Raw genomic sequence first — 53,088 nt, 5'->3', positions numbered from 1 at the left:
CTTCATGCGGATGCGGTCCTTGGCGATGGGCGAGGCCTCCGCGGGTTGGTCGAGGCAGCGGCCGTGCACGTCGAACAGCCAGCCGTGGTACGGGCAGCGCAGGCCGCCGTCCTCCACGCGGCCCAGCGCCAGGTCGGTGCAGCGGTGCGCGCAGCGGCGGTCGATCAGGCCGACCCGGTCCTGGTCGTCTCGGAACAGCACCAGGTCCTCGCTGAGCAGCCGTACGGGCTGCGGCGCGGCGCCGGGCGGCAGGGAATCGATCAGGGCAACGGGCTGCCAGTAGCGGCGCAGCAGCTCACCGGCCGGCGTGCCGGGGCCGGTCTGCGTGAGGTACTGGTAACGGTCGGGTCCGCGCGGCTTCGCGCGCACGGTCACGGGGGCGGTCATGTCGTTCATGGTCAAGTCTGGTACAAACAAAACTGATAACAGCTTCATTGTTTGTTTGAACCGCATACGGCCTGAAGAGGACTTTCACGCAGGTCAGCTTTAAGATGAATGCATAGCTCGCACCCCGCCCGACTGCGTTGAACCGCCATGGACATCAAGCAACTGAACAACTTCTGCAAGGTCGCCGAACTCGGCAGCCTCACGGCGGCCGCGCGCACCCTCAAGCTCACGCAGGCCGCGCTCAGCCGGCAACTCGCCCTGCTGGAGGCGGAGCTGGAGGTGGAGCTGTTCCGCCGCACGGGCCGGGGCCTGGTCCCCACGCCCGCCGGCCAGCGACTGCTGGAGCAGGCGCACCTCGTGCTCCAGCAGGTGGCGCTCATCCCGCGTGCCGTGCGCGGCGTGGGTGACGCGGTGCGCGGCCACCTCGCGCTGGGCCTGCCGCCCAGCCTGGCGCGGACCATCGTGGTGCCGCTGGTGGAAGCCTTCCAGGCGCACATCCCGGAGGCGGTGATGCGGTCGGTGGACGGGCTGTCGGCCAACCTCGTCGAGCTGGTGGCCGGCGGCAAACTCGACTGCGCCATCGTCTACAGCGTCGCGCCCACCGACAAGGTCGTGCTCACCCCGCTGGCCGACGAAAGCCTGTACCTGGTCTCAGGTCCCGCCGGAGGACCGCCCCTGGGCAGCTCGGTGCCCTTGGCGGAAGTGGCCGATCTGCCCCTCATCACCGCGGGGCAGGACAACGCCGTGCACCAGACCTTGTGCATGGGCCTGGCGCGGCTGGGCCGCAAACCCTGCGTGGCGCACGAGATCGCCAACCTCAACGCCATCCTCGACCTCGTGCGCAACGGACACGGCTACTCGGTCATTCCCCTGAGCGGCGTGCACTCCTGCATCGACGACGGCCTGCTGCGGCTGCACCGCATCCGCCGGCCGGCCCTGCAGATTCCCCTGTTCATCGCGCAGCCCACGCGCGCGGAGGATCCGCTGACGGTGAGCGAACTGAACTTGTTGCGCAACGTGGTGCTGGAGCAGCTCAACCGCTTCGACGAGGACGTGGAAGGAGCGGTCGCCGCCCACCGGTGAGGGCACCGCCCCGCTACCCGGCGGCAGACGCGCGCAGGGACTTGGCCGCCGAAGCGCTTGCTGCCATCATTCGCGCCGCCGGCGCGCCCGCGCCGCCAGGAGCCCCCATGAGCGCAGCGCACATTCGCCAATCCGTGGAGCAGCTCGCGAAGCACTTCGCGGCCCACCCGCAGGACGCCATCTCGCGGGACAAGCCGGCCGTGGCCACCGTGGAGTCGGGCCTGCGCTGCAAGGCCGTGGGGCCCAAGGGCGAGGTGCTGATCACCGACATGCCGGCGGCCATCGGTGGCGGCGGCAGCGCGCCCACGGCGGGCTGGTACCTGCGCGCCGCGCTGGCCAACTGCGACGCCACCATGATCGCCATGCGCGCGGCGCAGCTCGGCATCGAACTCAGCCAACTGGAAGTGACGGTGGACAGCCGCTCGGACAACCGCGGCCTGCTGGGTGACGTCGATGGCGCACCCGCCGGACCGCTCGAGCTGTCGCTCACCGTGCGCATCGCAGCGCCCGGGGTGCCGGAAGCAACGCTGCACGAACTGGTGCACTGGGCCGAGGCCCACTCGCCCGTGGGCGATGCCCTGCGCCGGTCCCTGGCCGTGCAGGCCGACATCCGCATCGGCTAGGGGCCCAGGCGCGCGGCCCCCACGCGCTGGCGCCTCAGCGCCGCTCAGCCCCCGGCTGCAACGCGTCCGCGTGCAGCGCCTCGTTCAACTGGTCCACCACCAGCGCCCAGGGCGCATCGGCCTTGATCTGCTCGGCCAGGAACTCGCTCTGGGCCGCGTTCCAGAACGGCGCATCGCAGATGTGCACGTCGGCCGCGATCTGGTGCGTCTGGATGAAGCGCGCGATGTCCTGCTCGCCGGCATCGAGGCCCAGTTGCAGGAACAGGTTGGTCATTCGGGGGGTGGTCTCGTCCATCGCGGCGATCTCCTGAGCGTTTTGAATGGGCCGATTGTCGGCGACCGTTCGGCGGCTGGCGTGTAGGCCAAGGCCGCGTCATGGGCACTCGACACCCGCTCGCCGCCGGCTCCAGCGGTATGGTCCTGCCGATCACGGCTTGACCGCTCACCGCCCATGCCACGCACGCTCTTCACCTCACCGCCCTCGCCCTGGCCCAGCCTCGCCGTCTGGCTGCTGCTCTGCTTTGCCGCCGCCGCCATCGGGGCCGTCGCCTCCACCAATGCGCCGGACTTCTATGCCCAGCTGAACCGCCCGGCCTGGGCGCCGCCGGCCTGGCTCTTCGGCCCGGTGTGGACGGTCCTGTATGCACTGATCGCCCTGTCGGCCTGGATGGTCTGGCGCGAGGTGCGACTCGAACAAGGCTTCGCGGTGTATGTGCTGTTTGGCGCCCAACTCGCCGCCAACGCGCTGTGGACCTGGCTCTTCTTCGCGTGGCGACAAGGCCAGTGGGCCTTCGTCGAGATCCTGGTCCTCATCGCGCTGATCGTGGCGACGATGAAGGTCTTCTGGCGCATCAGGCCACCCGCGGCCGCGCTGCTCGTGCCCTACCTGGCCTGGGTCTGTTTCGCCGCCGCGCTCACCTTCGCCGTCTGGCAGCGCAACCCCGGCCTGCTGTAGCGGCGCAGGGCCGCGCCCCGTTCACCGCAAGGGAATCGGCGTGGCGCGGTCCACCGCCACCACCGCCACCGAGTTCTGCGGCGAGCCCTCGATCAATCGGTCGGAGTAGGTCAGGTACACCAGCGAATGCCGCTTCGCGTCGACCATGCGCACGATGCGCAGGCGCTTGAAGACCAGGCTGATGCGTTCGTTGAACACCTCTTCCTGCGCCTTGATGGGCTGTGGGATGCGGATCGGCCCGGTCTGGCGGCAGGCGATGGACGCCTCGGCCTTGTCTTCCGCCAGCCCGAGCGCGCCGCTGATGCCGCCCGTGCGGGCGCGCGACATGTAGCAGGTGACGCCCTGCACGCCCGGGTCGTCGTGCGCCTCCACCACGATCTTGTGGTCGGGGCCGATGAACTTGAACACGGTGTCGACGGAGCCGATTTCCTCGGCTTGAGTGGCGGTGGCGGCGAGCAGCAGCAGGGGAACGAGCAGGCGGCGCATGGCGAAGGCTTTCGGCAAGGGAAGGACGGGGCGATGGCGCTCGGCCTTGCACTGCAGGCGCCATCGCCGACAGCGCATCATGCCCCACGTGCCGTCACCAGCGATCCGGCGCCTCAGGGCACGGCGTCGTAGTGGAACACCTTGCTGACGATGCGCCAGGCGCCGTCGAGCTTCACCAGGGTCAGGAAATCCATGAAGGCTTTGGGTGGGATGGCGCATTCCACCTTGGCGAACGCGGTCACCGGGCCCGCGAATTCGATGGAGAGAATGCGGTCGCTGCGCGCATGGCCCTGGCTCGCCGGTGAGGGGCGTTGCGCCACGCGCGGGAAGTAGCTCGCCATGTCCAGGTGCAGCAGGCTGCCGTCCGTGGCGCTGAAGTAGTGCGCCTCGGGATGGAAAACCTGCTCCAGCAGCGCCACGTCGCTGTGGTGCAGGCCGTCGAAGTAGCGGCCCAGCACCTGCGCCACGGCCTCGCTCTCGCGGGCGAAGTCCGCCGCGGCGCTCACCGGGTGCCCCGCTGCCGGTATTGCAGCGCGGGCAGACCGCCCACGCCCCAGTTGTCGAGATCGATCTCGTCGATCACCACGTGCGTGAGCGCCGGGTCCTTGTCGAGCACGCGCTGCAGCAGGTCGGTCACGCCGGCGATGAGTTCGGCCTTCTGTTGCGCGCTCACGTTCTCGCGCGTCACCTGGATGTTCACGTAGGGCATGGCGGCTCCTCAGTGCAGGCGCTGCACGACCTCGCGGATGCGCTCGCCGAACAGGCGCGCGGTGCGCAGGTCGCCCGCCACCAGTTCGTCGGCCGACGCGTCCGAGGGCGTGGCGGCCATGAGCCCGCTGAACGAGGCCAGGTAGTTCACGTCGTCGCGCACCGAGGCCTTGGCGTTGGCCGGCAGCATGCCCGTGCCCACCCACAGCATGCCGTGCTGCTGCGTGAAGGTGAACAGCGAATTCAGCGTGGCCAGCTTGTCGCCGTTGATGCCGGCGGAGTTGGTGAAGCCCGCGGCCAGCTTGTTCTTCCACTGCTGGTTCATCCACACGCCGGTGGTGGTGTCCTGGAAGCGCTTGAACTGCCAGCTCACGTTGCCCATGTAGGTGGGCGTGCCGAAGACGATGGCGTCGGACGCGGCCAGGCGGGCCCAGTCCTGCTCGCTGACGCGGCCTTCCTGATCGATCTCGATCAGGTCCGCGCCGCTGCCTTGCGCCACGGCCTGCGCGACCTGGCGGGTGTGGCCGTAGCCACTGTGGAAAACGATGCTGATGCGGGAAGTCATGGTGTGCCTCGTGCCGTGAAAGGGCGGTTGAAAAACGATGTGGTGATGGTATTCATCGCCCCCCCGTTGATAAACACATAGACTTGAACTTCATTCATTACACGGGGTAATTCATGGCCCGCGAATTCGGCGTCACCTCCCTGGGCAGCATCGAACTCTTCTGCCTGGCGGCCGACCTGGAAAGCTTCACCGCCGCCGCGCGGCAGGCCGCGCTCACGCCGGCCGCCGTGAGCCGCGCCATCGGCCGCCTGGAAGAACGCCTGCAGGTGCGCCTGTTCGTGCGCACCACGCGGCGCATCCGCCTCACCGACGAAGGGCGCGCCTACCACCAGCAGTGCAAGCAGGCCCTGGGGCAACTGGCGGAAGCCGAGCGCCAGCTCAGCGGGCACCAGGCGCAGCCGGCGGGCGTGGTGCGCATCAGCGCGCCCACCTCGTTCGGGCACCACCGGCTGCTGCCGCTGCTGCCGGCGTTTCGCGCGCGCCACCCCCAGGTGGAGGTGGACGTGCAACTGAGCAACCGCAACATCGACTTCACCGCCGATGGCTTCGACCTGGCGGTGCGCGGGCGCGTGCAGGCCGACTCGGGGCTCATCGCGCGCCCGCTGATGGACGCCGAGCTGGTGGTGGTGGCAACCAAGGCCTACCTGCGCCAGCGCGGCACGCCGAAGTCGGTGGAGGACCTGCCGGCGCACGACTGCATCCAGTTCGTGCTGCCGCGAACCGGGCAGCGGGTGCCCTGGCGCCTGCGCGTGGGCGGTGAGGAGCGCGACGTGCCCACGCAGGGCGGCTGCTGCGTGTCGGAGGACATCGTGGGCGTGGCCACGCTGGCGCGTGCGGGCGCGGGCCTCGCGCAGATCTACCGCTTCATGGTCGAGAAGGACCTGGACAGCGGCGCCCTGGTGGAGGTGCTGCGGCCCCTGGGCGGCGCCTCGCGGCCCTTCTCGCTCATCTACCCCGCCAACCGGCACATGCCCTTGCGGGTGCGTGCCCTGGCGGATTTCCTGGTGGCGAGCCAGAAGCCCCGGCGCGGCGCGCGCGCCTGAGGCATCGGCTTCAGAGGTTGCCCTTGTTCCACGGGCCCGTGATGGCCACCGTGATGCCTGGCGTCTGGATGTTGGCGAACAGCACGCGGCCCGTCGGGTCGAAGGCGGCGCCGCAGAACTCCGAGCCGCGGTGGTCGGCCGCGCTCACGGTCTTGCCGGCGTTGGCCACCTGCTGCGCGCTCAGGTTCACGTTGTTCTTGCAGAAGATGTAGGCCTCGCCCGCCGCGTTCAGGCCCAGCAGGCGCGAGCCGGTGCCGTACGCGTCGCTGGAGCCGCCGCCGTCTTCGCACAGCAGCACGCCGCCGCGCGGGCTCACGGTCACGTTGTCGGGGTTGTTGCCCGCCGTCTGGTCGCCGCTCACGAAGACGGCGCGCAGGCGCATGGTGGCCAGCGTCAGCTCCCAGACCGCCCCTTCGCCCCGGCCCACGCGGCCGCTGCCGTCCACGCCCGCCGCCGTGTCCACCATGAACATCTTGCCGGCCGAGTACCAGATGCCTTCGCCCCGGCTCATGCGCGCGCAGCCCTGCGTCAGCGCCTGGTGGGTGGGGCCGGCCGCGAAGCCCAGGCTCACGCCACCGGGCTGGCCCACCACCACCACGGGGTCGGCGTCCGGGTCGGCGATGTTGACCCACTCGAGTTCGTACTCGTCGCCGATGTCGGGGTTGAGCAGGCCCTGGTCATTGGCCTGCGCCAGCGTGGACGGGCGGGCCTGGCGCACCAGCGCCTTGATGCGCGCGGCCTGCAGCGTGCCGCCGTTGTGCAGGCTGCCCACCGCCCCGGAAGTGTTGTGGGGCACGTAGCGGAAGAAGGCCGAGATGTTGCGGTTGTCCTCGGTCTCGTAGACGAATCCGGTGGCGGGGTCGACGGCCACCGCCTCGTGCACGAAGCGGCCCATGCCGACGATGGGCTCGGCGATGCTGGCCGTGGGGTCGGCCGCCACCTCGAACACGTAGCCGTGCTTGCTGCCGCCGATGGTGGAGAAGTCGTAGATGGTCTCTTCACAGGTGAGCCAGCTGCCCCAGGGCGTGGGGCCGCCCGCGCAATTGCCCAGCGTGCCGCCGATGGAGCCCATCGAGCCGGCCCACTGGTTGTCGCGCCACACGAGGTTGCTGGTGCCACCGGCGGGGTAGCCCACGAAGGGCGCGGGCGCGGGGGCGGCCGGGTCGGTCACGGTGCCGCCCGCGCCGATGCGGATGGGCACGCTGCCGTAGAACACGGTGATCACGCCATTGACCATCGTCGTGGCGTAGCGCTGCGGCGCCTGGATGGCCTCACCCGGCGTGGCCACCAGGCCGCGCTCGTGGTTGCGCACCAGCACCAGCTCGCTGCCGCGGCCCACGCGGCGCGACAGCACCGCGGCCATGCCGTCGTGGCTGCCGGGCGTGGGGGCGCCATCGTCCATCGCGTCGCCCGTCCAGCCGAAGCTGCGGTAGCTGAACCCGGGCGGCAGTTGCAGCAGCGGCAGGCCGGTGGCCAGGTCGTTCACGGGCGCGATGGGGCCATAAGGCGAGGCGGCGGAGACGGTCTGCTTGCCGGTGGCGGCCAGGGCGTTTTGCGCGTAGAGCGCGCCCATCACGCCGGTGAAGCGGGCGGCGGCCAGCGCGCCGGAGCCTTGCAGCAGGCGGCGGCGGGCGGGCGAGAACGAATCGGAAGGCATGGGTGGATTCCTCGTGGGGTGGGGTGTTGTCCCACGGATCCTGCGCGCGCGCCATTGCGGTTCGGCGCAGCGCGGGGCCACGGGGAATGAACCGTTTGGCGCAGGGGCCCCTGCGGGCAAGCGGGCACGGTCTTGTCCTACAGCGCGGCCGTCCCCGGGCCCCCAGGATGGATTCTTGCCGGGCTGCGGCCCGACCCCGACGAAAGGAGCAGCCAATGAAGACCACATGGGCTCTGGTGGCCGACGAAGCCATCGCCCGCATCCTCGAAAAGCCCTCCGGTGCCGACCTGGCGCCCGTGGAAGAACTGACCGACCCCGACGCCCACGCCCGCGAGGGCGAAATGCACAAGGGCCCGCACGGGCGCCGCGCTGGGGGTGGCAACGGCGGCATGCCGCAGGCCACGGTCTCCGCCGGGGATTCCGAGCGCCACCAGCACGCGCAGCTCTTCGCGGAGCGCATCGCGCAGCGGCTGGTGGAGCTGCGCCGCGAAGGGCGCTACGACGCCCTGCACCTGGTGGCGGCGCCGCGCCTGCTGGGCTACCTGCGCAAGGCCCTGCACGACGAAGTGGCCAGCACGGTGGTGAGCACGCTCGACAAGAATCTGGTGCAGGAGAGCAACGCCGACCTGACGCGGCGCCTGTTCCCCCTGCACCGGACCACGGCCTGAGGGGAACAGCCATGCGAGCCAAGGTCCTCAACGACACCCCCGAACGCACCATCGCCCTGATCCTGGATCGCGGCGACGAGGTGATGTCCACGCTGCAGCGCTTCGCGAAAGAACACAGCCTCACCGCCAGCCGGGTCACGGCCATCGGCGCCTTCGAGTCCGCGACGCTGGGCTACTTCAACTGGGACAGCAAGCAGTACGAGCGCATCCCCATCGACGAGCAGGTGGAAGTGCTCTCGCTGGTGGGCGACATCGCGCTCGACGGCGATGAGCCCAAGGTGCACGCGCACGTGGTGCTGGGCAAGCGCAACGGCCAGGCCATCGGCGGCCACCTGCTGGAGGCGCGCGTGCGGCCCACGCTGGAGCTCATGCTGGTGGAGTCGCCCGCTCACCTGCGGCGGGTGTGCGACCCGGTGAGCGGCATTCCGCTCATTCGCATCGGGGCGTGAGGGTGGGCGCGCCCGCCAGCGCCAGCGCGTCCGCGCCGGCCGCGTAGCGCAAGCGCGGCGATTCGTCGTTCGCCGCTTGCCACACCGCCTCGGCCACGTCGAGCTCACTCGTCACCGCCGCCGGCTGCGCGAACGAGGCGAACACCTCGTGGGCATAAGGCGCGTAGGCCTCGGGGATCAGCCCCTGCATGCGCTCGGCGCCATTGGCGGCGAAGCGCGTGCCGGGGCCGTAGCCCGGCTCCACCAGCTTCACGCGCACGCCGAAGGCCTGCAACTCCAGCGCCAGCGATTCGGTGAAGCCTTCGATCGCCGTCTTGCTGGCCGTGTAGGCCGCCACCAGCGGGAAGGGCGCCAGCGTGGCGCTGGAGGTCACGTTGATCAGCAGGCCCGAGCGGCGCGCGCGCCAGGCCGGCAGCACCGCCTGCGCCATGGCCATGCTGCCGAAGGTGTTGGTCTCGAAGATCTCGCGCACCGTGGCCATGGGCGTGGCCTCGAAGGCGCCGAACAGGCCCAGGCCCGCATTGTTCACGAGCACGTCGATGGGGCCGGCCGCCGCCAGCGCGCGGGCGATGCTGTCGGGCTGCGTCACGTCCAGCGGCAGCACGCGCAGCCGGGGCGACAGGGGCAGGAGCCCATCGCGCGGCGTGCGCATGGTGGCCATGACGTTCCAGCCCTTGGCGTGGAAATGGCGCGCGGTTTCCAGGCCGTAGCCCGAGGAGCAGCCGGTGATGAGGATGGTTTTCATGAGAAGTCCTTGGGGTGGTGTTCAGGGGTTGCGTTGAAGGTGCCGCAACGATAGGTCCCATCGACCGGACTATCTACAATCCTGAGTCCGAATCACTTTGGCAAAAGTCCGGACTCGTCCGATCATGGTGGACCCATTGGCCGACGTCATCGCCCTGCTGCGCCCGCGCGCGGTGTATTCCAAGCTCATCAGCGGCGCGGGCGCCTGGGCCGTGCGCTACCCGGCCTTCGGGCAACCCAGCTTCTGCACCATGCTCGAAGGCCACTGCGTGCTGGCGGCGGACGGGCAGCGGCCGCTGTCGCTGGAGGCGGGCGACTTCGTGCTGATGCCCAGCACGCCCGGCTTCACGCTGCGCGGCCTGGAGCCCGCGCCGCCCGTGCACATGGACCCGGCGCGCACCGCCGGGCAACAGCAACAAGGCGAGCTGCGCCACGGCCGCCGCAAGGGCCCGCCCGAGATGCGCATGCTCGGCGGCTACTTCCAGTTCCAGTCGCTGGACGCGGCGCTGCTGGTGTCGCTGCTGCCCACGCTGCTGCACGTGCGCGGCGTCGAGCGCCTGCCGGTGCTGGTGCAACTGGTGCGCGACGAATCCCTGGCCGATCGCGCGGGCCGCCACCTGGTGCTGGCGCGGCTGGTGGAGCTCTTGCTCATCGAGGCCCTGCGCAGCGCCTCGAACGAAGCGGCGCCCCCCGGCCTGCTGCGCGGCCTGGCCGACGAGCGCGTGGCCGTGGGCCTGCGCCGCATGCACGGCGCGCCCGAACGCGCGTGGACGGTGCCGGCCCTGGCGAAGGAGGCCGCGCTGTCGCGCTCCACCTTCTTCGAGCGCTTCACCCGCGCGGTGGGCGTGCCGCCCATGGAGTACCTGCTGGCCTGGCGCATGGCCCTGGCCAAGGACCTGCTCGACCAGGGCGGCCTGCCCATCGGCGCGGTGGCCGAGCGCGTGGGCTATGGCTCGGCCAGCACCTTCAGCACGGCCTTCAGCCGCCACGTGGGGCTGGCGCCCAGCCGCTACGCGCGCGAACGGCTGGGCCAGGCCCAGCCGGCCTGAACGCGCCGCGCACGCAGGGCGTTCACTCGGGCAGCTTCGCGATCACCTTGATCTCGAACTGGAAGCCCGACAGCCAGGTGACGCCGATGGCGGTGGCGGTGGGGTACGGCGCCTGGCCCCAGAACTCCGCCGCCACGGCCCAGGCGCGTTCGAAGTGGGTGTGCGGGTCCACCATGAACACGGTCACGTCGATCACGTCGTCGAAGCTGAGGCCGGCCTCGGCCAGGATGGCGTTGAGGTTGCGAAACGCGAGGCGCACCTGCTCGTCGAGGTCCGGCTCGGGCGAGCCGTCGGGCCGGCTGCCCACCTGGCCTGACACGAACAGCAGGCCGTTGGCGCGGATGGCGGGGGAATAGCGGTGCAGCTCGTACAGGGCGTGGCGGCTGGGCGGGGACACCACGTCGCGGCTGCGCGGGCGGGTTTCGAGGGCGGTGGTGGGGGTGCTCATGGCAGGGTTTCCTTCGGCAAACGGTTGGGGGTGCAGGGAATTTAGGGACGCACGCCCCCCGGATAAACCGGGCAGGCCAACAATCACTGTTTGGCCAATCCAAACAATCCCTGAACCGAGGCGAAGCACCCATGGACCGATTCGATGCGATGCAGGCCTTTGCGCGGGTGGTGGAGGCCGGCAGCTTCACCCGCGCCGCCGAGACGCTGCGCCTGAACAAGACCAGCGTGACGCAACTGGTGCAGCAACTGGAGGCGCACCTGCGCGTGAAGCTGCTGCACCGCACCACCCGCCAGGTGCAGGTGACCGCCGACGGCGCGGCCTACTACGAGCGCGTGCGGCGCCTGCTGGCCGACCTGGACGACGCCGAGACCAGCCTGTCCAGCGCCCAGGCCTCGCCGCGCGGGCGCATCCGCGTGGACGTGCCCACCCCGCTGGCGCGGCTGGTGCTGGTGCCGGCATTGCCGGACTTTCATGCGAAGTACCCGGACATCCAGATCGACATGGGCGCGAGCGACCGCATGGTGGACCTGATCGAGGACCAGGTGGACTGCGTGATCCGCGGTGGCGAGATCACCAACCCCTCGCTGGTGGCGCGGCGCCTGGGCGATCTGTCGATCGCCGCGTACGCGGCGCCGGCCTACCTTCAACGCGCCGGCACGCCGGCGCACCCGCGCGAGCTGGAGCACACGCCGCACCGCACCGTGGGCTACCTGAGCGCGCGCACGGGCAAGGTGCTGTCGCTCACGCTGCACCGCGGCAGCGAGCGCCTGAGCCTGCAAGGCCGCCACGCGCTGGCGGTGGACGACGGCAACGCCTACCTGGCGGCGGGCCTGGCGGGGCTGGGCGTGCTGTGGCTGCCCACCTACATGGCCGAGGCGCACGCCGCGCGCGGCGAGCTGGTGCCGCTGTTCGAGGACTGGCGCTTCGACCCGATGCCGCTGTCCCTGGCGTACCCGCCGAACCGCTACCAGAGCGCGAAGGTGCGGGTGTTCATCGACTGGGCGGTGGAGCTGCTGACGCGGCGCGCGCCGAAGGGCGACGCCAGCGCCCCCTGATTGCCCGCGGAGCGCGCGCCGCCCGCCGGCCTCAGCGCGTGCCCGCGCCCACCAGCATCTCGCACGGCCCCACGAAGCCGGACGGGCTCTCGAAGCGCAGCAGCGCCTGCTCGATCTCCTGCCAGGTGTCGGCGCGCTCGGCCTCACTCAGGCTGGCCATCATCTGGTGCAGCGCCCCGAAGGACTCGCGCTCGAAGCGCACGCACTCGGCGGCCGTGGGCAGTTGCACCGGCGAATCGACGCGGCGCACCTCCACGTCCCGAAAACCCGCCTGCTCCAGCGCCCTCGCGAGCACGCCTTCACCGCCCAGCGAGAACGGCCCGGGCTGGCCCGGCAGCGGCGGCGGCAACTGTGCGCGGCGCCGGATGATGCCGACCGGCACCGAGAAGAAGGGGTTGCGCTCGGCCGTGGAATACACCACCGCCGCGAAGCGCCCACCGGGCCGCAGCGCGTGGCGGATGCCGGCCAGCGCCCGCTGCTGGTCGGGGAAATAGATCAGGCCCACGCGCGACACCGCCGCGTCGAAGGACGCACCCGGCAGGCGGTCGTGGCGCTCGCCGTCGAGCTCCATGGTCTCCACGTTGGACAGGCCGGCCCGATCGGCCGCCGACTTCGCGTGGCGCAGGATCGTGGGCGAGATGTCGGTGGCCAGCACATGGCCCTGCGGGCCCACGCGCTTCGCGGCCACGAGCGTCTGCTCGCCCGCGCCGGCCGCCACGTCGAGCACGCGCGAGCCCGGGCCGACGGCCGCCATGTCCAGCATGGCCTCGGTGGCGGGGCCCAGCCAGCGCGCCAGCAAGGGGCCCCAGCGGTCCCACGCTTCGGCGGCGCTCTCCCATTGCGCGCGCGTGGTCTGGCGGAACTTCTCGGCGTCGAAGACGGCCGGGGTCTCGGGAGAAGAAAGCAGGGTCTCGGTCATGGCGGTGCTCCTTGGGAAGGACCGGTGCGACGTGCACGGTCGGCCCGCAAGTTAGGCCTGGCGCCAGGTGCCCTCAAGTCCAGAATCTGGAGTAGGCAGGCCGCTGGTGCACCGCTAGACTGGCCCGCATGATCGACTACCTGCAGTTCTGCACCGTGGCGCGGGGCGCGGAGGTGCTGGGCGAGTTGTGGACACCGCTCGTGGTGCGCGAGCTGCTGTGCGGCAGCCACCGCTTCAACGACATCCACCGCGGCGTGCCGCGCATGTCGGCCACGCTGTTGACGCAGCGCCTGCGCAAGCTGGAGGAGATCGGCGTCGTCGAGCGGCGCCGCGCCGACAAGGGCTGGGAATACCACCTGACCACCGCCGGCGAAGAACTGCGGCCCATCGTGGTGGGCATCGGCCACTGGGGCGCGCGCTGGATCGGCAGCCGGCTGCGCGCGGAGCAACTGGACGCGGGTTTTCTGATGTGGGACATCCGCCGCTTCGCGCGCCTCGATGCCTTCCCCGCCGACGAGCGCACCGTGGTGCACTTCCAGTTCCGCGACGCGCCCGTGGCCGAGCGGCGGTGGTGGCTGGTGGTGCAGCACCACGAAGCCGACCTGTGCCGCGACGACCCCGGCCACGACGTGAGCGTGCTGGTGGACTCCACGGTGCGCGCGCTCACCGAGATCTGGACCGGCGACAGCGACCCGGAGCAACAGATCCGCGCGGGCGAGCTGCGCGTGCAGGGCGCGGGGCGCAACGGGCAGCGGCTGTGGCAGTGGCTGGGGCGCAGCGTGTTCGCGCCCACGCGCATGGCGCAGCGCTGAGGGCCGCCGCGCTCAGGCTTGCGCCGACGGCGGCACCAGGGGCTCGACGAAGCTTTGCACCTGCGCGTGGTTGAGCCGGGCGACCGCGCGCATCGCCTCGGACAGGCCGGCCTCCTCGCTGGCCCGCGACCAGAACCTCAAGGCCGCGCGCGCCGCCACATCCCATACCGCCGGCTCCGGGCCGATGCGCCCGATCGAGGGCCGGACCGGATCCAGCGCCGGGTCGATGCCCGAGGCCGAGCCCGGTGCGTAGCACATGGGCAGCATGTCGTAGGCGGGCGCGACCTTCGCCACCTGACCGCTGTCGTCGAGCATCAGCGAGAGGTTTTCGAAGTGCGTGTCCGTGTTGCCGATGAGCTGGCTGAAGGCCTGCAGCACCCGGATGGGCAGGGCGTGCGGCTCACTCAGGGCACCCGCCTTCACCAGGCGCCGTGCGAAGTCCGCCCAGTTGTCCCGGCTGCCGAAGTGCTCGTCGTCGTACGCGCCGGCCGAGATCACGCCCAGGCGTCCGCTGCGGCCCACGCGGTCGAAGCGCTGAACCTCCAGGAACACCAGGTCCTGGTGGTGGTGAAGCCAGGTGGTGGCCGCGGCCACGCCGTGCTCTTCCAGGGCGCGCAGCGCCAGGTGCTCCAGGCGCAAGAGCTCGGCCATGCGCGTGCCCGCCTTGGCGTACTTCACGAGCACGTGGCCGGTGTCTTCCATCTCGACGCTGAACTTGGGCTGCTCACCCCCCGCGCTGGAAGTGCCTGCGCTCTCGGCGGCGGACAGCAGGGCCAGCGTCGGAAACACCGTGGACCGCGCATCGGCCGCGTGGGCCGGTGTGGCGCGGCGCATCAGCAGTTGCGTCAGCGATTCGTTGCCGAACACCAGGTTGCCGGGCACGTCCGGCGAGCGGTTGCAGAGGAACACCACGCGGTGGTCGTCGTTCCAGTCCTTCAAGTTGGGGGGCAGGCCCAGCTCCGCCTGACTGGCCGAGGCCAGGCGCCGGCCAATGAAGCCCGAGGGCGCCGCGTGGTGCAGTTCGGGTGGCAGGCCGTCGTACAGGCGCCCGGCGCCGTCGCGCAGCGTGGCCGAGCCGCGCGGCTGCAGCATGGCCACGAATCCGATCTGCGCCACGCGGCCGGCCGCGTCCACCCGGTGAACGGGGACCACGGCCTCGCAGCGGGGGAGCTGCCGGGCGACGGCGTACAGCGGCGCCCGGGCGCCGCCCACCTTGGGCAGCACGAGCAGCTTGCTGTCCGGCCGTTTTTGCAAATCCTGAATAGACCGTGAAAACGACGCCTGGGACATCTCCAACGCACGGCAGGCCTCCACCGCAGACGCTGGCCCTCTGAGCAGAAGCTCGAGGATCCGTTCGGCGCGGCCATGACCTGGCGCGGAATGGGTGGTTCCCATGGTCAATCTGGATAGATGCTGAATAGCTTGGGAATTGCTTGAAAGGAGTATACGGCTGCGGGGCCACTTCCCGCTTCTTCGCCAGCGGGAGCCGTCAGTCGCAACTTCAGGTTGTGACTGATATCACCCCGAACTTACTACTGGAGAAGGCCGGCGATTCCTAGAGTTCACCCCGTCGCCAACACCGGCGCACGCCAACCTCAAGGAGCCATCGCCATGTCCACCGCCTCTCGCCTCTCCACCAACCCCGCACTCCCGCAAGACCTGATCGGCCGCGTCGCCGTCGTCACCGGCGCGTCCAGCGGCATGGGCCGCGCCACCGCCTTGCTGCTCGCCTCCCGCGGCGCCAAGGTGGCGCTGCTGGCCCGCCGCCAGCCCCAGCTCGACGAACTTGCCGCCGAGATCTCGCGCCAGGGCGGCCAGGCGCTCGCCATCGCCACCGACGTCACCGACGCGGCCTCGGTCGAGGCCGCCGCGGCCGCCGTGCTGCGCGAGTTCGGCAACGCCGACCTCGTGTTCAACAACGCCGGCCTCATGCTGCCGGGCGCCATTGGCCAGCAGCCCGCGAAGGAGTGGGAAACCCAGATCGACCTGAACGTGACGGGCGCCATGCGCGTGGTGCAGGCCTTCGTGCCGCAACTGGAGGCGGCCGCCGCCGAGGGCCGCGTGGTGGACCTGATCAACACCTCGTCGATCGCCAGCCAGTACGTCTACGGCTACTTCGCCGTGTACTCGGCCACCAAGGCCTTCGTCAGCCACCTGGTGCGCCACCTGCGCCTGGAACTCGGCCCCAAGAACATCCGCGTCTCGGTCATCGAGCCCGGCATCACCGACACCGAGCTGCAAGGCCACTTCACCTTCCAGGGCGCCATCGACTGGATCAAGAACGCCGCGCAGAGCATCGACTTCCTCAAGGCCGAGGACATCGCGGCCACGGTGGGCTTCATCGTCTCGCAGCCCAAGCACGTGAACCTGCAGCAGGTCGTGATCATGCCGACCAAGGAAGGCATCTGATGTCTGCCCGGCCCGCCCCACCGGACCGGCTGCTGGCCTGCGGGGCGTGCCTGGCCGTCGCCTCGCTGTACTACATCCAGCCCGTGCTGCCCCTGGTGGGCGCCGAGTTCGGCCTGGCCGACCGCAGCACCGGCTGGCTGCCCGCCCTCACGCAACTGGGCTACATGCTGGGCCTGCTGTTCCTGGCGCCGCTGGGCGACCGCCTGAACCGCAAGCGCATCATCCTGAGCAAGCTGGCGATGCTGCTGCTGGCCCTGCTGCTGGCGGCGGCGGCCCCCGACAGCGCCACGCTGATGAGCGCTTGCCTGGCGATCGGCCTGGCCGCCACGGTGGCGCAGGACTTCGTGCCCACCGCCGCCGACCTGGCGCCGCCCGAGGCGCGCGGCCGCCTGGTGGGCCGCGTCATGACCGGCCTGCTGATGGGCATCCTGCTGTCGCGCCTGGTGAGCGGCGTGCTGGCCCAGACGGCGGACTGGCGCTGGACCTTCGCCCTGGCCGCCGTGGCGGTGGCCACGCTGATGGGGTGGACCTGGCGGCGGCTGCCCGATCTGCGCCCCACCACCACCTTGCCGTACCTGCAGCTCATGCGCTCGCTGCGCGCGCTGTGGCTCGAGCACCCGCCGCTGCGCCTGGCGGGCTGGGCGCAAAGCCTCATGTCGATCGGCTTCGCGGCGTTCTGGTCGTCGCTGGCCGTGTTCCTGAACGGCGCGCCGTTTCACCTGGGGGCGGCGGCCTGCGGCGCGTTCGGCCTGGTCGGCATCGCCGGTGCGCTGGCCGCCCCGCTGGTGGGCCGCTGGATCGACCGCCATGGGCCGGAGCATGTGCTGCGCGCGGCCTGCGGCCTGGCGGCGGCGAGTTTTGCGCTGATGTTCCTGCTGCCCCTGGTGCCGGCCGAGGCCCGGCTCCCGCTGCTGGTGGTCTGCGCGCTGGGGCTGGACCTGGGCGGGCAATCCGCGCTCGTCGCGCACCAGAACATCGTCTACGCACTGGACGGCACCGCGCGCAGCCGCCTCAACTCGGTGCTGTACTGCTGCATGTTCGCGGGCATCGTCGCGGGCTCCGTGCTGGGCGCCTGGGCACTGGAACGCTGGGGCTGGTCGGGCGTGGTGGGGCTGGCGCTCGCGGGCATGCTCTCGGGCCTGGGCCTGCGGCTCGTGGGCTGGGTGCCCGCGCTGCGGGTCAGTCGGCGGGGCCAGGGCCTGGCCTTGCGCCTGGCCTTGCGTCTGGCCTGATCGGCAGGCCCTGGGCGCGTTACCCGGCCTCGTTGCTGCCCTGCGCGGCGCGCCGGCCCAGCGCGCGCAGCTCGGCCTGCGGCACGTAGAAATCCGCACCGCCGCGCAGCTGCCCCACCGCGAAGTCGATGAAACGGCGCACGCGAAGCGGCATGTCCTTGCGCTGGGCGTAGTAGAGGTACAGGCCCATGCGCTCGCTGGTGTGGCGCACCAGCAGCGGCACCAGCTCGCCACGGCGAATGAATTCACTGGCGTTGATGCTGTCGATCTGGCCGATGCCCATGCCGGTCAGCGTGGCCTGCATCTCGGCCTCCGGGTCGCTGCAGCAGACGACGTGGTTCATGTGCCGGTACACCGTCTCGCCCTTCACCTCAAATTCCCAGGGCACCGGGCGCGGTGTGCCGGGCTGCCGGTAGCCGATGCAGGCGTGCCGCTGCAGCGCATCCAGCGTGGTGGGCGTGCCGTGCGCGGCCAGGTAGGCCGGCGTGGCGCACACCGTGAGCTGAATGGCGAACAGCCGGCGCGACACCACCTGCGAGGTGGGCGCGTTGCCGGCCTTGAAGCCCAGGTCGATGCGCTCGGTGACGGCATCGGTGCTGCCGTCTTCCAGCACCAGGTCGAACGTGACCTTGGGGTGCAGGGCCCGGAACTGCGCCACCAGCGGCAGGATCAGCTTGCGGCCCGTGGCGCCGCCGGCGCTGATGCGGATCAGGCCCTCGTCCTCGCGCGCGGCGCTGCGCACGCCATTGAGCGCGGCGGTCAGGCCGTCCATGTTGGCGCGCACCGACTCCAGCAGCCGCGCGCCTTCCTCGGTGAGCGAACTCTTGCGCGTGGTGCGGTGGAACAGCCGCACGCCCAGCCGCTGCTCCAGTTGCCGCACGCTCTTGCTCACCGCCTGCGCGGTGGAGCCCTGCGCCTGGGCCGCGCGGTTGAAGCTGCCGAGCTCGGCGGCGCGGATGAAGGTGGAGAGGGCGCGCAGTTCGTCCACGGTGGTCAGCGCTGCGTCAGAGGGTGCGGGATGCCGCCATCGCCATACGAACCCACCACCTCGGCGATGACGATGTGATAGCCCTGCAGCCAACGCGCCTGCTGGCGCTTGGCCTCCAGGTGGTCCGGGTGCTTCATGAGCGCCTGCAAGGCCTCCATCGTCTCCCAGTAGTAGACGTTGGAAATGAGTCCGTTCGCGGGGTTCTCCCAGGCCTCTTCGCCGAGGTAGCCGGGGATGGCGCGCGCCATCTCGGCGATGCGCTGGTCCAGTGCGTGGAATTCGTCGTCGAATTCGCGCTTGGCGAAAGTGAAGGTGGCGGTGAACATGAGGGGATTGTGCGATGCGCTGGCGTTGACCTCGCATCGCGTCGGTGGTGGTGCACTGAGCGAGTGCCGCGATACCCCCACCACGTCAACGACTTGAACGAATTCAAGATCATCGCCATGCCCAAGCACAGCACCACCAAAGCGCCAAGGGCATGACGCCGGTTGCCAAGGATGCGGGACTCGGCCGCGAAAGCACTGACGGTCGTCAACGCAGCCCTGCGAACCTTCAGCGCCGTCCCGCCAGATACGCCTCGATCTGCGGCAGCAATGCGCGCCGCCGCGCCAGTGCTTCTTCTGACCACACGGCCTCGCGGTCGTAGAACTCGGGGAAGGCCGGCGCCCCTGCGGGAATCACCACCCACGGCTGGCGGGTGCTGGTGAAGATGTGCACGTCCGGCGGCATCTGGTCCGGGTTGTCCAGCGTGCCGACCCGCACGAAGCGGGTGACGGGGCCCGAGCCGGCGTAGTGGCTCCACAGGGCCACGCGGCACTTGGGGCAGCGGGCGATCTTCTGGCCTGCGCCGCTGGCCGAGGGCGTGTCGATCAGCTCGGGCTCGCCGGCGATGTGCTCCACCCGATCCGATTCATACATGGCGTTCAGCGCGAAGGCGGCGCCGGATTCGCGCTGGCACCAGCGGCAGTGGCAGCAGTGCACGATCAGCGGCGCGGTGGTGAGGCGGTAGCGCACGTAGCGGCAATCGCAGCCGCCTTCGACGGGGTAGGTCACTGGCGCATTGGGGGCGCGGCCGTTGTCGGCGGCCATCAGGCGCCCCGCACCGGTTCGTAGCGCAGCACCATGGCGCCCGAGCGAAACGCCTTCTGCCCCACCAGCCGCAAATCCACGTGCTGGGGCAGCCCCGCAAACAGCGTGGGCCCACGCCCCACCAGGCGGGGGTGCACGATGAACTCGTATTCGTCGATGAGGCCCAGTTGCGCCAGGGCCATGGGCAACTGCACGCCCGCCACGTACAGGCCCTTGCCCGGCTGCTGCTTCAGGCGCTGCACCTCCGCGCCCAGGTCGCCGCGCAACAGCTCCGCGTTCCAATCCACCTGCTTGAGCGTGCTGGACACGACGTACTTCTTCGCCGCGTGGATGGTCTGCGCGAAGGGAAGCGTCCATTCGGGCATGCCTTCGGGCCGCACGCCCGTCTCGGCCACGGGCCGCCAGGCGGACTCCATCAGGCCATAGATGACCCGCCCAAACAGCAAGGCATCGGCCTGCGCCAGGGTGTTGGCGGCGTGGCGGTGCAGCTCTTCGTCGGGGCCCATCGCCTGGTGGTCGTAACAGCCGTCCAGGGAGACGTTGATGGAGTAGCGAAGGGGGCGCATGTTGTGGAGCAAAGCTCACCGCTCACGCGATCGCCCCGCCTTCTGGTCGTACGATGTGTCCCACTCCAGCTTGCCGAAGAGTTCCACTACACGACGCTGCTCTCTGCGAGCAATGAACTCTTGCAGGGCACGCGTAACGGCGGCCTTCATCGTGGGATCCCCACTGACGCGGAAAGCGCGTTGCAGGAGGTCTTGGTCGAGGGCGAGATTGGTGGGCATATGCAGTTGCTGGAGGCGGAATCTACACATCCAGCCACCGCGGTGCAATGAACGCCGGGCGCGGGCGCCGGGGCGGGTGTCCAATTGGCTAGACTCTGCGGACTGAGGCCTTCCCTCCCGCACCCCACACATCGTCGTAGGAGAACCCGTGGTATTCAACCCCGCCAAAGACACGACCAAGATGAGCTCCACCGAACTGCGCGAATACGCGGAGCGGCTGATGCAGCAAGCCGAGGAACAGTCGACGAAGGAATTCGAGTCCACGCTCAACTTCCTGTCGGACAAGCTCACGCACATGGGCAAGACGAAGAAGGACGCCGTCATCCACCTCATCAAGATGATGAAGAGCCACGAGGCGGAGGAGACGCTGGCCGAGCTGGCGGAAGGCGCCGGCTTCACCAGCCCCCGACGGGCCAAGGAGCGCGGGGACCTGGACAGCGAGGGCAATCCACCCGAGATCGGCGTGACCTACCAGTTGCCCACGGGCGAGACGTGGAGCCGCAAGAGCAAGGTGGGGGCGACGAAGCGGGAGTTTGCGGCGTTTGCGAAGACGACGACTTGGGGGGCGATGAAGGTTTGAGACAGGGAACGGCTGAAATGCAGCGTTCTCGTCCACTGAAGGGCGACGGTCGAACCACCACTCAGCGCCACCAAACGGTCGTTAGGCCCAGCAGCCGCAGGACGTAAGAAGGACCGTTGTACGAAGTGCAGCGGCCGTCACCCGCGCATAGCCACCAGAGTCGCGCTGCTGACTGCTCCACCGTGGTCCGAGCGCGCACCATCGACCTAATAGAGTAGTCAGGAGGTCTTTTCGCGCCGCCGCACAACGGCCAGTCGGACCTGCTCTTGGTCTCCCGTTAGAGCAGCCTTACCGGAAGGCAGAGATCGCCAGATCGCGCCTGGCAGCACGGCGGCTGGGTACGACGAAATCTGCGATCATTCACCGAACAACTGGCTTCGATTCGGGAGGGTCGATGAAGGCAGAACGTCTTGATCTGCGGCATGCCGTCAATGCAATTTCGGACGTGATCCAGAACCGGCCGATGCCGCTTCGGGAGTTCGACCAGATCTATATGAAGGCCGGCGATATGGTCATGCAGTCCGAGTACATCGCTCGGCGCTTCGACGGCAAAGACCTGCTGTTTGTTGGCGACGGCGATGCCATCAGCTTGTGCATCGCTTACCTCCGGCAGCGGAAGGTCTTCAGCTACGGCCCGAAACGCATACAGCTGGTCGACTTTGATGAGCGTATCGTTCACGCGGTCGAGCGCTTCGCGGATAAGGAGGGGCTCAGCGAGGTGATCTCGGCCCGCCTGTACAACTGCATCGATGCATTCCCGGAAGACCTGATGGGGCAGTTCGATGCCTTCTATACGAACCCACCTTGGGGCGCGAGCAACGATGGCGAGAGCGTCAAGGTCTTTGCAGAGCGGGGGATTGAAGGGTTGCGAGGTGACGGCGAAGGCGTGATAGTAATCGCCGATGATCCGAAGCTCGACTGGGCACGTCGCGTACTCAAGGCCACCCAGACTTTCACTGCGGACAGAGGCTTCTTTGTCCAGGAGATGCAATCGCAAGTTCACCTGTACCACTTGGACGACGCGCCTGAGTTGCGCTCCTGCAATCTCTTCATCCGTTCGGAGCCAGGCCGTGTGCCTGTTGCCAAGAGCTACGAGCTTCACGGCGCGAGGCTGGAGAACTTCTACGGACGAGAGCAAAAGCTGCATGTCCGCTACGTCCGCGAGAAGGGGCGTGTCGACTACGGCAAGGCCCCCAGCGAAACCTATGAAATCGAATATCTGGAGAAGACCTGATGTCGTACCAGCTACAGCCCGGCGCGGGTTTCATCTTCATGAAGGTTGGCGTCCACGCGCGGGAGACCCTGACCGACATAATTGCGCGCAAGCAGCGCGAGCTGAAAGATGCGGGCGTGTCGTTCTGGGGTTATGGCGGCAACACATGCCACCCGACGACTAAAGTTCAGCCCTTCGTCTCGAAGCTGGCGTCCCACGGACAAGAGGTCTACCTGTGCATGCACGAGATGGTCTCCAAGCACTGGGCTGAGCCTGTTCGAGCCGAAGAATACAGCGAGGACGGCGTGACTTGGAAGAAGGTGCCGGCGCCGATCAACGTGCGTGGGTCGCGGTATGCTCTGGTTTTGAAGTCGCTAGAGCCGACCGACTTCGAGTTGAGCCTAGGGCACACCAAGGTCGGCATCGGTCTGCAGGAAGGACGGCCTGGGGTCGAGTACATCCAGGGTCGAGTCGACAAGGCGTGCCTTGAACTGACCCCTGGTGCCCTGGTTCCGCCAGCCGATGACCGTGTGCTGAAGATTGGGCTGGCAGCGGCACTTGACGCACCCTACGCGGTGTTGCTTCGCTAAGCTAACCTGAGCTAGGCCGGAATGAACCCCGGCGCCCTCCCTTGCACCGCGCGCAGCTTGCGCAAGAGTGCCCCTTCGAAGGCAGCTTGATCGGAGCCGGCCTCTTCGACCACGTGGAACACCGCGGCATCGCACCCTTTGCCCGCGTCGATGCGCGCGTGCAGGGCAGCAAGCCCAAGCGATTGGATCGCCCTGAGCAGCAGGTACTCCAGCGGCAGCAATCTACCGCGCAACTGCGCCACCTCGGCGACGTGAAGAGCCAGAACCGGCAGGCTGGCGATAGCCTTCTTGTCGCCCGTCGTCACATAGGGCAGTCCCCGGTGGATGGCCACGCTCGCGAGCATCGCCTCACCACCGTCGAACGCCAGACCGTTCGCTTGCGCCGCCGCAGTGATGGTGGTCGCCAACAGCTTTTCCGCGTCGGTCAGCTTGTCAATCGTAGGGATCGCAGACAGGGTCTTGAAGAGTCGCCGTGCAGGCTTGCCTGGGCCACCGGCACGCTGCTCGCGCACGACCTGGTTATCTACACCCGCACTGCGCGTCATCGAGCGCATCGTGGCGCACTGCGCCAGCGTGCAGCCGAGCGCGGTGATGCACTCGCTGAAGCAGTCCAGGACGGATAGCTTGATCAGAACGTCGGCGTCCAGCAGCAGACGATAGGGGCTGGCCTCTGTCATGTGGCAGCCGCGACAGCGTCGATGTAGGCGCGATCCTCGGAAGACAACATCTCTGGGTCGAGCTGGGTACGAAGCGCCCGGTTGATCTGGGCAGGGACCGTCACATCGTGGTCCGGCAACATCTTCAAGGCAGCACCTGCGAGTGACCAGCGGTTCGACTGCCGGCCGAAGCATAGGATGATCAACCCCGGGTCGATGCGCAGGGCGTGCCCTGTTGAAATGGCCTTCTCCACCAGTTCCCTGGCAGTGCCCTTGTCGGAGGGGCCTTGCACATGCAGGATCGGTTGACCGGTCAGAAGCTCGAAGGCGAATCGGTCGGCCGCCACCTCCTCCTCGTCGGGTGGCAGGCCATCGTCAGTTTCGCCAGGGTCGAGCGTCAACGCCTCCACGATTGAACGGCCGTCCCGAACATGGCCAAGGGCGATGTGGCCCAGCTCGTGCGCGATGTAGAACGACACCTGTGCCGGATGAGTGGGCCTGCGTGCCGTGAAGATGACACCGCGAGCACCGATGCTCGTGGTCATCGCAGCCATGCCCTTGATACCGGCAGGGAACGCCGTGAGGTGGGCAACAGGTATGCCAAAGGCCGCGCAGAGTGTCAGCAGCTGCCCGAAACCCACCCACGGCTCGTCCGCGCCCGCCAACAAGAGGTGCCGTAGCTCCAGGGCCGCAGAAGGCAGTTCATGCGTACCTTCCGGCGTCGCGGCCAAAAGAAGCCGCGCCAGCCCGCTGCCGAAGCCGTTCGCCGCGCGCTGCTGAGCTTCTGACAGCGCGAGATGCTTGAACTTCGGACGCCCTACGTCCGAGAGCCGAAGCGGTGCGTTCTCGTCAAGCAGACTCAGCGGCTCGATGGAAAGGCGCTGTGCCAGACCGAGCTGCAGGTGCAGCCACGAGGAATCGGACGCTTCGGCCTGATCGTCCCACCAGTCAGGCAGGCAGGTGCGAACGAAGTCACCGGCGAAACCGGCGACCTCAAGTCGCTTAATCAGGGCCTCGGTCTTTGACATGGAAAAGCCTACTTTGAGGATACCGCTTGCCGGATCAGGTCACCGACGGCCGTGATCGCAGTGGCCAACCGGTTCGCATGCTCGGCGCTGCCATCCCAGGTCCGCAGGACCGCGTCCCGCACGACGGTCGGCACTTCGCTGGCAACTTGAGTGCTGACGAGTTGGATATTTGCGAACTTGCAAATTTGCTTCACCGCCTTACCGTAACGCCTGCGAGGCTCACCATCACCAAACAGGCGATAGACCGATGACAAATCGACGCCGGCCCCCGAAGCAATATCCTCGTAAGCAATGCGGCGCTCTTGCTGCCAAGAGCGCAGCTCGGACACGACTTCGGCGATAGGTCGGCGACTTTGCATTAGTGAGTTGCAAGTGTACAATATTGCAAATTGAAGAGGAACGCATGCCACTACCCGACTACTTCGTATGGACTCGATATGGAACCGAAAGTGGCGAGGCCGTTGAATCGATCCTGGCGAGGAAAGAGCAGGAGCGCCAGACCTCCGGCGGCATCTTCCTGTGGGGGATCGGAAACAGCGTTGCGCCGTCCGTTCGCAAGCTGTTGACTCGTCTGAAGGGCCGCGATCCCTACGTTGTCTTCTCGCCCATGCTCGCGCCGCCCCGCGCGGTTGACGTGGCGCCTGCCGAGGTTGTGGTTTGGCAGTCCGCCCGAGGCATCGATGAGCAGGAGTGGGAGATGCCCGCCGGCACCCTGGTGACGAGCCGAGGTTGGTCTGCCGGCGTCAGCAAGTCCCGGCACTACGCGCTCGTGTGCCACCGAAAGGAGGCGCTACGCGTAAACGACAGTGGCGACCGGTTTGCCATTGCCGACTTGGCCAACTTCGCGTCTGGCAACCCAGTTGGGCACTCTCAGGTCACTGCAGTCGTCCACCGCATCGGCCGGTCCACCGATGGGCCTTACTTCGCAGCCGCGATCGCAACGCTGGCCTACCCTTACGTCGTCGAACTGAGCGACCCGGTGAAGGTTGATCCGGCAACCATGGCACCTGCCCGCATCAGGCCTGCGAAACGGCGAATGCAGATTCCGCTGGAAGTGTCCTGACCTGCACGAATCGTTGACTCGCGGTCCTTGCGGTTTACGAGCGCTACATGCTGATGCCCTCACTGCACGCGAGCGCTAGCATCAGGCGACCGCTGGCGAGGGCGAAGCTGTCATACAAGTTCGCCCGCGATCTATGACCGATGTTCCTCGACGCAGTCGTTCAGGCCTTCGACAGCGAACGACTCAGTTCAGTCTCAAGCGGTCGCCACCCAGCGTTCCCATTGGCTGGTGGCTTTGCATTCAACCCTTCGGCACAGATCGATCCAGCATATTGCCCAAGCCCACCTCCGCTTCGCGAAGATCCTCTCGCTGCTCCAGCAAACCTAGGAGCACACCAACGATCAGTTCCCCATCCGATGGCGGCTGGCTCTCACGTTGATCACGCATGACGGTCAGCGCGGCATTTGCCAGCGCGGACGCCTTCTCTCGGTACTCGTGCAGCGACTGAAAGCTCGCCTTGATGACATGTCTGGATAAGCTCAATCTCGACTCCCACAGCATGTGAAGGCAGCGAGTATTGAGTCGAACCATAGGGGGGTGGCGGCATTTGGAGCACATCGCAACCGCCCACTTATCGGACGCAGTAACGCCCCCAAACCAAAGGCCCCGGAGCTCCCGCCCCAGGGCCTTCGTCCTCCCCTCCCTCGCTCCCCTTCAGTTCAGAACGGGTAATGCCGCGGCGTCGTCTGCACCGTGATCCAGCGCAGCTCCGTGAACTCGTTGATGCCCGCCTTGCCGCCGAAGCGGCCGATGCCCGAGCCCTTCACGCCGCCGAAGGGCATTTGCGCTTCGTCGTGCACGGTGGGGCCGTTCACGTGGCAGATGCCGCTGTCGATCTTGCGGGCCACGTTGTAGGCGCGCGCAATGTCCTTGCCGAAGACGGAGGCGCTGAGGCCGTATTCGTTGTCGTTGGCGCAGGCGATGGCCTCTTCCACGCCCTTCACGCGCACGATGCACTTCACCGGGCCGAAGGTTTCTTCGCGGTAGATGCGCATCTGGGGCGTGACGTGGTCGAGCACGGTGGCTGGCATCAGGGTGTCGGTGCTCTTGCCGCCGCAGACGAGCTTGGCGCCTTTGGCCAGGGCGTCGTCGATGAGTTCGTTGCAGAAGTTGACCGTGTTCATGCCGATGACGGAGCCCAGCACCACGGGCTCGGGCTTGCGCGGGTCGCCCACGGGCAGGTTGCGGGCCTTGTCGCCGAACTTCTTCACGAATTCATCGGCGATCTTCTCGTCCACGACGATGCGCTCGGTGCTCATGCAGATCTGGCCACTGTTGGCGAAGCAGCCGAAGGCGGCGCCGTTCACGGCATCGTCGATGTCGGCGTCGTCGAGGATGACCATGGGCGCCTTGCCGCCCAGTTCCAGCACCACGGGCTTCAAGTACTTGGCGCAGGTCATGGCGATGATCTTGCCGACCTTGGTGCTGCCGGTGAAGTTGACGCGCCGCACCGCGGGGTGGGCCACGATGGCTTCGACCACCGCGCCCGCGTCGGCCGGGGCGTTGGTGATGTAGTTCACCACGCCGGGGGGGAAGCCGGCGTCTTGAAACGCTTCGACGATGAGCTGGTGGGTGCGGGGGCAGTTCTCGCTGCCTTTGAAGATGACGGTGTTGCCGCAGGCCAGGGGCACGCAGATGGCGCGCACGCCGAGGATGATGGGCGCGTTCCAGGGCGCGATGCCGAGCACCACGCCCGCGGGCTGGCGCACGCCCATGGCCAGGCTGCCGGGGATGTCGGAGGGGATGAGCTCGCCCGCGATCTGCGTGGTGAGGGCGGCGGCCTCGCGGATCATGCCGGCGGCCAGGAAGCAGTTGAAGCCGGCCCACATGCCGGTGCCACCGGTTTCAGCGGCCACGGCTTCGATGAACTTGGGCGTCTTGGCTTCGAGGGCGTCAGCGGCCTTGAGCAGCAGGGCGCGGCGTTCGCCGGGGCCGGTTTCGCTCCAGGTCTTGAAGGCTTCGGCGGCGGCTTCCACGGCCATCACCGCGTCGGCCGGGCTGGCGGCGGGGGCGCGGGTGGCCACGCTGCCGTCGAGCGGGTTGCGGCGTTCGAAGGTGGCGCCTTTTTCGGCGGTGACCTTGAGGCCGTTGATGAGCATGGACAGGTCGGACATGGGTTCTCCTTGAGCTTGTGCGGTGAGGTATCGAGGTCGCGTCTTTGGAGGCGCGTGTGTGGGGTCAGGCAGTGGTGGCGACGGCCTTGCGTCGCGCCACCGCGTCGGCGGCGTTGGTGGTGCCGGTGGCGGGGTCCTTGTCGGCGCCGAGGTAGGCCTCGCGGATGACGGTGGAGCGCGCGAGCAGCTTGGCGGGGCCGCTGGCGACGATGGCGCCGCGCTCCAGCACGTAGCCGCGGTCGGCCACGGCCAGGGCCTTCTTCACGTTCTGCTCCACCATCAGCACGGTGGTGCCGGCGTCGGCAATGCGGCGGGCAATGCCGAGCAGTTCGTCCACCATCTTGGGCGCCAGGCCGAGCGATGGTTCGTCGAGCATCAGCAAACGCGGCGCGCACATCATGGCGCGGGCCACGGCCACCATCTGCTGTTCGCCGCCGCTCATGGTGCCGGCCAACTGGTTCGCGCGTTCGCGCAGTTTGGGGAAGTGGTTGAAGGCCTGTTCGATGCGGCGCGCACGCTCGGCCTTGGGCACGAGCCAGCCGCCCAGCTCCAGGTTCTCGGTCACGCTCATCTGCGGGAAGAGCTGGCGGCCTTCGGGCACCAGGGCCACGCCGCTTTCCACGATCTCATGCGTTTTCTCGGCCAGTTCCTCGCCGTTGAGCAGCACCGCGCCCTGGCGCGGGATGAGGCCGTTGAGGGCCTTGAGCAGCGTGGTCTTGCCGGCGCCGTTGGGGCCCAGCACCACGGTGAGGCCGGGGCGGGCTTCCAGGGTCAGGTCGCGCAGCACCAGGAAGGCGCCGTAGCCGGCGCTCAGGCCCTGCACCTTGAGGTGCGCGCGCGCGGCGCCGCCGAGCTGGAAGGGGTCTTGGCGGTACCACATCATGCGGTGGCCTCCTTGGCCTCTGGTTCTTGCGCCGATTCGGGTTCGGTTGCGGCTTCGCCCATCTCGTCGCCCAGGTAGGCCTCGATGACCTCGGGGTTGCGGATGACGGCGCGCGGCACGTCGTCGGCGATCTTGCGGCCCTGGTGCAGCACGATGACGCGCTCCACGTGGCGCAGCAGGGTGCTCACGGCGTGTTCGATCCAGACCACCGTGAGGTCGAGCTCGTCGCGCAGGCGGCGGATGAGGCGGGCCATTTCTTCCACCTCGTTCTCGGTGAGGCCGGCGGCCACTTCGTCCAGCAGCAGCAGCTTGGGGCGCGTCGCCAGGGCCATGCCGATTTCCAGCAGGCGCTGTTGCGAGGGCGTGATGGCGGCGGCGGGCAGGTCGGCCTGCGCGCTCAGGCCGATGAGGCCGAGGATGCTGTCGGGCGTGCGCAGCACCCAGGGCACGCCGATTTCGTCGCCCCAGAACAGGTATTCGCGCCGACGCTTGCCGGCGAACTTGAGGCCGAAGGCGATGTTGTCGCGCACGAGCATGTCGCCAAAGGTGCGCGGGGTTTGAAAGGTGCGCGCCAGGCCGTGGGCCGCGAAGCGGTGCGGCGCCTGCCCGGCCAGCGAATGGCCCCGCAGGTCCAGCCGGCCGCTGGTGGGTTTGGTGACGCCGGAGATGGCGTTGAAGAAGGTCGTCTTGCCCGCGCCGTTGGGGCCGATGATGCCGATCAGTTCGCCGGGCATGAAGCTGGCGCTGACGCTGTCGACGGCGGTGAGGCCGCCGAAGCGCACGGTGATGTCTTTCGCTTGCAGCAGGGGTTGCTTCGCCTCAGTAGACATGGCGCGCCTCCCGCTGCTTCTTCTCGCGCTGCTTGCGGCGCTCGGTCTCGCCGCTCAGGTCGTCCTTGGTTTCTTTCCACCAGGCTTTCCCGTCGCGCCACCAGCCCTTGAAGGTGTCGGTGCGCACGGACGCCAGCCCGCCCGGCAGGTACAGCACCGAGAGGATGAGCAGCAAGCCCAGCGACATCATGTAGACCTGCGGCACCTGCAGGCGCAGGGTTTCGGCCAGCACGCTGAAAACGATGGCGGCGATGAGCGGGCCCCACAGCGTCATGGCGCCACCGATGAGCGCGATGAGCACGGTCTGAAAACCGATGAAGGGGTTGAAGACGGTGTGCGGGTCGATGTACGTCCAGCGCACGCTCATGGCCGCGCCCACGGCGCCGGCGATGGCGGCGGTGAGCGCGAAGCCGGCGGTCTTCACCAGCCGCGTATTGACGCCCAGGGTCTGCGCGCGCTGCTCGTCGGCCCCGATGCCCTGCATGGCCAGGCCGAAGCGGGTGCGGCGGATCCAGATGGAGAGGAACACCGCCACCACCGCCAGCAGCAGCACGGTGAAGTAGATGGTGTCGCGCTCGGGCACCACCATGAGCACGCGGCCCACGGTGCCGGTGACGCTCTTTTCGAAGTAGCTGATGGCGTGGCGGATCAACTCCGTCATGCCGAAGGTGAGCACGGCGAAGTAGGTGCCGCGCAGGTGCAGCACGGCCGCGCCCATGACGATGGCCACCACGGCCGCGATGCCCGCGCCCGCGGCGATGGCGACGGGCCAACTGAGCGTTTCCAGGCCGATGGCGCTGGTGTAGGCGCCGATGCCGAAGAAGGCCGAGGTGGCGAGCGAGAGGTAGCGCGTGGTGCCGCAGAACAGCGCCCAGCTCGACGAGAGGGCGATGTACATCAGGCAGGTGAGCGCCATGGAGACGACGAACTCGCTGGCGAAGCCGGGCAGGGCCACGGCCCAGCCGGTGAGGCCGAAGAGGACGAGCAGGTCGCGGATGAGGAACTGTCTCGAATTCATGCTTTTCTGGTTTTGCGCGAGAACAGACCTTCAGGGCGCAGCAGCAGCACGCCGATGAACACGATGTAGCTCAGCAAGGCCTTGAGCGAGGGGTTGGTGAAGTGCATGCCGATGGCCTCGATGACGCCGAGCAGCAACCCGCCCGCGAGCGCGCCGCCCATGCTGCCGAAGCCGCCCAGGGTGATGACGATGAGCGCCGTCACCGTGTAGGGCTCGCCCATGGAGGGGCTGATGGTGTAGGCCATGGAGAGCAGGCACCCCGCCACGCCGGAGAGGCCCAGGCCGATGCCGAACATGAGCGGGTGCAGGCGCTTGGTGTCGATGCCCACGAGCTGCGCGCCGGTGGGCGATTGCATGAGCGCGCGCACGCCCTTGCCCAGCAGCGTGGTGCGCAGCAGCACGATGAGCGCGCCCGCGAACAGCAGGGCCAGGCCGAAGACGAGCAGCTTGTTCACCGCGAACTGGGCCTGGCCATCAGGCAGGGGAATGGCGAAGGGCTGGGTGAGGAAGTCGTAGCCGCGCAGGTCGCCGCCCCAGATCCAGCTGATGGCGTTCTGCACGAAGAACATGAGGCCGAAGGCCACCATGAGGCCGCGCGCCTCGAACACGTCGAGGTTGGGCGAGGTGGCGGTGAGGCGGCGAAAGCACAGCCAGTGCACCGCCACGCCGATGCCCATGAGCAGGGCGAAGGACACCGGGATCATCCACAGCGGCGAGAGGCCGAAGGTGGCCGCCGCCATCCAGGTGATGAAGGCGCCCACCATCAAAAACTCGCCGTGCGCGATGTTGAGGATGCGCATGAGCCCGTACTGCAGGTTCAGGCCCAGCGCGACGAGCGCGTAGATGCCCCCGGTGATGAGACCGGAGGCGATGAGCTCGATCCAGGAGGAGAACGACATCACCGGTGCGTCACTTCCAGGCGGGCTTGTTCGGGTTGAGTTTGGCGGTGGCGACCTTCTGCGGCCACACCACCTCGAACTCACCGTTCTGCCACTGGCCCACGGTGCCGGGCGTGCCCACGTTCTCGCTGCCCTGGAACTTGATGTCGCCCAGGATCGTCTTGTGCGTGGTGTTGGCCACGTAGTCGCGGATGGCCTTGCGGTCCAGGCCGTGCTGCTTCACCGCGTTGGTGAGGATCTCCAGCCCGGCCCAGCAGGCGCCGCTGGCCCAGCGGTCGGGTTCCTTCTTCTGGCTGGCCACGTGGGCGTCGAAGTAGGCCTTGGCGCCGGGGCTGGTCTTGCTGTTCCAGGAGCCCATGCCCAGCACGCCTTCGGCACCGGCGGCGGTGATGACGTTCTTGTAGAGCGGGAAGGCCGTGCCCACCGAGGCGTAGAAGAACTTGGGGTTGAAGCCGATCTCCTTGGCCTGGCGGCTGGCGAGGATGGTGTCGGGCGGGTAGGTGAAGCCGACGAAGGCGTCGGGGTTCTTGTCCTTGATGGCGCGCAGCGTGGGGCCGAGGTCCTTCACGCCGCCGGGGTAGCTGGTGTCCTGCACGAGCTGGATGCCGCTGCCCTGCAGCGCCACCTTCAGCGCGGCGTAGTTCTCCAGGCCGAAGAGGTCGTCCACGTAGATGCAGGCCACCGTCTTGGCGCCGTTGGCCTTGAGCATGTCGACGAGCGCGTCGCACATGGGCTTGGGCTGTTGCAACAGCAGGAAGAAGTACGGCAGCTTGAGGTCGATGAGGCGCTTGGACAGCGCGGTGGGCGCGAGGAAGGGGTACTGGAAGCGGTTGGCCAGCGGCGCGACGGCGAAGTTGGCGTTGGAGCCCCAGGGCGGCAGGATGAGGTCGACCTTGTCGCTGCCCATGAGTTTTTCGTAGGTGCGCACCACGGTTTCCACGTCGCTGCGGTCGTCGCTGCTGATGAGCTCGATCTTGCGGCGCGCGCCCTTCACGTCCAGGCCACCGGCGGCGTTCTGCTGCTCGGCCCAGAGCAGGAAGTTGGGCTCCTGGCTGGTCTGCGCGCCGCCCGTCCACGGGCCGGTGCGCGACATGCTGTAGCCCACGCGCACGGGCGCGCTCTGCGCCATCAGTTGCGGGGCGACCGCCATGGCGCCCACGGCGGCGGCGGTCTGCTGGATCATCACTCGGCGGTTGCTCATGGCCATGGTTTGTCTCCTGATGTTGGGGGTGTCCTCGGACGCAGCGATCGTAGGAAAGAGCCCCACGCGGCGCTGTGCCGATGGCGCACTGTCCGCTTGACCAATCGCGCATGGCGATGCGGGTTTACCCGCAAGCCTTCAGGGCCCCGGCGGCGCGGGCGGCACCGGACAATCGGCGCCATGAGCGAGATGACCCCGATGAGCACCGACATCGTGGCGCCCAACGAGCGCGCCGCGATCTGGCGTGAGTGGGTGTGGACGCACTTCGGCGGGCTGGACTCCGACCTGTACGGCGACACGGAGTTCGAGGGCCACATGAGCGCGTCGCAGGCGGGCGAGGTGGTGCTGACGCGGCTGGAGGCGAACCGGCACCGCGTGATCAAGAGCGACCGCCTGGCGCGGGCCGGCGAGCGCGCGTACCTGAAGATCGTGGCGCCCTGGCGCGGCAGCGCGGGCGTGCAGCAGGCCGGCCGCGAGGCCTGGGTGCGCCCGGGCGGCTGGGCCATCTACGACACCACGCACGACTACGCGGTGTCCAACCCCGAGCGGGTGGAGCATCTGATCGTGATGCTGCCCAAGGCGCAACTGGCCGAGCGCGGCCTCTCGCTGGAGCCGCTGATGGCGCGCCAGATCGGCGGGGTGAGCGGCATCGCGCGCGTGGCGCTGGAGACCATGCGCGCCACCTACCAGGAGCTGCCGGGCATGAGCGAGTCGGCCGCGCGCGGCGCGGGCGAGGCGATCGTGGAGCTGGTGCGCCTCTCGCTGCTGGAGTTGGCCGGGCGCGGCGACGGGCGCACGCAGCTGGAGGCGTTTCGCGACCGCATCCGCGTGCACATCGGCCGGCATTTGCGCGACCCCGATCTGTCGCTGGACCACATCGCCAGCGCGATGAACTGCAGCAAGCGCCACCTGCACAAGGCCTTCAGCGCCGAGGACGACACGCTGGCCCAGTACATCCTGCGCCAGCGGCTGCAGGGCTGCATGCGCGAGCTGGGCGAGCCGGCGAGCGCGGCGCGCACCATCACCGAGATCGCGTTCTCCTGGGGCTTCAACAACACGGCGCACTTCAGCCGCGTGTTTCGCGAGCACACGGGGCGCACGCCGTCGGACTACCGGGCTGCCGCGCAGGCGGCGGGCTGAGCGACGCCGGGGGCGGCTTCAGCGCGGCGCGCAGGCGCGCGCCACCTTCATCGCCAACTGGTGCAAGGCCTGCCAGGGCTCGGCGGGCCAGTCGGGGAACTTCAGGCCCTTGACGATGCCGTCCACGGTGTGCGCGTCGTCGAGCCAGCGCGCCAGTTGCGCCGTGCCCAGGGTGGGCAGCACGCGCTCCACCAGCTTTTCCTTCACGCCCCACACGCGGCTCTCGCGCAGGGCGATGGGCAGCGGGCGGCCGTCGTCCACCGCGCCGCGCACGCGGTTGAGGGTGCGGATGTCTTCGGCCAGGGCCCAGTGCACCAGCACGGGCGCCTCGCCCTCGGCCTGCAGGCCGTCGAGCATGCGCTGCACGCGCGCCACCTGGCCGCCGAGCACGGCCTCGGCGAGCTTGAAGGCGTCGAAGCGCGCGACGTTGAGCACGGCGGACTCGACCTGCTCGAAGCTCAGCTCGCCCTGCGGATGCAGCAGCGCGAGCTTCTGGATCTCCTGGTGCGCGGCGAGCAGGTTACCCTCCACGCGGTCGGCGAAGAAGGCGAGCGTGCGCTGGCCCTCCTCGCCCGCGCGCACGCGCTGGCCCTGGGCCTGCAGGCGCATGGCGATCCACTGCGGCAGGGCCTTGCGGTCCACCGGGTCCACCCGCACCGTCACGCCGTGCGCGTCGAGCGCGGCAAACCAGGCGCTCTTCTGCGTGGCCATGTCCAGGCGCGGCAGCACCACCAGGGTGAGCGTGCTGTCGTTGCCGTCGGCGGCCTCGGCCAGTTGCTGCAGGGCGGCCGAGCCGTCCTTGCCGGGCTTGCCCGAGGGCACACGCACCTCGACGATCTGCTTGTCGGCGAACAGGCTCAGCGAAGCGCCGCTGGCGATCACGGACGACCAGTCGGCGTGCGCGCCGGCCATGGTGTGCACGGTGCGTTCGGTGTGGCCCTGCTCGCGCGCGGCGGCGCGGATGGCGTCGCCCGCCTCCTGGATCAGCAGGGGCTCGTCGCCGTGCAGGGTGTAGAGGCTGCGCAGCCCCTTCTGGAGCTGGGCGGCGAGCTGGTTCGCGGCGACCTGCATGCCGTCGTCAGATCTGCCGCACGGCGGCGAGGCGGCGCACCACCTGCTGCGCGATGTCGCTGGTCATGTCGCGGTAGAGCATCTGTTCCTCGGCGTCCTTGGAGAGCACCTGGGTCTCGTTGAAGCTCATGTCGCGCTCGATCAGCAGCTCGGTGTCCTCGATGAGCATGCGCTCGTCGCGGGTGCGCAGGTTGAAGCGGAAGCGCTGGCGCAACTGCAGTTCGCGCACCTGGCCGGCGGCCGTCTGGCCCACGACCACGCGCTCGCGCTGGTCCACCTGCACGGTGAGGATCACGGGCGGCGGCGGCGTGCCGTTCACGCGCAGGTCGTTGACCTGCATCTCGCGGTACAGCTGCGACGTGACGTAGCCACCCGAGATGCCGTTGAGTTGCACGGCGTCGAAGGCGAAGGTCGGCGCCTCGCGCAGCTTGAAGCCGCAGGCCGACAGGGCCAGAGCCGCCGAACCACCGAGCAGAAGGCGCCGCTTCATCATCACACCACCACGTTGACGAGGCGGCCCGGCACCACCACGACCTTCTTGGGCGCGGCGCCGGCCGCTTGTTTGATGAAGGCCTCGCTGGCGAGCGCGGCGGCTTCGATGGCGGCCTTGTCGGCGCTGGCGGGCACGGTGACGCTGCCGCGCAGCTTGCCGTTGATCTGCAGCACGAGTTCGATCTCGTCGCGCTGCAGCGCGGCCTCGTCGGCCTGCGGCCAGGGCGCGTCGAGCAGTTCGCCGGGGTAGCCGAGCTGGCTCCACAGCGTGTGCGCGATGTGCGGCGTGGCCGGGTACAGGCAGCGCAGCAGGATGCCGAAGCCCTCGGCGGCGGCGGCCTCGTCGGCCGCGCCTTCGGGCGTGAAGCCCTCCAGCGCGTTGAGCATCTTCATGGCGCCCGACACCACGGTGTTGTATTGCATGCGCTGGTAGTCGTAGTCCACCTGCTTGAGCACGGTGTGCACTTCCAGGCGCAGCGCCTTGGCAGACTTGGACAGCGCAGCCTGGCCCACGCCGGCGGCCAGCGCGCCCTGCGGCGCCCCCAGCGCATGGCGCTTGTGGCCATAGGCCCAGACGCGGCGCAGGAAACGGTAGCTGCCTTCCACGGCCGCGTCGTTCCACTCCAGCGTGGCCTCGGGCGGCGCGGTGAACATGGTGTACAGGCGCGCGGTGTCGGCGCCGTACTTCTCGATCAGGTCCTGCGGGTCGACGCCGTTGTTCTTGGACTTGGACATGGTGCCCACGCCCTCGTAGTCGATGGGCGTGCCCGCGGGCAGGTCACCGACGGCGTTCTTCAGCTTGGCGCCGATGACCTTGCCGCCCTCGTCGAGCACGTTGTCCACGTCGTGCGGCCAGAAGTATTCCTTGCCGCCCTTCTCGTTGCGGCGGCTGTAGATGTGGTTGAGCACCATGCCCTGCGTGAGCAGGTGGGTGAAGGGCTCGTCCACCTTGACGAGACCGAGGTCGCGCATGACCTTGGTCCAGAAGCGCGCGTAGAGCAGGTGCAGGATGGCGTGTTCGATGCCGCCGATGTACTGGTCCATCGGCATCCAGTAGTCGGTGCCTTCGGCGACCATGCGTTCGCGGTTGGTCGGGTCGCAGTAGCGCATGAAGTACCAGGCCGAGTCCACGAAGGTGTCCATGGTGTCGGTCTCGCGCCGCGCGGCCTTGCCGCACACGGGGCAGACGACACCCGCGTGGAAGCCCTCGTGGTGGTTGAGCGGGTTGCCGCTGCCGTCGGGCACGCAGTCTTCCGGCAGCACCACGGGCAGGTCCTTCTCGGGCACGGGCACCGCGCCGTGTTCGGGGCAGTGGATGATGGGGATGGGCGTGCCCCAGTAGCGCTGGCGGCTCACGCCCCAGTCGCGCAGGCGCCAGGTGGTTTTCTTCTCGCCCAGGCCCTTGGCGGCGAGGGCCTCGGCGACCTGGTCGACCGCGGCCTGCAGGCCCAGGCCGTCGAGGAAGCCGCTGTTGACGCAGACACCGCGCTGCTTGTCGGCGTACCACTCCTGCCAGGCCTCGGTGCTGAAGGTCTCGCCTTCGACGGCCACGACCTGCGGGATCGCCAGGCCGTACTTCTTGGCGAACGCGAAGTCGCGCTCGTCGTGCGCGGGCACGCCCATGACGGCGCCGTCGCCGTAGCTCATGAGCACGTAGTTGCCGACCCACACGGGCACGGCCTCACCGGTGAGGGGGTGCGTGACGCTCAGGCCCGTGGGCAGGCCTTCCTTCTCTTTGAGCGCGAGCTCGGCCTCGGTGGTGCCGCCCTTCTTGCATTCCTCGATGAAGGCGGCGAGCTTCGCATCGCTCGCGGCGGCGTGCGTGGCCAGCGGATGCTCGGGTGCCACGGCGCAGAAGGTGACGCCCATGATGGTGTCGGCGCGCGTGGTGAAGACGTAGAGCTTGCCGTCACCGATGAGCGCGCCGCCCGAGTCCTTGATCTGGTGCGGGAAGGCGAAGCGCAGGCCCTCGCTCTTGCCGATCCAGTTCTCCTGCATCAGGCGCACCTTGTCGGGCCAGCCGCTGAGCGTGGCCTTGGGGTTGCCGATCTGCACGTGGTCGAGCAGCTCGCCGGCGTAGGCGGTGATGTTGAGGTAGTAGCCCGGGATCTCGCGCTTTTCCACCAGCGCGCCGGTGCGCCAGCCACGGCCGTCGATGACCTGCTCGTTGGCGAGCACGGTCTGGTCCACCGGGTCCCAGTTGACGACCTGGGTCTTGCGGTAGGCGATGCCCTTCTCGAGCATCTTGAGGAACAGCCACTGGTTCCAGTGGTAGTAGTCGGGCGAGCAGGTGGCGACCTCGCGGCTCCAGTCGATGGCCAGGCCCATGGCCTGCATCTGCCGCTTCATGTAGGCGATGTTGTCGTAGGTCCACTTGGCCGGTGGCACCTGGTTCTTGATGGCTGCGTTCTCGGCCGGCAGGCCGAAGGCGTCCCAGCCCATGGGCATGAGGACGTTGTAGCCCTTCATGCGCAGCTGGCGCGTGAGCATGTCGTTGATGGTGTAGTTGCGCACGTGGCCCATGTGCAGCTTGCCGCTGGGGTAGGGCAGCATGGAACAGGCGTAGAACTTCTTCTTGCCGGCGTCTTCGGTGACGCGGTAGGCGTCGCGGGCGGTCCAGTGGGCCTGCGCGGCGCGCTCGACGTCTTGGTGGGCGTATTTGTCTTGCATGGGGGCGGGGAAGACCAGGGGGCCGGACGGGCGTGCGTGCCCGTGGGAGCGGGGATTTTAGGCCGGGGCCCCGGCGGCGCGCCGTCAGCGCGGGGAAGCGGGGCCGCTGGCCGTGAAACCGACGCGCCGCAGGCCCGCCGCCTGCGCGGCGCCGATGAGCGCGAGCACCCGCCCATAGGGCACGGACGCGTCGGCGCGCAATTGCAATTCGGTCGCCGGGTCGTGCTGCGCGGCGGCGCGCAGGCGATCGGGCAGCGTCGCCTCGGGGACGGCCTCGCCGTTCCAGCGCAAGCCCGATCGGGCGTCGAGATCGAGCACGACCACGGGTGCGGCGGCGGGCGCGGGCGTGGCGGCCTTCGCCGGTGGCAGCTCCAGCGCCATCTGCCGCGCCATGAGCGGCGCGGCCACGATGAAGATGACCAGCAGCACCAGCACGACGTCGACCAGGGGCGTGACGTTGATCTCGCCGATGGCGCGCGCCGGGCGCGTGCCGGGCAGGCGGCCGAAGCTCATGTTCTGGGCACCGGCGCGAACCACTCGCGCAGGTCGTGCGCGAAGCCTTCGAGCTCGGCCTCCAGCCGGGCGATGTGGCGCCCGAGCGCGTTGTGGCCCAGCACGGCCGGGATGGCCACCGCCAGGCCGGCGGCCGTCATGACCAGGGCCTCGCCCACGGGAGCGGCCACGCGCTCGATCTGAAAACCCTCGCCGAAGCCCACCGCGGCCAGCGCGTGGTGCACGCCCCAGACCGTGCCCAGCAGGCCCACGAAGGGCGCGGTGGCGGCCACGCTGGCGAGCAGGGTCTGGCCGAACTGCAGGTGGGCGCGGCGGCCGTCGAGCGCGCCGCGCAGCAGGCGCGTGACCTGCGCCGCCCGCTCACCCTGGCGCGCGAGGCTGGCCGCGTCCACCGCGTCGAGCGATCGAGCGGCCCGCAGCAGCGGCAGCGCGAGCGCGGCGGTGTCGGCCTGGGCCAGGCGGCGCTCGGCCTCGTCGATATCCGGGGCGAGCCAGAAGGCCGCCGTGGCGCGCGGCAGGGCCAGGGCGCCGCGGCGCAGCAGCGAAAATTTCCAAATCATCACCACCCAGGTGGCGACGGACATGGTGAGCAGCAGGGTTCCGATGGCCTGGCCGAAGGGGTCGGCCTGGAGGAACACCTGCCACATGCTAGGTGCGCAGCCCCAGCACGTCGAACATGTCGAACAGGCCGCTGCGGCGGCCCGCGAGGAAGCGCACCGCGCGCAGGCTGCCCTGGGCGTAGGTGCTGCGGCTGGCCGACTTGTGCGTGATCTCGATGCGCTCGCCGGTGCCGGCGAACAGCACGGTGTGGTCGCCCACGATGTCGCCGCCGCGGATGGTGGCGAAGCCGATGCTGGAGGGGTCGCGCTCGCCGGTGACGCCTTCGCGCGCGTAAACGGCGCAGTCCTTCAGGTCGCGACCCAGCGCGCCGGCGATGACTTCGCCCATCTTGAGCGCGGTGCCGCTGGGCGCGTCCACCTTGTGGCGGTGGTGGGCCTCGACGATCTCGATGTCGTAGCCGGTGGACAGGGCCTTGGCCGCCATTTCCAGCAGCTTGAGCGTGACGTTGACGCCCACGCTCATGTTGGGCGCCATGACGATGGCGATGCGCTTGGCGGCCTCGGCGATCTCGGCCTTCTGCTCGTCGGAGAAGCCGGTGGTGCCGATGACGAGCTGCACGCCGTGCTCGACGCAGGCGCGCAGGTGGGCCATGGTGCCCTCGGGGCGGGTGAAGTCGATCAGGCAGTCGCTGCCCTTGAGGCCTTCGGCGAAGTCGGCGGTGATGGTGACGCCCGTGTGCTGGCCGGCGTAAGCGCCGGCGTCCTGGCCGATGGCGGGGCTGGCGGCGATGTCGAGCGCGCCGCCGAGCACGCAGTCGCCGCTGGCCTGCACGGCTTCGATGAGCATGCGGCCCATGCGACCGCTGGCGCCCGCGACGCAGACGCGGGGACCGGTGCGGGCTTGACTCATCGCGCGGGCTCCAGGGGCGGGAACTGCGTGGTGGAGGGCGCGGGGGCGGCACTGGCGGGCAACGGGGGGGCCTGCGGCTTGTTGCGCTCGGCAAAGGCCTTGAGCTGCTCCTCGGTGGCCTCCAGCGGGGGCACCTTGCTGTTCTTGTCGCGGCGCGCATCGAGCGAAGCGACGAACTCGGCCTCGCTGGGCAGGTCGTCGGCCTCGTGGCGCGCCAGCCCACCGTCCTTGAAGAACACCGACACGCGGCGGCTCTGTGGCTCCTGGCCCCGGCGCTGCAGGGTGAAGACGTAATCCCAGCGGTCGGCGTGGAACACGCTGGCCAGCAGCGGCGAGCCCATGATGTCGCGCACCTGCTCGCGCGGCATGCCGGGCTGCAGCGCCTGGACCTGCTCGCGGGTGATCACATTGCCTTGAAGAATGTCGATCTTGTAGGGGGTGACCCAGCCGGCCACGGTGCCGCAGCCGCCCAGTGACAGCGCGGCGACGAGCACGGCCGCCGGTGCGAGCGGGATTCGGAGCTTGAAGAGAAACATGGCGAAAACCCGGATGGGCCTGCTGGCCTTGCGCTGGCGCGGCCGGCGCAAGGCGGACGATAATCGGTCGGCCATTGTAGTGAGCCCGACGCCAGCACCATGTCCAACATCGAAGACCTCAAGAGCACCGGCCTGAAGGCCACGCTGCCGCGCCTGAAGATCCTCGAGGTCTTTCAGAACGCCACGCAGCGCCACATGACCGCCGAGGACGTGTTTCGCGTGCTGCTCGACGAGCGCAGCGACATCGGCCTGGCCACGGTCTACCGCGTGCTGATGCAGTTCGAACAGGCCGGCCTGCTCACGCGCAGCAACTTCGAGTCGGGCAAGGCCGTTTACGAACTCAACGAGGGGCAGCACCACGACCACCTGGTCTGCCTGGACTGCGGGCGGGTCGAGGAGTTCTTCGACCCCGAGATCGAGAAACGCCAGCAGATGGTGGCCAAGTCGCGCGGCTTCGCGCTGCAGGAACACGCGCTGTCGCTCTACGCGAACTGCACCAAGGGCGATTGCCCGCACCGCGTGCCCAAGGTCGGCGGCCACCGCTGAGGGCCACGGACGATCCGGCGCCGGCCTGGGCTACTCTTCCCGTGACATCGCGGCGCGGTGGCGCTGCACGAATTCCTGGTAGGTGTCGATGCCGCGCAACTGCAGGATGGTGTTGCGCACTGCGGCCTCGACCAGCACGGCGATGTTGCGACCCGCCACCACCTGGATCACCGCCTTGCGAACGGGCACACCCAACACATCCTGGTACAGCGGCTCGTAGGGCATGCGCTCGTAGTCGCGCTCCATGGTCTCGCGGCGCACCAGGTGCACGATGAGCTGCAGCCGCATCTTGCGGCGCACCGCGGTCTCGCCAAAGATGGCCTTGATGTCCAGCAGGCCGATGCCGCGCACCTCCAGCAGGTTCTGCAGCAGCTCGGGGCAGCGGCCTTCCACGCTGGTCTGGTTGATGCGGTACAGGTCCACCGCGTCGTCGGCCACCAGGCCGTGGCCGCGCGAGATGAGCTCCAGCCCCAGCTCGCTCTTGCCCAGGCCCGATTCGCCGGTGATCAGCACCCCCATGCCCAGGATGTCCATGAACACGCCATGCATGGTGGCGCGGTCGGCGAAGTGGCGCGAGAGGTAGGCGCGCAGCACGTCGATCACGAAGGCCGCGGACTCGTGGGTCGCGAACATCGGGATCTGGGCGCGCTCGCACATGGCGAGCAGTTCGTCGGGCGCGGGCTTGTCGTCGGCCACCACCAGCACCGGCGGCTCCAGCGTCACGATGCGCGCCACGCGGCGGCGGTTGTCCTCGACGCTGGGGCTGGTGAGGTAGGCGACCTCACGCTCGCCGATGACCTGCAGGCGGTACGGGTGGATGTAGTTGAGGTAGCCGACCAGGTCGGCGCCCGAACGCGCCGCGCGGATCGCCACCTCGTCGAAGCGGCGCTCGGAGGCGCCCAGGCCCGCGATCCACTGCCACTTCAGCGTGTCCCGGTGGTCCTCGAAGAGGACGTCGGCGCTGACGACGGTCGGCTTCATGCGGGAAGATCGGCCGCCGGGCCGCCCCAAGGCCGATCAGCCCCCTCGGGGGGCAGCGACCCGTGCAACGGCGGAGCGTGGGGGCTCAAGGTTCAGGCCGCGGCGTGCGCCGACTGCCAGTTGGCGATCAGGCCGTGCAACGCGGCGGCGTCGGTCGAGCCCTTCATGCGCTCGCGCAGGGCGCTGTCGCTGAGCAGCTCGGCGATTTCCGAGAGGATTTCCAGGTGCTTCTGCGTGGCCGCCTCGGGCACCAGCAGGAAGATCATGAGTTGCACCGGCTGCTCGTCGGGGGCATCGAACCCGATGGCACTGTCCAGCTGGAACACCGCGGCCAGCGGCTGCTTGAGGCCCTTGATGCGACCGTGCGGAATGGCCACGCCATGGCCCAGGCCGGTGGAGCCCAGGCGCTCGCGCGCGAAGAGGCTGTCGGTGATGAGGGCGCGGTTGAGGCCGTGCAGGGTTTCGAACAACAGGCCCGCTTCCTCGAAGGCGCGCTTCTTGCTGGTGGCGTCAACGCTGACGAGCACCTGCGCGGCGGGCAATATGGCAGACAGTCGGTTCATGGGGGCCCTTTCGGGCGCGAATTATGCGCTTCTGATCTCCCACGCCTAGATGAAAAAGACAAAAAAGCCGCTTGACAACTCAAGCGGCTTGTTGCAATGCAGCACGGTCGCAAACCCACGAACGGCGCGGGTTGTGACCGTTTTCACATCAGGCGTTTAACGGCTTCGTGGTTGTGGTCCTGGGTCTTGGTCTTGTAACGGAGCACCTGGCGGTCGAGCTTGTCGGCAAGCTCGTCAACGGCGGCGTACAGATCGGCGTGGGCACTCTCGGCGAACAGGTCGCGGCCTTTGACGTGGATGTTGCATTCCGCGCGTTGCCGCAGGTCTTTTTCCTTGAGGTTGTCCACTTTCAACAGCACCCGGACATCGACGACCTGATCGAAGTGTCGGGAAATGCGTTCGAGCTTGCTGGTGACGTAGCCGCGCAGGGCGGGGGTGACCTCGAGGTCGTGACCGTTGATCGTCAGGTTCATGAGTGAGCCTCCAATTGCTCCGGGTTGACACAGGCCGCCGGGGGCAAGGCCATCCGGCGACCACGGGATGGCTTGCGACCCACTATGCCGACGATGCCCGGCCCACGCAAGCCGAAAGCGTCAGAAATCGTGACGATCTGACCAGCGTCAAAAGATGTGAGCGCCCGGCGCGGTCGAGCCGTCCGCCAAAGGCGCACGACTCACACCTTCTCAGGACTGACGGCTCGGACCGGGCGCGCCATGCAGATGCAGGCGCCGGGCCATGGCGATGCTGGCGAGGCTGGCCGCCACGCCGATGAGGCCCGCCACCCAGTAGTGTTCGACCCGACCGGCGGCGTCGCGCGCGATGATGAGACCGCCGACGAGCGAGGCCAGGCCCATGGCCGCCGACTGCACCGAGGCGTTGAGCACCATGAACGTGCCGCGCAGGCGCGGCTCGGCGGCCGAGGTGAGGATGGCCATGCCGGGAATCATGCGGCCCGACATGATCGCGAAGAAGCCGGTGGACACGATTAGCGCCGCCCACAACGGCAGGGGCGGCGCCAGCGTGGTGGCCATGAGGGGCAGCACCACCAGCAGCGCCAGGCGGCTGAAGGTGGGCACCTTGCCGTGCCGATCGGTCAAACGGCCGACCCAGCGCGCCGTGAGCAGCGTGACCGCCCCGCCCACCAGGTACAGCAACGGGATGTCGGCGTCGCTTAGGCCCACGTTGGCCTGCATGTAGATGGTGATGAAGGGAATCACCGTGAAGCCCGTGAACATCATGAGCGCCGACATGGCGAAGGCGCGCCAGTGGTTGCGCCCGGCCAGCACCTCGACCAGGCCACGCCAGACGGCGGGCGAGCCGGTCTGCAGGTGCCCGCGCAACGGAGGCAGGGTGAGCGTGGCGCCCACCAGGAACACCACGCACAGCAGCGCGATGGCGATGAAGGTGGCGTGCCAGCCCAGCGCGCTGGCCAGCCACAGGCCCAGGGGCACACCGGCCACCGTGGAGAAGGAGAAGGCCGACATGACGACGCCCATGGCGCGGCCGCGCCGTTCGAAGGGCACCACGTCGGCCACGATGGTCTGGGCCAGCGCCGAGAGCACGCCGCCGAAAACGCCCGCCGCGATGCGCGCGCCCATGAGGAAACCGTAGCCCGGCGCGAGGCCGCAAGCCAGCGTGGCCAGGGCGAACAGGGCGTAGAGCCACAGCAGCAGGGTGCGGCGATCGAAGCGGTCGACGTAGGTGGCCGCCAGCAGGCCCGAGGCGCCCGCCGACAGGGTGTAGGCCGAGACGAGCAGCCCGAACTGCGCGTCGCTGATGCCGAAGAGCCGCGTGAACTGCGGCCCCAGCGGCATCATGATCATGAAGTCCAGGATGTGGGTGAACTGGATGCCGGCCACGGTCAGCAGCAGCCAGCGTTCGCGCGAGGGACTGAACGTGATGGGAGTGGTCACGGAGCGGTGATCGAATCAGGGGGGCCGAGTGTCGCCGATCGCTCATATCCCCGCTGAGGCGCCCCTATGCTCGCGCGAATGGAACATTCCCTTGCGCCGGGCGAGCGTTTGCGCGGCGAGCAGGTTCGGCTGCTCGCGAACAACGTGCCCGCGCTGGTCGTGGGCACGCTCATCCTGGCCGCGGGTGCGGCCGCGCTGCTGTGGGCCAACGGGCAGGCGCTGTGGCCCGTGGCCGGCTGGCTGGCGGCCATGGTGCTGCTGTGCGCGGCGCGCCTGGGCCTTCTGCGCCGGTTCCGCCGCGCCGCGGGCGACACACCCCAGCGCTGGGCCCCCGCGTTCGTGCTCGCCTCGGCGCTCGCCGGCCTGTGCTGGGGCGCGCTGGCCTGGCTGTTCTTCACACCCGATCAACCGCTCATGCTGGCCATCGTGGCCATCGTGCTCATGTCCATCCTGTCGAGCGCCACCCAGTCGCTGGGGCCGTTCTTTCCCGCGCACCTGGCCTTCGCCCTGCCCTGCGTCCTGCCCTTCGCGGCGCGCTGCCTGTGGTCGGGGCAGGGCTCGCTGGCCACCCTGGGTGCGCTCACGCTGGTCTACCTCGTGATGGCCGAGCTGTTCGCCTTGCGCATTGCGCGCGCGATCGAAGACGCCCTGCGGCTGCGCTTCGAGAACGAATCGCTGGTGGCGCAGCTCACCGTGGAGAACGAGCGCGCGGCCACGGCCAACCTGGCCAAGACCCGCTTCCTCGCCACGGCCAGCCACGACCTGCGCCAGCCCATCCACGCCATGAGCCTGTTCGTGCCGGCCCTCAAGGCGCTCGCCACCCAGCCCACGGTGAGCCCGCGCGTGGTGGGCAACATCGCCGAGCGCCTGCAGGCCGCGCTGGACACCATGGCCCAATTGCTCAACCGCCTGCTCGACATGTCGCGGCTGGACGCCGGAGCGCTGCAACCCAGCCCGCAGCCGGTGAACCTGCACGCGCTGCTGCACAAGGTGTCCGATGAGGTGGCGCAACAGGCCCTGACCAAGGGCCTGAAGCTGCGCGTGCACGACCACGCCGCGCTCGTCGTGCAGACCGATCCCGCCATCCTGCACACCATCCTGAGCAACCTGGCGAGCAACGCGGTGCGCTACACCGAGCGTGGTGGCGTGCTGCTGGCCGCGCGACGCCGCGGCGATCGCGTGCGGCTGGAGGTCTGGGACAGCGGCATCGGCATTTCCACCGAGGACCTGCCCCGCATCACCGATGAGTTCTTCCAGGCCCAAGGCGGCCAGCGCGATGCCAGCCAGTCGCGCGGCTTCGGCCTTGGCCTGGCCATCGTCAAGCGCTCGGCCGAACTGCTGGGCAGCCCCCTGCGCGTGCGTTCGCGCCCAGGCCGCGGATCGGTGTTCGCGATCGAACTGCCCCTGGCCACCGCCGCCGCGCCGGACGGTGCCGCCCTGCGGCTCGAGGCGGCGCTGTCACGGCCCCGCCAGGTGCTGGTGGTGGACAACGACGAGCAGATCCTCTCCGCCATGTCCTACCTGCTGCGCGGCTGGGGCCACGAACCGCTGCTCGCGGGCACCCTGAACGAGGCGCTGGCCCACCTCGACGCGGGCGCGGCGCCCGAACTCGCCCTGATCGACCTGCACCTGGCCAGCGACGAGCATGGGCTGCAGGTCGCCGAGCGCCTGCGCGAGCGGCTCGGTCCGCGCATCCGCCTGGCCGTCGTCACGGGCGACACGGGGCCCGAGGCGCTCGCGTCCATTTGCGCCGCAGGCCTGACGGGCCTGCACAAACCCGTGGACCCTGACCGCCTGCAGCGCTTCATCGACGGCAACCCCACACCCACCGGCGCCCGCCCGGCGTGATAGCGTCACGGGCCACGGCATCACCCAACACGCCAACCCGCATGTCGCTCGACACCGTCCTCAGCCACAGCATCCAGCTGCGCGACCTGGGCGCGGCCCCGGCCGACGGTTGCGCCCTCGTGCTCATGGGTGGCGGCGCGCGCACCGCCTACCAGGCGGGGGTGCTCAAGGCCGTGGCGGCCATGCTGCCCGGCAGCGCCACGGCCTTCCCCTTCCGCTGGCTGTTCGGCACCTCGGCCGGCGCCCTCAACGCCAGCTTCCTGGCCTGCCGCGCGGGCGACGGCGCGGCCGCGCTGCCCGCGCTCGGCGAGTTCTGGCTGAGGCTGCGCTCCGAGCACGTGTACCGGCTGGAAGCGCCGACCTGGGTGCGCGCCAGCCGGGTGCTGGCGGGCTGGACGCTGGCGCGCCAGGTCAAGCGCCACCGCGCCCTGCTCGACACCCTGCCGCTGGTGAACACCCTGCACCGGCACATCCACTTGCAGGGGCTGGAGACGGCGCTGGAACTCGGCGCGATCGACGTGCTGGGCGTGACCGCCTCGAGCTATTCCACCGGCGAGCACTGGACCTTCTGCCAGACCCGCGCCGACAGCACCGTGCCGGCCTGGCACCGGCCCGGGCGGCGCGCCGAGTTCCAGCCCATCACCATCGAGCACCTCATGGCCTCCAGCGCCATCCCCTTCCTGTTCCCCGCCGTGCCGCTGTGGGTGAGCGGGCACCGCGAGCACTTCGGCGACGGCTCCATGCGCCAGCTCTCGCCGCTGTCGCCGGCCATCCAGTTCGGCGCGCGCCGCATCCTGGTCGTCGGCGTGGGCCAGCCGCAGCGCGCCGGCCTCGCCGGGCGACACGACACCGCCGACCTCACGGCGGGCACCGTCGCCGGCCACGCCATGGCCAGCGTGTTCCACGACACCCTGCAGGCCGACGTGGAACAGACCATGCGCGTGAGCCAGACGCTCGCGCGCCTGCCACCGGAGGTGTCGGCCCTGCTGCCCTACCACCCGGTGGAGGTGATGGCCATCCAGCCCAGCGTGTCGCTCGACGAACTCGCGCTCAAGCACGTGAACGAGCTGCCCGTGACCACGCGCCACACCCTCATCGGCCTGGGCGCACTCGATACGCGGCGCGGCGCCAACGCGAGCGCCGCCGCCCTGGCCAGCTACCTGCTCTTCGAGCCCGGCTTCGTGCAGGCGCTGATGGCCCTGGGCGAACACGACGCCTGGCGGCGGCAGGACGAATTGAAGGCCTTTCTGACCCCTGCCGGCGAGACCGCCGCCGCGGACCCGGTGCGATAATCGCCCCCGTTTTCACACGGAGCCCTTGATGGACAGCACACCCCCCAGTCGTGTGCTTTCAGCCCTCTCCGCGACCGTCTGAGCAGCGCCTTGCCGCTGCGGCCTGGACGGGCGGCTGGCTGAAAGCGCCACCGAACCCGCCGGCCGGGTCCCCCGGCCACCGCCAGACCGTTCTCGACACGCAGGAGCGCGCCATGCTCAACGTCTTCACCCTGGCCAACGGCCGCCTCTTCCAGGAAGAAATCGAGTCCCTGGAAGAACTCGCGAAGTTCAAGCCCATCTGGGTCGACCTCGAAGACCCCACGCCCGAGGAGCGGCGCTGGGTCAAGCAGCACTTCGGCCTGTCGATCCCCGAAGACGCGATGGACGAGGACATCGAGGAGTCGGCGCGCTTCTTCGAGGAGGACAACGGCGAGCTGCACGTGCGCAGCGACTTCCTCATCGACGACGACGACGACCCGCGCGCGGTGCGCGTGGCCTTCATCCTCAACGAACACAACGACACCCTCAAGAGCCGGGGCGTGCTGTTCTCCATCCACGACGAGGACGTGCCCGTGTTCCGGCTGCTGCGCATGCGCGCGCGGCGCATGCCCGGCCTGATCGACGACGCCAAGGACGTGCTGCTGATGCTGTTCGACGCCGACGCCGAGTACTGCGCCGACACCCTGGAGAACATCTACGACGACCTCGAGACCGTGAGCGCCAAGGTGCTCTCCAGCGAGGCCAGCGACTCCGCCCTGGGCGAGGCGCTGTCGGCCATCGCGCAGCACGAGGACATGTCGGGCCGCATTCGCCGCAACGTGATGGACACGCGCCGCGCGGTGAGCTTCATGATGCGCAGCCGGCTGCTGAGCGCCGAGCAATTCGAGGACGCGCGCCAGATCCTGCGCGACCTCGACTCGCTGGACGGCCACACCGCCTTCCTGTTCGACAAGATCAACTTCCTGATGGACGCCACCGTCGGTTTCATCAACATCAACCAGAACAAGATCATCAAGATCTTCTCGGTGGCCAGCGTCTCGCTGCTGCCGCCGACGCTGGTGGCCAGCAGCTACGGCATGAACTTCCAGTTCATGCCCGAGCTGAACTGGCGCTTCGGCTACCCGCTGGCGATCGGGCTGATGGTGCTGTCGGCGGTGGTGCCGATGCTGTACTTCCGCAAGCGCGGCTGGCTACGCTGAGTCGCCGAGCAGCCGCTCGACGATGGCCGCGCTGTAGCGGCTGGCCACCTGCGTGAGGAAGCGCGGGAAGTCCACATGGGCCGCGTCGTCGGCGCGGTCGGAGATGGTTCGCACCACCGCCAGCGGCACGCCGAAGTCCGCGCAGACCTGGGCCACGGCCGCGCTCTCCATGTCCACCGCCAGCGCCTCGGGCAGCTCGCGCCGCAGGGCCTCGCTCTCGGCGCTGCGCGAGACGAAACGGTCGCCGGTGACCAGCAGGCCACGGTGCACACGCGAGTCGTGCAGGCCAAAGGCCTCGATCGCCTCGGCGCCCAGCGTGGCCGCCGCCTGGCGCAGCGTCGCCTCGCAGGCCCGCGCCAGGCGCTCGCTCAACGCCGCGTCCGCCGCGAAGCGCGAGCGGCGGTAGCCTGGCACCTCGTGGCGCGGAAAGATCGGCGAGGCGTCCATGTCGTGCTGCAGCAGATCGGCCGCCACCACCACGTCACCCACCTTCACGCCCGCACCGATGCCACCGGCCACGCCGGTCATCACGATGGCGCCGGCGCCGAAGCGCTCGATCAGCAGCGCGGTGGTGGTGGCCGCGGCCACCTTGCCGATGCCGGAGAGCACCGCCACCACCGTCTGGCCGTGCAGGTGGCCCCGCCAGAAGCCACGGCCGCCCACGTCGATGCGCTGCTCGTCGGGCAGCAGGTCCAGCACGGCCTGCAACTCTTCCGGCAAGGCGCTGACCAGCGCGAGGGTCATGGGCGCCTCAGTTCCTCACTTGTCGCGCAGCTCGCGGCGCAGGATCTTGCCCACCGGCGTCTTGGGCAATTCGGTGCGGAACTCGATCACGCGCGGCTGCTTGTAGCCCGTGAGGTTGGCGCGGCAGAACTCGCGCACCTGCTCCTCGGTGAGCGAGGGGTCCTTTTTCACGATGACCAGCTTCACGGCCTCGCCGGTCTTCTCGTCGGGCACGCCCACCACCGCGCACTCCAGCACGCCGGCCAATTGCGCCACCACGTCCTCCACCTCGTTCGGGTAGACGTTGAAGCCACTCACCAGCACCATGTCCTTCTTGCGGTCCACGATCTTGAAGTAGCCGCGCGAATCCATGACGCCGATGTCGCCGCTCTTGAAGTAGCCATCGGCCGTCATGACCTTGGCGGTCTCGTCGGGGCGCTGCCAGTAGCCCGCCATCACTTGAGGACCGTGGATCGCGATCTCGCCGGGTTGGCCCACGGGCACTTCATTGCCGTCGTCGTCCAGGCACTTCATGCGCGTGTTGGGCAGCGGCACGCCGATGGTGCCCGTGTACTCGGTGCTGGTGGTGGGGTTGCAGCTCGCCGAGGGGCTGGTCTCCGACAGGCCGTAGCCCTCGCAGATCGGGCAGCCGGTCTTCTCGAGCCAGCGCTTGGCCACCGCGCCCTGCACCGCCATGCCGCCGCCCACGGAGACCTTCAGGTGGCTCCAGTCCACGGTGTTGAAGTCGGGGTGGTTGGCCAGGCCATTGAACAAGGTGTTCACCGCCGGGAAGCTGTGGAAGCGGTGCTTGCTCAGCTCCTTCAGCACCGCGGGCAGGTCGCGCGGGTTGGGGATGAGGATGGTCTTGCCGCCCACGCGCAGGCTCAGCATCATGTTCACGGTGAACGCGAAGATGTGGTACAGCGGCAGTGCGCACACGCAGGTGGGCTGCTCGCCGGCTGGCACCTTCTGCATCACCGGGTCGTTCCAGGCCTCGGACTGCAGCACGTTGGCGACGATGTTGCGGTGCAGGAGCACCGCGCCCTTGCTCACGCCCGTGGTGCCGCCGGTGTACTGCAGCACGGCCATGTCGTCGGCCTTGATCTCGGGCTTCTTGAGCGCGCTGCGCGCGCCGCGTGCGATGGCGTCGTTGAAGCGCACCGCCTGCGGCAGGTTGAAGGGCGGCACCATCTTCTTCACATTGCGCACCACGTAGTTGACGAGGCCGCCCTTGAGGAAACCGAGCAGGTCGCCCATGGCCGCGAGCACCACGTGCTTCACCGGCGTGGCCGCGATGCACTGCTCCAGCGTGCGCGCGAAATTCTCGATGATGACGATGGCCTTGGACCCGGAGTCCTTGAGCTGGTGCTCCAGCTCGCGCGCGGTGTAGAGCGGGTTCACGTTGACCACCACCAGCCCTGCGCGCAGGATGGCCGCGACCACCACCGGGTACTGCGGCACGTTGGGCATCATGATCGCCACGCGATCGCCCTTGACCAGGCCCAGCCCCTGCAGGTAGGCCGCAAAGGCCTGCGACAGCGCGTCGGTCTGCGCGAAGCTCACGTCCTTGCCCATGAAGCTGTAGGCCGTGCGATCACCGAAGCGGCGGAAGCTCTCCTCCATCAGGTGCACCAGCGAGGGGTACTGGTTCACGTCGATGTCGGCGGGCACGCCGTCGGGGTAGGCGGCGAGCCAGGGGCGGTCGGCGGTGGCGGTCGGCATGCGATGTCTCCTGTGTCAGCGGATCTTGGATCTTGTCAGTGGAAGCGTTCGAGCAGTCGGATGGCCTCGGCGTCGTCTTGCCGCACCGCCACGTAGTTGGGGCCGGAGCGAAAGTCGTTCATCTTGTAGTTCCAGGGCGCGAAGGCCACGCCGCGGCGCGTCAGCCGGCCCACACTGTAGCCGTGGCCCGCGAACAGCTCATGGAAGTCGCGCATGAGGAACTTCGCGTCGCCGTGCGTGTAGCCGTACTCGAACTGCACCACGCGGATGGCCTTCGCGCGCAACTGCGGCGCAAAGCCTTCAAGCACCCAATGGTCGGCGCCTTCCACGTCGATCTTGAGCAGGTCGATGGCCTCGATGCCGCGCTCGCGACAATAGTCGTCGCCGCTGACAATGCGCGCCGTGGAGGTGACAGCGCTCAGGCGGGCGTCGTGGTAGGTGGCCGTGGTCAGCAGGGTGTTGACCGTGGAGTTCTCGCCGTAGTCCTTGAAGCTGACGCTGCCACTCTCGCGGCCCATGCCGCAGTTGTTGAGGTGAAAGCGCGGCCCCTGCACGCGCGCGCTCAAGGTCTCGAAGGTGCGCGGCGAGAGTTCGAAGCAATGGATATCGGCCGCCGGCAGCGCCCGCGCCGCCGCCAGCGACCAGTCACCCACGTTGGCGCCAACGTCGAACACCGTGTGCACCGGCAGGGCCGACAGCACCTCCAGGAGGCGGCGTTCGCCGTTCTTGTCGAAGTCGTAGGAGTAGCCCCGCAGGCTGTCGATGGCCCCCTGCAACAGCTTCACGCCCACAGCCCGGGGATCGTCCCAGGCCTTGCGCAAACGCTCGCCGAGCGGGCGACGGCTCATTCGGTAGCCCTCCGCGCTGCGCACTGCAGGGCCGAGCGCCTGGGGAGCGGCCCGGCGGCGCTCACTCCACCGCCTTGGTGATGTCCTCCACCACCTTCTTGGCGTCGCCAAAGACCATCATGGTCTTGTCCATGTAGAACAGTTCGTTGTCCAGGCCGGCGTAGCCGGCGGCCATGGAGCGCTTGTTCACGATCACGGTCTTGGCCTTGTAGGCCTCCAGGATCGGCATGCCGTAGATGGGGCTGCCCTTTTGCAGCGCCAGCGGGTTCACCACGTCGTTGGCGCCCAGCACGATCGCCACGTCGGCCTGGCCGAACTCGCCGTTGATGTCTTCCATCTCGAAGACCTGGTCGTAAGGCACCTCGGCCTCGGCCAGCAGCACGTTCATGTGCCCCGGCATGCGCCCGGCCACCGGGTGGATCGCGTACTTCACCGTGATGCCCTTCTCGGTGAGCTTGTGCGCGAGCTCCTTCACCGCGTGCTGCGCGCGCGCCACCGCCAGCCCGTAGCCCGGGACGATGACCACCGTCTCGGCGTTGCCCAGGATGAAGGCCACGTCGTCGGCGCTGCCGCTCTTGGCCGTGCGCTGCACGCCGCCGCTGGCCGCCGCGCCCGCCTCGCCGCCGAAGCCGCCCAGGATGACGCTGATGAACGAGCGGTTCATGGCCTTGCACATGATGTAGCTCAGGATCGCGCCCGAGCTGCCCACCAGGCTGCCCGCGATGATCAGCATCGGGTTGTTCAGGCTGAAGCCGATGCCCGCGGCCGCCCAGCCCGAGTAGCTGTTGAGCATGGACACCACCACCGGCATGTCGGCGCCACCGATGGGGATGATGATCAGCACGCCGAGGATGAAGCTCAACGCGAGCATCGCGAAGAACGCCGTCCAGTTCTCGGTGAACATGAACACCAGGCCCAGCGCGACGGTGGCGATGCCGAGCACCAGGTTCAACATGTGCTGGCCGCTGAAGACCACCGGCGCGCCCTGGAACAGACGGAACTTGTACTTGCCCGACAGCTTGCCGAACGCGATGACGGAGCCGCTGAAGGTGATGGCACCGATCGCCGCACCGAGGAACAGCTCCAGCCGGTTGCCGGCCGGAATGGGTTGTCCCGCACCCGTGATGCCGAAGGCCCACGGCTCGGCCACCGCGGCAATCGCAATGAACACCGCCGCCAGGCCGATCATGCTGTGCATGAAGGCGACCAGCTCCGGCATCTTGGTCATCTCGACGCGCTTGGCCATGATCGAGCCGGCGGTGCCGCCGATCAGCAGGCCGACGATGACGTAGCCTATGCCGGCTGTCGCTAGCTCAGCGCCCAGCTTATAGATGAGGCCCACAGTGG

General features: G+C 68.9%; 61 protein-coding genes (1 of these 61 only partly in view). 20 read left to right on the top strand and 41 right to left on the bottom strand.

Annotated features, from left to right (window positions below):
- Positions 1–396: the 5' end (the start) of a Rieske 2Fe-2S domain-containing protein gene (locus tag VLG41_RS12115; protein ID WP_325349658.1), read on the bottom strand. Its footprint begins 924 nt before the window's first position; the window shows 396 of its 1,320 coding nt (coding positions 1–396); its start codon is at positions 394–396; its stop codon lies off the left edge, out of view.
- A gap of 138 nt (positions 397–534) precedes the next feature.
- On the opposite strand from VLG41_RS12115, the gene VLG41_RS12110 reads away from it, so the two are divergent.
- Together VLG41_RS12110 and VLG41_RS12105 are read left to right on the top strand one after the other, a co-directional pair.
- Positions 535–1,470, top strand: coding sequence for a LysR family transcriptional regulator (locus tag VLG41_RS12110; RefSeq protein WP_325349657.1), 936 nt, complete (start codon positions 535–537; stop codon positions 1,468–1,470).
- A gap of 107 nt (positions 1,471–1,577) precedes the next feature.
- Positions 1,578–2,093 carry an OsmC family protein gene (locus tag VLG41_RS12105; protein ID WP_325349656.1) on the top strand — a complete coding sequence of 172 codons (516 nt, stop codon included), beginning with the start codon at positions 1,578–1,580 and terminating at the stop codon, positions 2,091–2,093.
- Positions 2,094–2,127: 34 nt separating this feature from the next.
- On the opposite strand, the gene VLG41_RS12100 is transcribed toward VLG41_RS12105, so the two are convergent.
- Positions 2,128–2,388, bottom strand: a complete 261-nt coding sequence (locus VLG41_RS12100) for a DUF2789 domain-containing protein (protein ID WP_325349655.1) — start codon at positions 2,386–2,388, stop codon at positions 2,128–2,130.
- Between the two features lie 156 nt (positions 2,389–2,544).
- Between VLG41_RS12100 and VLG41_RS12095 the strand changes: the two genes are divergently transcribed.
- Positions 2,545–3,048 carry a TspO/MBR family protein gene (locus VLG41_RS12095; protein ID WP_325349654.1) on the top strand — a complete coding sequence of 168 codons (504 nt, stop codon included), beginning with the start codon at positions 2,545–2,547 and terminating at the stop codon, positions 3,046–3,048.
- 21 nt (positions 3,049–3,069) lie between these two features.
- Here the strand turns inward: VLG41_RS12095 and VLG41_RS12090 are convergent, their stop codons facing one another.
- From VLG41_RS12090 to VLG41_RS12075, 4 genes are all read right to left on the bottom strand, one after another.
- Positions 3,070–3,534, bottom strand: coding sequence for a CreA family protein (locus VLG41_RS12090; RefSeq protein WP_325349669.1), 465 nt, complete (start codon positions 3,532–3,534; stop codon positions 3,070–3,072).
- A gap of 113 nt (positions 3,535–3,647) precedes the next feature.
- On the bottom strand, positions 3,648–4,040 hold the full coding sequence (locus VLG41_RS12085) for a nuclear transport factor 2 family protein (RefSeq protein WP_325349653.1): 393 nt from the start codon (positions 4,038–4,040) through the stop codon (positions 3,648–3,650).
- Positions 4,037–4,243: a 4-oxalocrotonate tautomerase family protein gene (locus tag VLG41_RS12080; protein ID WP_325349652.1), complete on the bottom strand. Its 207-nt coding sequence runs from the start codon at positions 4,241–4,243 to the stop codon at positions 4,037–4,039. Before VLG41_RS12080 ends, VLG41_RS12085 begins: the two co-directional genes overlap by 4 nt.
- 9 nt (positions 4,244–4,252) lie before the next feature.
- Positions 4,253–4,807: a flavodoxin family protein gene (locus VLG41_RS12075; protein WP_325349651.1), complete on the bottom strand. Its 555-nt coding sequence runs from the start codon at positions 4,805–4,807 to the stop codon at positions 4,253–4,255.
- A gap of 113 nt (positions 4,808–4,920) precedes the next feature.
- Here VLG41_RS12075 and VLG41_RS12070 point away from each other — a divergent pair, with 113 nt between their 5' ends.
- Positions 4,921–5,850 carry a LysR family transcriptional regulator gene (locus VLG41_RS12070; RefSeq protein ID WP_325349650.1) on the top strand — a complete coding sequence of 310 codons (930 nt, stop codon included), beginning with the start codon at positions 4,921–4,923 and terminating at the stop codon, positions 5,848–5,850.
- Positions 5,851–5,860: 10 nt separating this feature from the next.
- Here the strand turns inward: VLG41_RS12070 and VLG41_RS12065 are convergent, their stop codons facing one another.
- Complete coding sequence (locus tag VLG41_RS12065) at positions 5,861–7,507, bottom strand: PhoX family protein (protein ID WP_325349649.1); 1,647 nt, start codon at positions 7,505–7,507, stop codon at positions 5,861–5,863.
- Positions 7,508–7,722: 215 nt separating this feature from the next.
- Between VLG41_RS12065 and VLG41_RS12060 the strand changes: the two genes are divergently transcribed.
- Positions 7,723–8,175, top strand: coding sequence for a host attachment protein (locus tag VLG41_RS12060; RefSeq protein WP_325349648.1), 453 nt, complete (start codon positions 7,723–7,725; stop codon positions 8,173–8,175).
- Positions 8,176–8,186: 11 nt separating this feature from the next.
- The gene (locus tag VLG41_RS12055) at positions 8,187–8,624 is read left to right on the top strand and encodes a PPC domain-containing DNA-binding protein (RefSeq protein WP_325349647.1); all 438 of its coding nucleotides are present in this window, start codon (positions 8,187–8,189) and stop codon (positions 8,622–8,624) included.
- Here the strand turns inward: VLG41_RS12055 and VLG41_RS12050 are convergent.
- The gene (locus VLG41_RS12050; RefSeq protein ID WP_325349646.1) at positions 8,605–9,369 is read right to left on the bottom strand and encodes an SDR family oxidoreductase; all 765 of its coding nucleotides are present in this window, start codon (positions 9,367–9,369) and stop codon (positions 8,605–8,607) included. The genes VLG41_RS12055 and VLG41_RS12050 overlap by 20 nt on opposite strands.
- A 124-nt stretch (positions 9,370–9,493) precedes the next feature.
- On the opposite strand from VLG41_RS12050, the gene VLG41_RS12045 reads away from it, so the two are divergent.
- On the top strand, positions 9,494–10,417 hold the full coding sequence (locus tag VLG41_RS12045; protein ID WP_325349645.1) for an AraC family transcriptional regulator: 924 nt from the start codon (positions 9,494–9,496) through the stop codon (positions 10,415–10,417).
- Between the two features lie 22 nt (positions 10,418–10,439).
- Here the strand turns inward: VLG41_RS12045 and VLG41_RS12040 are convergent, their stop codons facing one another.
- A complete protein-coding gene (locus VLG41_RS12040; RefSeq protein WP_325349644.1) occupies positions 10,440–10,865 on the bottom strand; it encodes a RidA family protein in 426 nt (141 codons plus the stop codon).
- Between the two features lie 131 nt (positions 10,866–10,996).
- On the opposite strand from VLG41_RS12040, the gene VLG41_RS12035 reads away from it, so the two are divergent.
- Complete coding sequence (locus VLG41_RS12035; protein ID WP_325349643.1) at positions 10,997–11,923, top strand: LysR family transcriptional regulator; 927 nt, start codon at positions 10,997–10,999, stop codon at positions 11,921–11,923.
- Positions 11,924–11,954: 31 nt separating this feature from the next.
- Here the strand turns inward: VLG41_RS12035 and VLG41_RS12030 are convergent, their stop codons facing one another.
- A complete protein-coding gene (locus tag VLG41_RS12030) occupies positions 11,955–12,842 on the bottom strand; it encodes a class I SAM-dependent methyltransferase (protein ID WP_325349642.1) in 888 nt (295 codons plus the stop codon).
- Between the two features lie 128 nt (positions 12,843–12,970).
- On the opposite strand from VLG41_RS12030, the gene VLG41_RS12025 reads away from it, so the two are divergent.
- Complete coding sequence (locus tag VLG41_RS12025; RefSeq protein WP_325349641.1) at positions 12,971–13,654, top strand: helix-turn-helix domain-containing protein; 684 nt, start codon at positions 12,971–12,973, stop codon at positions 13,652–13,654.
- 12 nt (positions 13,655–13,666) lie between these two features.
- Here VLG41_RS12025 and VLG41_RS12020 read toward each other — a convergent pair whose 3' ends face one another.
- Positions 13,667–14,908: a HipA domain-containing protein gene (locus VLG41_RS12020; RefSeq protein ID WP_325349640.1), complete on the bottom strand. Its 1,242-nt coding sequence runs from the start codon at positions 14,906–14,908 to the stop codon at positions 13,667–13,669.
- Between the two features lie 357 nt (positions 14,909–15,265).
- Here VLG41_RS12020 and VLG41_RS12015 point away from each other — a divergent pair, with 357 nt between their 5' ends.
- Positions 15,266–16,063: an SDR family oxidoreductase gene (locus VLG41_RS12015; RefSeq protein ID WP_325349639.1), complete on the top strand. Its 798-nt coding sequence runs from the start codon at positions 15,266–15,268 to the stop codon at positions 16,061–16,063.
- Positions 16,063–17,295, top strand: a complete 1,233-nt coding sequence (locus tag VLG41_RS12010; RefSeq protein ID WP_325349638.1) for an MFS transporter — start codon at positions 16,063–16,065, stop codon at positions 17,293–17,295. The genes VLG41_RS12015 and VLG41_RS12010 overlap by 1 nt, the downstream gene beginning before the upstream one ends.
- Positions 17,296–17,314: 19 nt before the next feature.
- On the opposite strand, the gene VLG41_RS12005 is transcribed toward VLG41_RS12010, so the two are convergent.
- The 5 genes from VLG41_RS12005 to VLG41_RS11985 all read right to left on the bottom strand — a co-directional run bounded on the left by VLG41_RS12005 (position 17,315) and on the right by VLG41_RS11985 (position 20,157).
- Positions 17,315–18,283 (bottom strand): LysR family transcriptional regulator, encoded by a 969-nt coding sequence (locus VLG41_RS12005; protein WP_325349637.1) that lies wholly within the window; start codon positions 18,281–18,283, stop codon positions 17,315–17,317.
- Positions 18,284–18,288: 5 nt separating this feature from the next.
- Entirely contained in the window at positions 18,289–18,609 is a 321-nt protein-coding gene (locus VLG41_RS12000) for an antibiotic biosynthesis monooxygenase family protein (protein ID WP_325349636.1), read from the bottom strand.
- A 226-nt stretch (positions 18,610–18,835) separates the two neighbouring features.
- Entirely contained in the window at positions 18,836–19,372 is a 537-nt protein-coding gene (locus VLG41_RS11995) for a GFA family protein (protein WP_325349635.1), read from the bottom strand.
- Positions 19,372–19,938, bottom strand: coding sequence for a dihydrofolate reductase family protein (locus VLG41_RS11990; RefSeq protein WP_325349634.1), 567 nt, complete (start codon positions 19,936–19,938; stop codon positions 19,372–19,374). Before VLG41_RS11990 ends, VLG41_RS11995 begins: the two co-directional genes overlap by 1 nt.
- Before the next feature lie 15 nt (positions 19,939–19,953).
- A complete protein-coding gene (locus VLG41_RS11985; RefSeq protein ID WP_325349633.1) occupies positions 19,954–20,157 on the bottom strand; it encodes a type II toxin-antitoxin system VapB family antitoxin in 204 nt (67 codons plus the stop codon).
- A 148-nt stretch (positions 20,158–20,305) separates the two neighbouring features.
- Between VLG41_RS11985 and VLG41_RS11980 the strand changes: the two genes are divergently transcribed.
- From VLG41_RS11980 to VLG41_RS11970, 3 genes are all read left to right on the top strand, one after another.
- A complete protein-coding gene (locus VLG41_RS11980; protein WP_325349632.1) occupies positions 20,306–20,737 on the top strand; it encodes a hypothetical protein in 432 nt (143 codons plus the stop codon).
- A 394-nt stretch (positions 20,738–21,131) separates the two neighbouring features.
- Positions 21,132–21,971: a bis-aminopropyl spermidine synthase family protein gene (locus tag VLG41_RS11975; RefSeq protein ID WP_325349631.1), complete on the top strand. Its 840-nt coding sequence runs from the start codon at positions 21,132–21,134 to the stop codon at positions 21,969–21,971.
- Positions 21,971–22,540: a hypothetical protein gene (locus VLG41_RS11970; RefSeq protein ID WP_325349630.1), complete on the top strand. Its 570-nt coding sequence runs from the start codon at positions 21,971–21,973 to the stop codon at positions 22,538–22,540. The genes VLG41_RS11975 and VLG41_RS11970 overlap by 1 nt, the downstream gene beginning before the upstream one ends.
- 11 nt (positions 22,541–22,551) lie before the next feature.
- On the opposite strand, the gene VLG41_RS11965 is transcribed toward VLG41_RS11970, so the two are convergent.
- From VLG41_RS11965 to VLG41_RS11955, 3 genes are read right to left on the bottom strand one after another with little or no spacing between them, the layout of a single operon-like run.
- Entirely contained in the window at positions 22,552–23,217 is a 666-nt protein-coding gene (locus VLG41_RS11965; protein ID WP_325349629.1) for a hypothetical protein, read from the bottom strand.
- A complete protein-coding gene (locus tag VLG41_RS11960) occupies positions 23,214–24,224 on the bottom strand; it encodes an ImmA/IrrE family metallo-endopeptidase (RefSeq protein WP_325349628.1) in 1,011 nt (336 codons plus the stop codon). The genes VLG41_RS11965 and VLG41_RS11960 overlap by 4 nt, the downstream gene beginning before the upstream one ends.
- Before the next feature lie 8 nt (positions 24,225–24,232).
- Positions 24,233–24,553 carry a hypothetical protein gene (locus tag VLG41_RS11955; RefSeq protein WP_325349627.1) on the bottom strand — a complete coding sequence of 107 codons (321 nt, stop codon included), beginning with the start codon at positions 24,551–24,553 and terminating at the stop codon, positions 24,233–24,235.
- Positions 24,554–24,627: 74 nt separating this feature from the next.
- On the opposite strand from VLG41_RS11955, the gene VLG41_RS11950 reads away from it, so the two are divergent.
- A complete protein-coding gene (locus VLG41_RS11950) occupies positions 24,628–25,287 on the top strand; it encodes a hypothetical protein (RefSeq protein ID WP_325349626.1) in 660 nt (219 codons plus the stop codon).
- Positions 25,288–25,527: 240 nt separating this feature from the next.
- Here the strand turns inward: VLG41_RS11950 and VLG41_RS11945 are convergent, their stop codons facing one another.
- From VLG41_RS11945 to VLG41_RS11915, 7 genes are all read right to left on the bottom strand, one after another.
- On the bottom strand, positions 25,528–25,788 hold the full coding sequence (locus VLG41_RS11945; RefSeq protein WP_325349625.1) for a hypothetical protein: 261 nt from the start codon (positions 25,786–25,788) through the stop codon (positions 25,528–25,530).
- Between the two features lie 158 nt (positions 25,789–25,946).
- Positions 25,947–27,401 carry an aldehyde dehydrogenase gene (locus tag VLG41_RS11940; protein WP_325349624.1) on the bottom strand — a complete coding sequence of 485 codons (1,455 nt, stop codon included), beginning with the start codon at positions 27,399–27,401 and terminating at the stop codon, positions 25,947–25,949.
- Between the two features lie 64 nt (positions 27,402–27,465).
- The gene (locus VLG41_RS11935) at positions 27,466–28,284 is read right to left on the bottom strand and encodes an ABC transporter ATP-binding protein (protein ID WP_325349623.1); all 819 of its coding nucleotides are present in this window, start codon (positions 28,282–28,284) and stop codon (positions 27,466–27,468) included.
- The gene (locus VLG41_RS11930) at positions 28,281–29,114 is read right to left on the bottom strand and encodes an ABC transporter ATP-binding protein (RefSeq protein WP_325349622.1); all 834 of its coding nucleotides are present in this window, start codon (positions 29,112–29,114) and stop codon (positions 28,281–28,283) included. The genes VLG41_RS11935 and VLG41_RS11930 overlap by 4 nt, the downstream gene beginning before the upstream one ends.
- Positions 29,104–30,132: a branched-chain amino acid ABC transporter permease gene (locus VLG41_RS11925; protein ID WP_325349621.1), complete on the bottom strand. Its 1,029-nt coding sequence runs from the start codon at positions 30,130–30,132 to the stop codon at positions 29,104–29,106. Before VLG41_RS11925 ends, VLG41_RS11930 begins: the two co-directional genes overlap by 11 nt.
- Positions 30,129–31,031 carry a branched-chain amino acid ABC transporter permease gene (locus VLG41_RS11920; RefSeq protein WP_291016698.1) on the bottom strand — a complete coding sequence of 301 codons (903 nt, stop codon included), beginning with the start codon at positions 31,029–31,031 and terminating at the stop codon, positions 30,129–30,131. Before VLG41_RS11920 ends, VLG41_RS11925 begins: the two co-directional genes overlap by 4 nt.
- 10 nt (positions 31,032–31,041) lie before the next feature.
- Positions 31,042–32,238, bottom strand: coding sequence for an amino acid ABC transporter substrate-binding protein (locus tag VLG41_RS11915; RefSeq protein WP_325349620.1), 1,197 nt, complete (start codon positions 32,236–32,238; stop codon positions 31,042–31,044).
- Between the two features lie 174 nt (positions 32,239–32,412).
- Between VLG41_RS11915 and VLG41_RS11910 the strand changes: the two genes are divergently transcribed.
- A complete protein-coding gene (locus VLG41_RS11910) occupies positions 32,413–33,372 on the top strand; it encodes a helix-turn-helix domain-containing protein (protein WP_325349619.1) in 960 nt (319 codons plus the stop codon).
- A gap of 18 nt (positions 33,373–33,390) precedes the next feature.
- Here the strand turns inward: VLG41_RS11910 and holA are convergent, their stop codons facing one another.
- From holA to VLG41_RS11875, 7 genes are all read right to left on the bottom strand, one after another.
- Positions 33,391–34,443 (bottom strand): DNA polymerase III subunit delta, encoded by a 1,053-nt coding sequence (gene holA, locus VLG41_RS11905; protein ID WP_325349618.1) that lies wholly within the window; start codon positions 34,441–34,443, stop codon positions 33,391–33,393.
- Positions 34,444–34,450: 7 nt separating this feature from the next.
- The gene (gene lptE, locus VLG41_RS11900; protein WP_325349617.1) at positions 34,451–34,933 is read right to left on the bottom strand and encodes an LPS assembly lipoprotein LptE; all 483 of its coding nucleotides are present in this window, start codon (positions 34,931–34,933) and stop codon (positions 34,451–34,453) included.
- 2 nt (positions 34,934–34,935) lie between these two features.
- Positions 34,936–37,605 carry a leucine--tRNA ligase gene (gene leuS, locus VLG41_RS11895; protein WP_325349616.1) on the bottom strand — a complete coding sequence of 890 codons (2,670 nt, stop codon included), beginning with the start codon at positions 37,603–37,605 and terminating at the stop codon, positions 34,936–34,938.
- Between the two features lie 84 nt (positions 37,606–37,689).
- Positions 37,690–38,118 (bottom strand): ExbD/TolR family protein, encoded by a 429-nt coding sequence (locus VLG41_RS11890; protein ID WP_325349615.1) that lies wholly within the window; start codon positions 38,116–38,118, stop codon positions 37,690–37,692.
- Complete coding sequence (locus VLG41_RS11885) at positions 38,115–38,765, bottom strand: MotA/TolQ/ExbB proton channel family protein (protein WP_325349614.1); 651 nt, start codon at positions 38,763–38,765, stop codon at positions 38,115–38,117. The genes VLG41_RS11890 and VLG41_RS11885 overlap by 4 nt, the downstream gene beginning before the upstream one ends.
- A 1-nt stretch (position 38,766) precedes the next feature.
- Positions 38,767–39,588, bottom strand: a complete 822-nt coding sequence (gene dapB / locus VLG41_RS11880; protein WP_325349613.1) for a 4-hydroxy-tetrahydrodipicolinate reductase — start codon at positions 39,586–39,588, stop codon at positions 38,767–38,769.
- Positions 39,585–40,124 carry an outer membrane protein assembly factor BamE gene (locus tag VLG41_RS11875; protein WP_325349612.1) on the bottom strand — a complete coding sequence of 180 codons (540 nt, stop codon included), beginning with the start codon at positions 40,122–40,124 and terminating at the stop codon, positions 39,585–39,587. Before VLG41_RS11875 ends, dapB begins: the two co-directional genes overlap by 4 nt.
- A gap of 99 nt (positions 40,125–40,223) precedes the next feature.
- Here VLG41_RS11875 and fur point away from each other — a divergent pair, with 99 nt between their 5' ends.
- The gene (gene fur / locus VLG41_RS11870) at positions 40,224–40,670 is read left to right on the top strand and encodes a ferric iron uptake transcriptional regulator (protein WP_325349611.1); all 447 of its coding nucleotides are present in this window, start codon (positions 40,224–40,226) and stop codon (positions 40,668–40,670) included.
- Between the two features lie 30 nt (positions 40,671–40,700).
- Here fur and hprK read toward each other — a convergent pair whose 3' ends face one another.
- The 4 genes from hprK to VLG41_RS11850 form a co-directional block, all read right to left on the bottom strand.
- Positions 40,701–41,651, bottom strand: coding sequence for an HPr(Ser) kinase/phosphatase (gene hprK, locus VLG41_RS11865; protein WP_325349610.1), 951 nt, complete (start codon positions 41,649–41,651; stop codon positions 40,701–40,703).
- A 92-nt stretch (positions 41,652–41,743) separates the two neighbouring features.
- A complete protein-coding gene (locus tag VLG41_RS11860) occupies positions 41,744–42,214 on the bottom strand; it encodes a PTS sugar transporter subunit IIA (RefSeq protein WP_325349609.1) in 471 nt (156 codons plus the stop codon).
- 143 nt (positions 42,215–42,357) lie between these two features.
- Entirely contained in the window at positions 42,358–42,687 is a 330-nt protein-coding gene (hpf, locus tag VLG41_RS11855; protein ID WP_325349608.1) for a ribosome hibernation-promoting factor, HPF/YfiA family, read from the bottom strand.
- A 210-nt stretch (positions 42,688–42,897) separates the two neighbouring features.
- The gene (locus VLG41_RS11850) at positions 42,898–44,127 is read right to left on the bottom strand and encodes an MFS transporter (RefSeq protein ID WP_325349607.1); all 1,230 of its coding nucleotides are present in this window, start codon (positions 44,125–44,127) and stop codon (positions 42,898–42,900) included.
- 78 nt (positions 44,128–44,205) lie between these two features.
- Between VLG41_RS11850 and VLG41_RS11845 the strand changes: the two genes are divergently transcribed.
- The 3 genes from VLG41_RS11845 (at position 44,206) to corA (ending at position 48,448) form a co-directional block, all read left to right on the top strand.
- Positions 44,206–45,975, top strand: a complete 1,770-nt coding sequence (locus VLG41_RS11845) for a hybrid sensor histidine kinase/response regulator (RefSeq protein ID WP_325349606.1) — start codon at positions 44,206–44,208, stop codon at positions 45,973–45,975.
- Between the two features lie 41 nt (positions 45,976–46,016).
- Positions 46,017–47,267, top strand: coding sequence for a patatin-like phospholipase family protein (locus tag VLG41_RS11840; RefSeq protein WP_325349605.1), 1,251 nt, complete (start codon positions 46,017–46,019; stop codon positions 47,265–47,267).
- A 194-nt stretch (positions 47,268–47,461) separates the two neighbouring features.
- Entirely contained in the window at positions 47,462–48,448 is a 987-nt protein-coding gene (gene corA, locus VLG41_RS11835) for a magnesium/cobalt transporter CorA (protein WP_325349604.1), read from the top strand.
- Here corA and VLG41_RS11830 read toward each other — a convergent pair.
- The 4 genes from VLG41_RS11830 to VLG41_RS11815 all read right to left on the bottom strand — a co-directional run.
- Positions 48,440–49,192: a 5'-methylthioadenosine/adenosylhomocysteine nucleosidase gene (locus tag VLG41_RS11830; protein ID WP_325349603.1), complete on the bottom strand. Its 753-nt coding sequence runs from the start codon at positions 49,190–49,192 to the stop codon at positions 48,440–48,442. The two genes, corA and VLG41_RS11830, sit on opposite strands and share 9 nt — an antisense overlap.
- A gap of 15 nt (positions 49,193–49,207) precedes the next feature.
- Complete coding sequence (locus tag VLG41_RS11825) at positions 49,208–50,893, bottom strand: long-chain-fatty-acid--CoA ligase (protein ID WP_325349602.1); 1,686 nt, start codon at positions 50,891–50,893, stop codon at positions 49,208–49,210.
- 35 nt (positions 50,894–50,928) lie between these two features.
- Positions 50,929–51,741 carry an FkbM family methyltransferase gene (locus VLG41_RS11820; protein ID WP_325349601.1) on the bottom strand — a complete coding sequence of 271 codons (813 nt, stop codon included), beginning with the start codon at positions 51,739–51,741 and terminating at the stop codon, positions 50,929–50,931.
- Between the two features lie 61 nt (positions 51,742–51,802).
- Positions 51,803–53,088: NAD(P)(+) transhydrogenase (Re/Si-specific) subunit beta (locus VLG41_RS11815; protein ID WP_325349600.1), on the bottom strand; the 1,286-nt coding region annotated here is incomplete at its 5' end.

This window comes from Hydrogenophaga sp., assembly GCF_035481345.1.
Lineage (GTDB): Bacteria > Pseudomonadota > Gammaproteobacteria > Burkholderiales > Burkholderiaceae_C > Hydrogenophaga.
The sequence above is the reverse complement of the archived record's forward strand: the minus strand, read 5'-3'. Positions and strand labels throughout refer to the sequence as shown.

What these genes read in the sequence shown, in the direction of transcription:
- VLG41_RS11985 (WP_325349633.1), bottom strand. Translation starts at nt 20,157, where the DNA reads ATGCCCACCAATCTCGCCCTCGACCAAGACCTCCTGCAACGCGCTTTC.
- VLG41_RS12030 (WP_325349642.1), bottom strand. Translation starts at nt 12,842, where the DNA reads ATGACCGAGACCCTGCTTTCTTCTCCCGAGACCCCGGCCGTCTTCGAC.
- dapB (WP_325349613.1), bottom strand. Translation starts at nt 39,588, where the DNA reads ATGAGTCAAGCCCGCACCGGTCCCCGCGTCTGCGTCGCGGGCGCCAGC.
- lptE (WP_325349617.1), bottom strand. Translation starts at nt 34,933, where the DNA reads ATGAAGCGGCGCCTTCTGCTCGGTGGTTCGGCGGCTCTGGCCCTGTCG.
- VLG41_RS12040 (WP_325349644.1), bottom strand. Translation starts at nt 10,865, where the DNA reads ATGAGCACCCCCACCACCGCCCTCGAAACCCGCCCGCGCAGCCGCGAC.
- VLG41_RS11820 (WP_325349601.1), bottom strand. Translation starts at nt 51,741, where the DNA reads ATGAGCCGTCGCCCGCTCGGCGAGCGTTTGCGCAAGGCCTGGGACGAT.
- VLG41_RS11970 (WP_325349630.1), top strand. Translation starts at nt 21,971, where the DNA reads ATGTCGTACCAGCTACAGCCCGGCGCGGGTTTCATCTTCATGAAGGTT.
- VLG41_RS11925 (WP_325349621.1), bottom strand. Translation starts at nt 30,132, where the DNA reads ATGAATTCGAGACAGTTCCTCATCCGCGACCTGCTCGTCCTCTTCGGC.
- VLG41_RS11975 (WP_325349631.1), top strand. Translation starts at nt 21,132, where the DNA reads ATGAAGGCAGAACGTCTTGATCTGCGGCATGCCGTCAATGCAATTTCG.
- VLG41_RS11990 (WP_325349634.1), bottom strand. Translation starts at nt 19,938, where the DNA reads ATGCGCCCCCTTCGCTACTCCATCAACGTCTCCCTGGACGGCTGTTAC.
- VLG41_RS11890 (WP_325349615.1), bottom strand. Translation starts at nt 38,118, where the DNA reads ATGAGCTTCGGCCGCCTGCCCGGCACGCGCCCGGCGCGCGCCATCGGC.
- VLG41_RS12075 (WP_325349651.1), bottom strand. Translation starts at nt 4,807, where the DNA reads ATGACTTCCCGCATCAGCATCGTTTTCCACAGTGGCTACGGCCACACC.
- VLG41_RS11960 (WP_325349628.1), bottom strand. Translation starts at nt 24,224, where the DNA reads ATGTCAAAGACCGAGGCCCTGATTAAGCGACTTGAGGTCGCCGGTTTC.
- hprK (WP_325349610.1), bottom strand. Translation starts at nt 41,651, where the DNA reads ATGAAGCCGACCGTCGTCAGCGCCGACGTCCTCTTCGAGGACCACCGG.
- VLG41_RS11995 (WP_325349635.1), bottom strand. Translation starts at nt 19,372, where the DNA reads ATGGCCGCCGACAACGGCCGCGCCCCCAATGCGCCAGTGACCTACCCC.
- VLG41_RS11910 (WP_325349619.1), top strand. Translation starts at nt 32,413, where the DNA reads ATGAGCGAGATGACCCCGATGAGCACCGACATCGTGGCGCCCAACGAG.
- corA (WP_325349604.1), top strand. Translation starts at nt 47,462, where the DNA reads ATGCTCAACGTCTTCACCCTGGCCAACGGCCGCCTCTTCCAGGAAGAA.
- VLG41_RS11915 (WP_325349620.1), bottom strand. Translation starts at nt 32,238, where the DNA reads ATGGCCATGAGCAACCGCCGAGTGATGATCCAGCAGACCGCCGCCGCC.
- VLG41_RS12035 (WP_325349643.1), top strand. Translation starts at nt 10,997, where the DNA reads ATGGACCGATTCGATGCGATGCAGGCCTTTGCGCGGGTGGTGGAGGCC.
- VLG41_RS12090 (WP_325349669.1), bottom strand. Translation starts at nt 3,534, where the DNA reads ATGCGCCGCCTGCTCGTTCCCCTGCTGCTGCTCGCCGCCACCGCCACT.
- VLG41_RS12070 (WP_325349650.1), top strand. Translation starts at nt 4,921, where the DNA reads ATGGCCCGCGAATTCGGCGTCACCTCCCTGGGCAGCATCGAACTCTTC.
- VLG41_RS12050 (WP_325349646.1), bottom strand. Translation starts at nt 9,369, where the DNA reads ATGAAAACCATCCTCATCACCGGCTGCTCCTCGGGCTACGGCCTGGAA.
- VLG41_RS11920 (WP_291016698.1), bottom strand. Translation starts at nt 31,031, where the DNA reads ATGTCGTTCTCCTCCTGGATCGAGCTCATCGCCTCCGGTCTCATCACC.
- VLG41_RS11830 (WP_325349603.1), bottom strand. Translation starts at nt 49,192, where the DNA reads ATGACCCTCGCGCTGGTCAGCGCCTTGCCGGAAGAGTTGCAGGCCGTG.
- VLG41_RS11875 (WP_325349612.1), bottom strand. Translation starts at nt 40,124, where the DNA reads ATGTTTCTCTTCAAGCTCCGAATCCCGCTCGCACCGGCGGCCGTGCTC.
- fur (WP_325349611.1), top strand. Translation starts at nt 40,224, where the DNA reads ATGTCCAACATCGAAGACCTCAAGAGCACCGGCCTGAAGGCCACGCTG.
- hpf (WP_325349608.1), bottom strand. Translation starts at nt 42,687, where the DNA reads ATGAACCTGACGATCAACGGTCACGACCTCGAGGTCACCCCCGCCCTG.
- VLG41_RS11940 (WP_325349624.1), bottom strand. Translation starts at nt 27,401, where the DNA reads ATGTCCGACCTGTCCATGCTCATCAACGGCCTCAAGGTCACCGCCGAA.
- VLG41_RS11845 (WP_325349606.1), top strand. Translation starts at nt 44,206, where the DNA reads ATGGAACATTCCCTTGCGCCGGGCGAGCGTTTGCGCGGCGAGCAGGTT.
- VLG41_RS12105 (WP_325349656.1), top strand. Translation starts at nt 1,578, where the DNA reads ATGAGCGCAGCGCACATTCGCCAATCCGTGGAGCAGCTCGCGAAGCAC.
- VLG41_RS12110 (WP_325349657.1), top strand. Translation starts at nt 535, where the DNA reads ATGGACATCAAGCAACTGAACAACTTCTGCAAGGTCGCCGAACTCGGC.
- VLG41_RS11965 (WP_325349629.1), bottom strand. Translation starts at nt 23,217, where the DNA reads ATGACAGAGGCCAGCCCCTATCGTCTGCTGCTGGACGCCGACGTTCTG.
- VLG41_RS11935 (WP_325349623.1), bottom strand. Translation starts at nt 28,284, where the DNA reads ATGATGTGGTACCGCCAAGACCCCTTCCAGCTCGGCGGCGCCGCGCGC.
- VLG41_RS12095 (WP_325349654.1), top strand. Translation starts at nt 2,545, where the DNA reads ATGCCACGCACGCTCTTCACCTCACCGCCCTCGCCCTGGCCCAGCCTC.
- VLG41_RS12000 (WP_325349636.1), bottom strand. Translation starts at nt 18,609, where the DNA reads ATGTTCACCGCCACCTTCACTTTCGCCAAGCGCGAATTCGACGACGAA.
- VLG41_RS11945 (WP_325349625.1), bottom strand. Translation starts at nt 25,788, where the DNA reads ATGCTGTGGGAGTCGAGATTGAGCTTATCCAGACATGTCATCAAGGCG.
- leuS (WP_325349616.1), bottom strand. Translation starts at nt 37,605, where the DNA reads ATGCAAGACAAATACGCCCACCAAGACGTCGAGCGCGCCGCGCAGGCC.
- VLG41_RS11950 (WP_325349626.1), top strand. Translation starts at nt 24,628, where the DNA reads ATGCCACTACCCGACTACTTCGTATGGACTCGATATGGAACCGAAAGT.
- VLG41_RS11885 (WP_325349614.1), bottom strand. Translation starts at nt 38,765, where the DNA reads ATGTGGCAGGTGTTCCTCCAGGCCGACCCCTTCGGCCAGGCCATCGGA.
- VLG41_RS12010 (WP_325349638.1), top strand. Translation starts at nt 16,063, where the DNA reads ATGTCTGCCCGGCCCGCCCCACCGGACCGGCTGCTGGCCTGCGGGGCG.
- VLG41_RS11825 (WP_325349602.1), bottom strand. Translation starts at nt 50,893, where the DNA reads ATGCCGACCGCCACCGCCGACCGCCCCTGGCTCGCCGCCTACCCCGAC.
- VLG41_RS12055 (WP_325349647.1), top strand. Translation starts at nt 8,187, where the DNA reads ATGCGAGCCAAGGTCCTCAACGACACCCCCGAACGCACCATCGCCCTG.
- VLG41_RS12100 (WP_325349655.1), bottom strand. Translation starts at nt 2,388, where the DNA reads ATGGACGAGACCACCCCCCGAATGACCAACCTGTTCCTGCAACTGGGC.
- VLG41_RS11840 (WP_325349605.1), top strand. Translation starts at nt 46,017, where the DNA reads ATGTCGCTCGACACCGTCCTCAGCCACAGCATCCAGCTGCGCGACCTG.
- VLG41_RS12060 (WP_325349648.1), top strand. Translation starts at nt 7,723, where the DNA reads ATGAAGACCACATGGGCTCTGGTGGCCGACGAAGCCATCGCCCGCATC.
- VLG41_RS12080 (WP_325349652.1), bottom strand. Translation starts at nt 4,243, where the DNA reads ATGCCCTACGTGAACATCCAGGTGACGCGCGAGAACGTGAGCGCGCAA.
- holA (WP_325349618.1), bottom strand. Translation starts at nt 34,443, where the DNA reads ATGCAGGTCGCCGCGAACCAGCTCGCCGCCCAGCTCCAGAAGGGGCTG.
- VLG41_RS12045 (WP_325349645.1), top strand. Translation starts at nt 9,494, where the DNA reads ATGGTGGACCCATTGGCCGACGTCATCGCCCTGCTGCGCCCGCGCGCG.
- VLG41_RS11930 (WP_325349622.1), bottom strand. Translation starts at nt 29,114, where the DNA reads ATGTCTACTGAGGCGAAGCAACCCCTGCTGCAAGCGAAAGACATCACC.
- VLG41_RS11860 (WP_325349609.1), bottom strand. Translation starts at nt 42,214, where the DNA reads ATGAACCGACTGTCTGCCATATTGCCCGCCGCGCAGGTGCTCGTCAGC.
- VLG41_RS12025 (WP_325349641.1), top strand. Translation starts at nt 12,971, where the DNA reads ATGATCGACTACCTGCAGTTCTGCACCGTGGCGCGGGGCGCGGAGGTG.
- VLG41_RS12065 (WP_325349649.1), bottom strand. Translation starts at nt 7,507, where the DNA reads ATGCCTTCCGATTCGTTCTCGCCCGCCCGCCGCCGCCTGCTGCAAGGC.
- VLG41_RS12015 (WP_325349639.1), top strand. Translation starts at nt 15,266, where the DNA reads ATGTCCACCGCCTCTCGCCTCTCCACCAACCCCGCACTCCCGCAAGAC.